The following is a 57,671-nucleotide window of genomic DNA, read 5'->3' on the forward strand; positions in this document are numbered from 1 at the left end:
GGCATTTTCTCCTGACGGCAAAAACATTCTCGTACAGGGCGTCATGGATCGCAGTCTCCTGACACTGGGATGGAACGGAACTCGGCTCAGCACAATCGGCGCATCTCCACTCCCGGGTGGCGGGGCTGATCTGGAAAGGACTCCATCCTGGTAATTCCCACCAGGACATTTTGGTTGGGTGCTCCCTTTTTGCTGCTCTTCGCGCGGAGCAGAGAGGCCTGTCCTCCCTCACTTTCAGGGCCAGCGCATAGTCCCTGATTGTTTGGGCAAACCACGCATCCGTAAAAGACTGGTGGCAAGGCAGGCAGCGCATTTTTCAACTCGAAACAAGCAGACTGCAAGAAACCTGCGACAAAACTGGAAGAAAATCCCGGAGGCTCAAAGGCCTTCGGAAATCATGGCAAACAGAACTGCAAGGCACGTTACCCAGAGCTCTGCGAGGTTATGCTCCCGCGCGTTTGCGAAGCAGCCGCTCCAGTAGGCCTACCCCTTGCATGAAGTCATCCATTTCCATGCTTTCATCCGGATTATGGCTCCCATTGGCATTCCGCACAAACAGCATTTCCGTCGGAACACCCTGACCTGCGAATACCGCCGCATCGTGCCCTGCACCGCTTGGCATCAAGAGGACAGGAAGCCCCATCTTTGCCGCCAATACCTGCGTCTGGGCCTGAAGAGTTTCATCCATGACGGCGGGAGTACTGCAGGTCCGTGGCCCCAGATCCACCCGAACATGATAGTCCGCCTCCACGCGCCGCGCCTGTGCGATGACAAGCGCATTCATGCGTTCCAGCAAGCTTTCGTCCCGGGAACGGATATCGATCACAAGTTCCAGCCACCCCGGAACCGCAGCGAAATTGGCCTGAGCCGGATCGGTCTGGCAGACGCCGAATGTGAGGGTCATTTCTTCACCGGCGGCTTCTATTTTTTGCCAGCCATCATGCAGCGCCATCATCATGCTTGCCCCCGCCATGACAGCATCGGAGCGGAAACGACGTGGCGTCGCACCGGAATGAGCGTACTGTCCGTGGATAACGGCCGAACGATAACGCGTACTGCCACAGATACCCGTTACGATCCCGACCGGAATACCCGCTTCCAGAAGAACAGGCCCCTGTTCAATGTGAAGCTCGACGAAACTGTCTATTTTTGCTGGATCCAGAACTGAAGCCCGGCCACACAGATTGGGTTCTGCTCCACATGCCAACATATGCTGGCGCAGACTAACACCGTCATCACTCCGCGGCGTATCGAGCGTAGAAGAATCAAGCTGCCCGAACGCCGTACGGCTTCCCAGATAAGAAAGAGGGAACCAGACACTTTCTTCAGCCCGTGTCACGATCAGCGTCGTATCCCGCTCCGGGTGAAAGCCGGCTTTCACCCAGGCACATAGAACCAGTAACCCGGCCACCGCCCCGGCGGCGCCGTCGAAATTTCCTCCACAGGGAACAGTATCAACATGCGATCCCGTCATGACGACAGGCAGGGCCCGGTTACGTCCCGGTAGCGTGAGGAAAAGATTGGAAGCCCAGTCCTGGCGGATCTCAAGACCGTACTCGCGGGCCGTATCCATAAACAGGGCATGCGCAAGATTTTCCTCCTGCCCGTAGGAGGGACGGGTCATGCCACGGCCGTCAAAGCCGATGTCATGCAGACGACCAAAAAGATGCTCCCCAAGGCCGATATCAGGTACGGGGATGGAAATGGCATCCGTCTCATTTACAGCAGAGCTGGGCATGGGTGATCCTTTGTCTGTCCTGGTCGAAAACATGCCTTACTGCCTAGCAAAAAGCTGCTCCATGTTGGCAAACGCCTTGAACTCCAGGGCATTGCCGGCCGGATCAGAAAAGAACATCGTCGCCTGCTCGCCCGGCAGCCCCACGAAGCGGATATGAGGTTCCACTCCGAATGTGACATCATGATTACGGACGCGCTCCGCCAGGGCTTTCCAATCATCCATATCGAGGACGACGCCAAAATGGGGGATGGGTACATTATGCCCATCAACAGCGCCTGCCCCGCTCCCAGAAGAACGGCATGCGTCCGGAATCAGATGCGTGACGATCTGATGGCCGTAGAGATCAAAGTCGATCCAGGACTCCGTACTACGTCCCTCGGCGCAACCAAGAACGGTGCCATAAAAAATCCGTGCCGCATCGAGATCATCGACCGGAAAAGCAAGATGAAACGGGTTGACCATGACTGCACCGTGACTTTGGAAAAATCTGTTCCTATCATGTCCGCCTCCGAAACAGTCATATGATTATATAGCTCCAGACAATAGCAATTCTTATGTCTGGAGCCCCACCTATACGGCGATTGGCAGATCCCGTACTACGATCAGAGCTGGATCTTGACCTGTCATGCAGGTCTTTCGAGAATGGAAAGACACGCTCAGTTGGACACGCGTTTTCTGGAAAGCTTTATCGCCATTGTGGAACGGGGTTCCATTGCTGATGCCGCCCGTCAGCTTGGCCTGACGCCTACTGCCGTGGCGCAACGCGTCAAAGCGCTCGAAGAGCAGATTCGGCAGCCACTTCTGGTCCGGGCCGGACGTACAGTCACTCCCACCACCGCAGGTCTGGCCATCATCGAAAAAAGTCGTGTGCTCATCAAGGGCATCGAGGAAATCAAGGCTATTGCTTCACGGAACGAATTTGCGGGAGAGTTGCGGATTGGCGCAATCTCTACCGTACTGACCGGCATCCTGCCGTTCGTGCTGCGTAAATTCTTTCAGGACTATCCGCAGATCGACCTGCATGTCACACCCGGGCAATCCATCAAACTTTACCATAGCGTCATGGAAGGACAGCTTGATGGCGCCCTGATCGTAGAGCCTCCCTTTTCCATTCCCAAGACATGCGAATGGAAAAGACTTCTCTCGGAACCACTAATTCTTCTCGTTCCTGAAAGCTGTCTCGAGACAGATCCCCTGAAAATCCTCAAGGAAAACATCTTTCTGCGTTACGACCGCAAACAATGGGGCGGCCGCATCGCAGATGCCTTCCTTAAAGAGAACCGGATTTTTCCCCGAGAGCAGCTCGAACTGGATTCACTGGAAGCGATTGCCCTGATGGTCAGTCAGGAAATCGGGGTCTCGCTTCTGCCTGACTGGCAGCCCCCTTGGCCCGAAGGCCTGAAAATCCGAAAGATCCCGGCGTCTCCAATACCTCCCAAACGTCATATCGGCTTTCTCTGCCTGCGGGCTTCTCCACATTTCCGGTTGCTCCGAAACATGCAGAATACTTTGGGCAACCGGAACCAATGAGAGATACTGCCCTGCGAGCCGGTCGGCCTTCCATACAATATTCCGGATAAACAATTTCACATCAGCAATGTGCATGCAATCTGAGACTGGATATATTATCAATCTTCCATAATCATGCTTTCAAAAAACGCATTCCTTCAAAACCACTACTTTTCCGGACTGTTCTGATGAAAATCTGCCTGACGGGTGACAGTATTCTCTTTCGGCAACTCAACAGCCGGACTGATCCCAGAATTTCTCCGCTTTTCGACATAATCCGTGCCTGCGACATCTCGTTCACCAATCTCGAACTGGTTCCGAACGATTTTGTCGGCGATCCGGCATTGGACATGGGCGGAACCCATTTCGGAGCATCCTCCTGGGTTCTGGACGAACTGAGCGAAGCTGGCTTTGACCTTTTTGCCGCAGCCACCAATCATTCGCTGGATTACAGCATCTCAGGTCTGCGCAAGACGCTGGATGCGCTGAACAGCCGCAAGCTGCGTTACGCCGGTATTGGCACTCATCTGGAGGATGCCCGCCGCCCGACCTACTTCACGCATCCTACCGGTACAGTGGCCATGATCTCCTGTACATCCACCTTCGCAAGAGGACAGGAAGCGGCGATGCAAACCCCGGTAATGCAGGGGCGTCCCGGTATCAATCCGCTGCGCTACAGCACCATGCACCATGTTTCCGCAGAAGAAATGGCCGCATTGCAAAACATTTACCGGAAACTTGGATTGCAGCGGGTCAAGGACGACAAGATCCAGCTGGGTTTTGCCTTCCCTGCTCCCGAAGGTGTCCTCGCCTTTGAAAACCTGAACTTTCGGACAGGTGATGAAACGAAGGTCACCACCACTCCGAACGCAACGGACGTCCAGGCCATAAGCCGCTGGATCGCCGAAGCGCGCATGGTTTCCGATACCGTAATCCTAAGCATTCATGCCCATGAAAGCGGCTACAACGACGACGGTCAGTTGGATGTCGAAATTCCGGCCGATTTCCTCGTCACCGCTGCCCGCCAGGCCATTGATGCGGGTGCGGATATTGTCGCCTGTCACGGCCCACATCTTTTACGCGGCATGGAGATCCATAACGGCAAACCCATCTTCTACAGTCTGGGCAACTTTATCGGGCAGAATGAACTCGTGGAGCGTCTTCCTGTGGAGTCCTATATGGCGAACCGCGTCAGTCCGGACCTGACACCTCATCAGCTCTACAAGGCCCGCAGCAACAACGACGCCAAGGGCTTTCCGGCCGAAACACGCTTCTGGGAAACGATCATGCCGACCGGTGTCTACAAGAACGGAAAGCTCGAAAGCCTGAAAATTCATCCGATCACTCTCGGCCTCAGCCCGGCTGCATATGTCCGCGGGGTTCCCTCTCTGGCGCGGGGAGAAGAAGGACGACAGATCCTGAAGAAATTTGCAGCCCTATCAGCGCCTTTTGGCACAATGTTCAGAATGGATGGCTCCGGCGACGCTCCTGTTCTTCTGTGGAAGGCGGAATCCTGAGCATACCTCAGGATATCAAGGACCGGGGCGGCGCATGGTCCCGGGAGGCCTCATTCAGATAACGGAGCAGTTCGTCCCGCCCTTCCACCATACGATCGCGCAGCGTCATGACGCCAACTTCCCGTGCAATCCGGTGCTCTCCCAGAGAAAGAACACGAATATTCGGAACGACGCTGACCGCAAAGATATAAGGAACGATCGAACAACCCATATTATTGGCGACCATCTGCAGGATCGTATGAAGCTCCTCCGTTTCGATGACCTGATGCGGAGAAATGCCCTGCGCTTTCAGAAAACGGTCGAGCGTGCGCCCACCAAAAGAACGGCTATCATAGCGGATGAAGGGTTGCGTCTCCAGGACCGCACGCCAGTCCTCGTTTTCCATCTGGGCCGGTACGACCATGACATAATCCTGCCTGACGATGGGATGCCACTGCATGTATGACATCAGACCAAAAGGTGGGCGGACGATCAGGGCAGCGTCCAGTTCACCCGCATCCAGCCGATCCAGAAGTCCCATCGAAAGCCCGGGAACAATCCGTACTTTCAGATCCGGGAGTTCGAGATGCAGCCTCGCAATGGCGGGAGTCAGCAGGCTGGTCTGAGCCGTTGAAATCGCTCCGATCCGCAGGAGCGTATTATCTGGCCTGATACGCGATATCCCCCGAAGCGCTTCAAAGGAGGCAAGAACATCCTCGACCTGGCACAGAATGCTGCTTCCTGCGGCCGTCAGCGTTACGGACCTTCCCGTGCGTTCAAAGAGATCATAGCCAAGCTCTTCCTCCAACCGTCGGATCTGGGCGCTGATTGCCGACTGAGTCAGACCGACAGCCCTGGCCGTTGCGGCAAAACTTTCCATCTGAGCTGCGATGACAAATGTTCTGAGTTCAGTAATCATGATTCAACAGACACAAAAATTTTTTCTCGACATGACTGTCTGACATTTTTTTTGCCATTCAAGGAAACCGTTCCTGACATTCCAGAGCAGCAAAGAATTTTGCAGCATCAGGACAGCGATTCTCCGCAGGAATCCCCAAAACCATGGATTCCATTTCCTGACAGGAACATTTTAGTTGCTGTTTCGTTATATGTATGATTTGCTCATGAAAAGCATATAATACCAGCTGCCCTGCCGCTTTCGGCAGGAAAAAGGGATGCCCATGAGCAAGTGTTTCGGACCCAAGGCTTTCCTGATGTGCGGTGCGACTTTCAGTACGCTCGTATCGTTCTACCCACCAGTGTTGGGTTCGACCGCCCGGGCAAAAACGCCGACACATTCCACCACGAAGATTCGCAGGCATACCGTGACGCCCCCGGCAAAAGTCACGGCAACGGGCACGTCCCGTGCCGCCCGCCGGACGTCAATCGTCTCGAAAGCCGCGCCGGAAGAAATGCGCGTCACAGGCACGGCATCCACCGGACAGTCCGTGATGAATACATCGACGCCAGTGCATAGCACCACACAGGTCACGGTCGTTTCCGGCAGCCAGCTTCTGGCGACCGGCCAGACAAATGTCATGCAGGCACTTGCACAGGCTTCCGCGGCCATTACGTCCCCGCCGCAGTCTGGCGTAGGCAATAGCGGCTTTATCCAGACCATGCAGCTTCGCGGACAATCAGCCGATGATACGCTGATCCTTGTCAACGGACATCGCCGTCATATCGGTGCGAACTTCAACGCCAATGCAGGTCCGAACTGGGGCACCGAGCCAACGGACATTTCGCTTATCCCGATTTCGGCTATTGACCATATCGAAGTCATCACGGAAGGTGCATCGGCTCTTTATGGTCAGGATGCGCTGGCCGGCGCTGTGAATATCGTTCTCAAACAGAAAACTCACGGTGGCTCGGTCAATTTCCAGAATAGCGGTTTCTATGCCGGTGACGGCCAAGCACTGAATGGCTATGCCGACTACGCAACAGCTCTTGGCAAAAGCGGCGGCTATCTCGATCTGGCGGCACAGGTCACCCACCAGTTGCCAACCAATCGCAGCGGTCTCTTTGTAGGACAGCTCTACCCGGTCGGAGATTCCAGAAACGAGACAGCAAATCGCGATGTGCAGCGCGGTCTGGGCATTCCGAAATCCACTCTGGAAACCCTGAGCGAGAACATGTCGGTCCCGGTAGGAGAAGGTCTCAATCTCTACAGCACATCGACATTCAGCCATCGTAAGGCGCATGTGGCCGAAACCTATCGGAGTGCCGGAAACAGCCTGACCGATATCAATCTGTGGCCTAACGGTGCGCAGCCCTATATCGGCATGGACCAGTACGACTTTGAAACAGACAACGGCATTAAGGCTCATAAATTCGGTTTTGCCTGGGACGCCTATGTCAATTATGGCCGTGATGATCAGGCATATTCAACCCTTGACAGCAATAACATTACCCTTGGGGATGCCAGCCCGCGCGATTTCTACGACGGCAAGACCATAACCTCTGAACTTTCAACCGGTTTGCGAGGCTCCCGTTTCTTCCATACATCGTGGCTTCCCAAACCGATCGCCCTGCGCTTTGGCGGTGAATACCGGCGGGACACCTTCCAGATGACTGGAGGAGAAGAGGACTCATGGATCGGACTGGGCGCAACAGATCATGCGGGCAACGTACCACTCGCCGTAACGAACCGTGGCCGTGATATTTATGACGGAAACGTCAATCTGGATTTCTACGTTACGAAAAAATGGGAATGGACCTTAGGTGGTCGTGCCACGAGCTACAGCCACCTTGCCACCGTCACAACGGGATCGATCGGAACGCGATACAATTTCAACAAGCACTGGGCGATCCGCGCCAGCATCAATACTGGTTACCGCCCGCCAACCCTTGGCCAGACCTATTATTTCTATAACGCGCCCTTCGCCAACTATGCCGTGGATCAGCTTCCCAACAGCAGTAATGCCGCAAAGGCGCTCGGTGCCGGCCATATCAAGGGCGAATATTCCCGCAACTACAGCATCGGTATCGATGCCACCCCGGTCAAGAACTGGAATGTTACCGCCAATCTCTATTACATCGCTATCAATGACCGTCTGGCCAGCACCACGACGCTTGGCGGCTCAGGCGTGGCTGACATTCTCGCCGCCTCAGGCCTGAACAACGTCACCTACGCATCGTATTACACGAATCCCATCAACACCCAGACCTATGGCGGCGACGTCGATACTAATTACACGCTGCACACCAAACGCGCGGGCACCTTCCGCTTCGACTTCACATTCAACTATTCTGACAACGAGATCCGCAGCCGCAACAAAACGCCGTCCGTGCTGGCCAATATGGGCCTGTCCACGTTCAACACCTATGCCGAAGAGATGCTTCTGCACTCTGCACCCAAGAACCGCGAAAATCTCTCGGTCAACTGGAATTACGGCAAATGGAACGTCATGGTACAGGAGCAACGCTACGGTTCCATCATCTTCCTCGCCAGCCCCACGGCAGCACCGATGGAACAGCGCCCGGCGTTCCTGACCAACATGTCCGTCAGCTACAAGATCCTACCAAGGTGGAGTGTGACGGTGGGAGCAAACAACCTTGGCAACAAATACCCGACCCGTGTCCCCAAGGCGACTGCCGCGCCGCTCTTCAATGAATACAAGTACGCCTATTACTCACCTTACGGTTTCAACGGCGGCATGTATTATATCCAGACAGGGTTGACCTTCTAAGACTTACCGGAAAAAGGCGCAGTTTCTTGCAGACAGTTTCCCAGACGGTTCCAGAAGATCGCCGGCCTTTCCGGTTCGTTATTTATGCCCTGACCATCGCCATGTGCGTGATCTGTTACGGAGACCGGGCTGCCCTGTCCGTGGGCATGCCCCAGATCGCACGCGAATTTGCCCTCACACCCGGGGAAACGGGCTGGGTCCTGTCCAGCTTCCTCTGGTCCTATTTCATTCTCAACCTTCCCGGCGCGATCCTTCTGGACCGCTTCGGGGTCCGTATCATCGGTGCGGCAGCGGTCGCGCTGTGGTCGATCGCCATGATCCTCGGCAGTCTGACCGCCACCGTCCCTGCCTTCATCGCCACCCGCATTCTTCTGGGCGTCGGCGAAGCACCTACCTTTGCTCTGGGCAACAAGGTTGTCCGGGCCTGGGCGCCCCTCCATGAACGGGGCCTCATGATGACTGCGTTCATCTGTGGCATTCCCATCGGACTGGCCTGTGGCGCCGCATCCGGCGGATGGCTCATCGCCCATTACGGCTGGCGTGCCGCGTTTTCACTCCTTGGCGCCCTGGGGCTGGGCTGGTCTGTGATCTGGCTTCTGATCCATCCCCGACCGATCCGCGGCACGACCACAACACCGTTCGCTCTGATCTCAGTGCCAACCCTGTTCCGCTCTCCGGCTTTCTGGGGCGTCGTGATTGCGCAGTGCTGCGCAAACTATGCCAACTTCCTGCTGATGTCCTGGCTGCCGATCATCATGCGCCAGACGCTGCATCTGAGTCTCGAACAGTCCGGAGCTTACACGGCATACTGTTATGTTGGTGCCGCCGTTCTCTCGATCACGGCAGGACGGATTGGCGAAACGCTTGTCCGTCGGTCGGATCTGGCGCGCGGCGCGCGGCGCAAGGTCGTATGCCTCTATCTCGTGCTGGCATCGATGATGGGCTTCCTTCCCCTCTGCAGCACGACAGGCACCGTCATTCCGCTTCTCGCCGTCTCCATGGCTTTCATGGCGGGTGGAACGGGTGCAAACATGGCCCTGCTGGCTGACCTGCTGGTGGAAGATGAGATCCTCGGCTCCGTCACCGGCCTGACACTGACCTTCTCCAACGGGCTCGGCATCCTGGCTCCCGTCATGACAGGCTATCTTCTGGAAGCCACCGGCAATTTCCATGGCGTCTTCTACATTACGGGCGTCATCATCCTGTGCGGCGCCCTTGCCGCCGCCCTCCTCCCACGACGTCCATTCCATGGCCGTCCCCAGCTGGATCACGCCACATGACACGCATTCACATGGCAGGCGCAGGCGGCCTTCTTCTGGATGCTGCCGATGGCCCGTTCAACAACACGACACAACGCCGCATCTGGGCCACCAGCCGCGAACTGAACACGCGACAGGACGTCGTCCAGACCATTCCGGGCGTGAACAACCTTCTTGTTATGTTCGATGCCGCCGAAACCGACCCGTCCGACATGGAAATTCTTCTTCGGGATATCTGGACCCGGGCCTCTGCCGAAAAGGTTCCCTCCCGCGAAATCGAGGTTCCCGTTGTCTATGGAGGTATCTTCGGCGAAGATCTTGCCACTGTAGCGCGGTTCGCGGGGCTGAGCGAGGAAGAAACCATTGCTGCCCATATGGCCGGCCGCTACAGCGTGGCCGCCATCGGCGCCATGGCGGGCTTTGTCTATCTGACCGGCCTTGATCCGCGACTGGCCATTCCCCGCCGGGATTCTCCGCGCCTGCGCGTAGAGGAAGGCGCCGTGGTCATCGGCGGCGGCCATGCCGGAATGATGCCCTGCACCTCACCGTCAGGCTGGCACATTCTTGGCCGGACGGATCTCTGCCTCTTTGACGCCTTCCGTCCCGAACCCGGCCTCCTGCGGCTGGGCGACACCATCCGCTTCGTGAGAGCCGCATGATCGAAATCCTGACGGGATCTTCCCTCAACACGATCCAGGACTTCGGTCGCCGCCATGCAATGGCCATGGGCGTGGCGCAGGGCGGTGCCATGGACCGTCTGGCGCTCAGCCACGGCAATCTGCTTCTCGATAACCCGGTAGATGCTGCCGGGATCGAGATCGTGTTCTTTCCTTTCCGTATCCGCTTCCACGCCGAAACCTCCTTCGCCGTCACCGGAGCCGCCTGCCCTGTCACGCTGGATACCCTGAAACTCCCTCGAGACTGGGCCATTACCGCCCAGCCCGGGCAGACACTGACCATACGGGCTCCGGAACAGGGAGCCCGGTGCTATCTGACAGTCCGGGGTGGTCTGGATGTGCCCTCAGTACTGGGCGCCCGTTCGACTGACCTGAAAGGTGGCTTCGGCGGCCTTGCGGGACGGGCACTCCAGAAAGGTGACCGTCTTGCCTGCATGCCCGCCGGTACGCTCCGCCTGCCCGCCGCAGGATACGGCCTCTCCCACCCATGTCCGCTACCTTCCGCAGACGGCACATATATCCGCGTTCTGCCCGCTGCCGAGCATGACGTTTTTACACCCGAAAGCCTGCAGACCTTCCAGACGGCATCCTGGACCCTCACGCCCAGCGCCAACCGGATGGGCTATCGACTGGAAGGCCGGGACAGGCTGGAACTGACACGCTCGCTCAGCCTGTTTTCCCACGGCATCCTGCCCGGAACCGTTCAGGTTCCACCTGCGGGACAGCCGATCATCCAGATGATGGATGCCAATACCTGCGGTGGTTATCCCAAGATCGCCACCGTCATCGAACCGGATCTGCGCCTGCTGTCCCAGACAGCCATCGGCGCTTCGGTCCATTTTCAGGAAATCACGCGCGATGAAGCGGTTCAGGCCATCCGTCAGGAAGCCGCGAACCTGCGCGTGCTCGCTGCGGAGATTTCCAGACTTCGCACACAGCTCGTTTTCTGAAGCCTCATCCTGTTTTCATGTCCGGGAGTTCCCACACCATGACCGCCAAGACAATCGATCTGAACGCCGATCTGGGCGAGAGCTTCGGCCACTACACGATGGGAAATGACAGCGCGATGCTGGACATCGTGACCTCTGCCAACGTCGCCTGCGGTTTCCATGGGGGTGATCCGGAAGTCATGGCCGAGACGTTCAGGATCGCCCGGGAAAAAGGGGTCTCCGTCGGCTCACACCCCGGCTTTCCGGATCTGTGGGGCTTCGGACGCCGTGTCATGCCCTTCACCCCGGCGCAGATCGAACGGATCGTGGCCTACCAGATGGGCGCGGCCCAGGCGCTCGCCACCTATTCGGGCCATCGCATGACCTATATGAAAACCCATGGCGCCTTGGGCAACCTTACCGAACGCGATCCTGCCGTCGCCGAAGCCATCGTGAATGCGGTCAAGGCCGTGGACCCGAACCTCCCCATCATGGCCATCGCCCTGAGCCATCTTGAGCGCATCGGCCGCGAGCGGGGTTTGACCGTATTCTCGGAAATCTTCGCAGACCGTGCCTATACGGAAGACGGACATCTCGTATCCCGCAAGGAGCCGGGCGCTGTTCTGCATGATGCGGATTTCGCAGCCGCACGCGCCGTCCGGATGGTGCAGGCCGGAGCCATTGAAACCACCTCCGGAAAGATGCTGTCCACACGCATCGATACGATCTGCGTGCATGGTGACAATGCGGAATCCGTCGAGGTCGCACGCAAGGTCCGCTCGGGCTTCGAAACCGCCGGCATTGCCGTACGTGCCCTGACCTGAAGCAGACCGGAAGGCTGACCGCTCCATGATCCCCGATCTCAAGATCCTTGATGCCCTGATGTCCCGGATGAAGGCGCTGGGCATCACAGAACTCGACTACTCGCGTGACGGCGAACATATCCGGCTGGTACGCGGTGGGCAGGAAACCAGTCCGCAGGTGCCCACCAACCAGCCAGCGATTCCTTCGCTTTCATTCGGCGAAACAGCGACGGCTCCAGCTACAACCACTATAGAAGCCCCGATGCACGGCCAGTTCTATGCCTCGCCAGCCCCCGATGCGCCGCCTTTCGTCAAACCCGGTGACATCGTGGCAGAAGGACAGCCGCTCTACATCCTCGAGGTCATGAAGACGCTCTCGCGCATCGAAGCTGAATTCCCATGCCGGATCGTCGCCGTACTGGCCACCAATGCCGAAGCCGTGACGCCCGGGACGCCCCTTTTCACCGTGGAGCCACTCGATGCGTGAACCCTGCCGTGTCCTGATCGCCAATCGCGGCGAAATCGCCCTGCGCATCACGCGGGCCTGCCGTCTGCTCGGGCTGCACAGCATCGGCGTCCATTCCGAAGCAGATACCAGCCTCGCGCATCTGCGCCTCGTTGACGAAACCATCTGCATCGGCCCGGCGGCCGCTTCTCACAGCTATCTGGACGCTGCCCGCGTCCTGCGCGCCGCCGAACTGACGGACGCCGACATCATCCATCCTGGCTATGGCTTCCTGTCGGAAAACGCCGATTTTGCCGAAACCGTGGAACAGTCCGGCCGCATCCTCGCAGGACCGACGGCCGCCATCATGCGCCTGATGGGCGACAAGATCAGCGCCAAGCAGCAGATGCACCGTTCAGGCGTCCCATGCCTTCCGGGCACGGAAGACGCGCTGCCCATGGATCTCTCCGAGGCACAGGCCATCTGCGACGCCATCGGCTATCCCCTGATCGTCAAGGCGGCAGGTGGAGGTGGCGGGCGCGGCATGCGCGTGGTCATGACAGCGGATGAACTGCGCGAAGCGATTGAAACGGCACGGGAAGAAGCAGACCGCGCCTTCGGCAATCCGGCAGTCTATGCCGAACGCTTCCTTCAGCACCCCCGCCATATCGAGATCCAGGTCCTGGCTGACCGGCAGGGCAATGCCGTCTGGCTCGGCGCACGGGACTGCTCCATCCAGCGCCGCCATCAGAAGCTGATCGAGGAAGCCCCAGCCATTGGCATCGATCCACAGGCTATCGCCGAACTGGGCGAACGCTGCGCCCGTGCCTGCACACTGATGGGTTATACGGGTGCGGGTACCTTCGAATTCCTGTACGAGGATGGCGCGTTCTCTTTCATTGAAATGAACACGCGCCTTCAGGTCGAACATCCGGTCACGGAAATGACAACCGGCATCGACATCGTCCGCAAACAGCTCCTCATCGCGATGGGACAACCCCTCTCCTTTACACAGGCCGACATCCGCACTGAAGGCCATGCCATTGAATGCCGCATCAACGCCGAAGACCCGGAGAGCTTCCGTCCCGCTCCCGGGAAAGTCCTGGAATGGCGCGCGCCCGGTGGCCCAGGGGTGCGCATCGATACTCATCTCTATGACGGTTATGTCGTACCCCCAAACTACGACTCCCTGATCGCCAAGCTGATTGTCCATGGCACGGACCGTCCGGATGCGCTGAACCGCATGCACGCCGCGCTCTCCGAAATGCAGATCACCGGCATCGCCACCACCATTCCCCTGCATCTGCGCCTGATGAATGAGCCCGGAGTCCGCGAAGGCAGCGTCAGCGTGCATTATCTCGAAGCCCTCATGCGAAAGTCCGCTTCATGACTTTTCTTGAAGATCTTCTGAACGACCTTCCGAAGCTGGTGGACACGATGAGGCATCACGATGTCCATCATTTTTCCTGGAAAAACGAGACGGGTGCGTTCGCCCTGACAGTGGCTGCAAATCCGTGCCAGGTACCACAGGAACGGCCTGTCGCCCTGCCCCCGAAAGTTGAGGATCTTGCTGTACTCAGTCCCGAAATGGGCATTTTCCGTCCGAATGGCCTGAGCGACGGCCAAGTCGTCCGCACCGGTGATATCGTGGGATTTGTGGAAACGAATGCACTCCGCCTTCCTGCCACAGCTCCGGCGGACGGCAGGCTCGGCGAGGCGCTGGTCGAGAACGGCGCTCCCGTAGGCTATCACGATATTCTTTTCCGGATTCATCCGGATGGCTGATACGATGCTGTCAGAGGGATGCGGCCGAGCGGGACGCCTGTTCGTAAAAGCCCGTCAGGACACGCAGCGCCTTGGCAACTTCGGCAATCGTGACGTCACCGACTTCCCGGTTCTGGGGAATATGCTCGAGCAGGCAGATCCGGCGCAGGCGGGCATATTCCATGCAGGCCTCACGACCCTTCTGCGTGGTGCTGACGAACACTTCCTTACCACGACGCTGACGCTGGATCAGCCCGTGCTCATCGAGCTTCTTCATCGCATAGTTCAGATAATGCCGTTCGGACAGGTTCAGGGTGAACATCAGATCCGAAATGCTTTTTTCCCGGTTCCGGTGATTGACACTGTGAAGGATCAGCGTGTCGAGCGCCGAAAGATCCGGCTGTCCCGCCGCCGCCATGCCACGCGACATCCAGCGGTGAAACGCATGGTTCACAACGGTCAGGGCAAATTCAAATTCGCTCAGATCCTCATTTCCCGGGATCGCCAGATGAGACGAGGACACGATAAAGGCCCGTTCCATATCTGCAACATCGGGTGTCGCCGGTGACCGGCTCTCGCCTTTCGTGTCCTTCATGATCCTTCTCACTCCCTTTCAGCCCGCATTCTTCCGAAGCGCTTCACGATACTCTAACCCGATACGGAAAACATAGGCATGGTTGATCGTACACAAATCCGTCTGGCCGCTGATATCGGTGGCACATTTACAGACGTGGTTCTGCAGACGCCCAAGGAGCGCCTGACGCGCAAGGTTCTCACGACGCCCGGCGCACCGGAACAGGGTGTCATGGATGGCATCGGGCTCGTGATCCAAGATGCCGGCCTTCAGTTTCCTGACGTAACGGTATTCGTGCATGGCACGACACTTGCGACCAATGCGATCATCGAACGCAGAGGTGCCCGTACGGCCCTCATCGGCACGCAGGGCTTCCGGGACGTTCTGGAAATTGGTACCGAAAGCCGGTTCAACCAGTACGACCTGATGTTGCAGAAGCCCAGTCCGCTTGTTTCCCGTGACCTTCGCTTCACCGTTCCCGAACGCATGGATGCCCGGGGCACCATTCAGCTCTCGCTTAATGAAGAAGCCGTTCTGGCGCTTGTGCCCCAGCTGCGGGAAGCGCGTGTCGAGAGCATCGCCGTCGCATTCCTGCATGCCTATGCCAACCCGGCGCATGAACAGCGGGTCCGGGCTCTCCTTCAGGAAGCCCTGCCGGACGTCACCATCTCTATTTCAAGTGAGGTCTGTCCCGAAATCCGGGAATATGAACGCACCTCGACAACGGTTGCCAATGCCTATGTCCAGCCCCTGATGGCGGGCTATCTGGGACGCCTGCGTGAGGCCCTCAATACAAAGGGCTTTCAGGGCGCGCTGTATCTCGTCACGTCCGGTGGTGGTCTGACTGCACTGGAAACAGCGCGGCAGTTTCCAGTGCGGCTGGTGGAATCCGGCCCCGCGGGTGGGGCGATCTTTGCCGCACAATGCGCCGAGCGCCTGGGTGAAAACCGCGTCCTGTCCTTCGACATGGGCGGCACGACCGCCAAGGTCTGCCTCATAGAGAACGGAGAACCGGCCTCTTCCCGCGTATTCGAAGTGGACCGCACGGCCCGCTTCATGAAAGGGTCCGGTCTTCCACTCCGGATCCCCGTGATTGAAATGGTCGAGATCGGTGCGGGGGGCGGGTCCATTGCCCATCTGGATGCGATGAAACGCGTGATCGTCGGACCGGAAAGTGCATCCTCCGTTCCTGGCCCAGCCTGTTACGGGCTTGGAGGCACCCACCCCGCAGTTACGGATGCAGACGTGACGCTCGGCCTAATCCGACCGGAAAACTTCGCGGGAGGCAGCATCCAGCTCCAGCCGGACCTGTCGGCTCAGGCGCTGCTGGCGGATATCGGAACGCCTCTGGGCCTGTCGGCGGAAATGTCTGCTCATGCCGTCTATGAAATCGTCTGTGAGAACATGGCCAGTGCCGCGCGTGTCCATGCGGCTGAACGGGGGGCCGTCATCGGCGACCATACCATGATCGCCTTCGGTGGCGCGGCTCCTCTTCACGCAGCTCGGGTTGCGGAAAAACTGGGAATCCAGCGTCTTGTCATCCCGTCGAACGCCGGTGTGGGCTCGGCCGTGGGCTTCCTGGCGGCCCCGGTCTCGTTCGAACTGGTACGGTCCTTTCCCATGCGACTGGACGATTCCTTCAATTCGGAAGAGGTCTCAGCCCTGTTAAGCGATATGACGGACGCCGTACAGGGCATGGTGCAGGACGACACTCGGACGGAAACACTTCACATCCGGCGCAGCGCCTTCATGCGCTATGTCGGCCAGGGCCACGAAATCATCGTGACTCTGCCGGAAGGAGCCATCAGCACCGACCATCTGTCCGCGCTCAGGGCAGCCTTCGAGACTGAATATACCCGGCAGTTTGCGCGTGTCATTCCGCACGCCGCTGTCGAGATCCTCAACTGGTCCGTCAGCGTCTCCACTACACCGCAGAAATATCCTCCCTTCGAGGCCGCCCCGGCCCTGCATGACGCACGATCCGGTGACATCCGGCGCCTCTTTGACGGCGCCACGGACACGCATGTCGCCCTGCCGGTTTATGAACGGATGGACATGGGACCGGGCAGCCGGATTTCCGGGCCTGCACTGATCGCCGAAAAGGAAACCACGACCTACGTCTCGTCCCGCTACAACGCCCATCTGGACGGTAGCGGCAACATCATTCTGGACATGAAGGACGCCGTCTGATGAGCGCGCACTCCCATAAGGAAATCGACTTCCAGATCATGTGGAACCGCCTGATCGCCGTCGTTGGTGAACAGGCCCAGGTGCTGATCCGCACGGCATTCAGCCCTATCGTCCGCGAATGTGAGGATATTTCGGCCGGTATCTTCGACCTGAAGGGTCGCATGATCGCGCAGGCCGTGACGGGAACGCCGGGACACGTCAATTCCATGGCGGAATCTGTCGGACATTTCCTGCGTCATTTCCCCGTCTCCTCCATGAAGGAAGGAGATGCTTACATCACGAACGATCCGTGGATGGGAACAGGGCATCTCAACGATTTCGTCATCACCACCCCGGCATTTCACAAAGGGCGTCTGGTTGGGTTGTTTTCCTGCACCAGTCATCTGATGGATATCGGAGGCTTGGGCAATGGCCCCGAGGCGACAGACGTTTTCATGGAAGGTCTGTCGATCCCCATGCTGAAACTGATCGATCGGGGACGGGTCAACGAAACACTGATGGCCATGATCCGCGCCAATACCCGCCTGCCGGTAGATACGGAAGGGGACACCTACTCTCTGGCGGCGTGTAACGATGTCGGTGTGCGAGCCCTGTGCGACATGATGGACGAATTCCGGCTCGACACTCTCGATCCTCTAGCCGATTTCATCATCGAGCGGTCCCGACAAGCCGTTCTGGACAAGATCGCAGCACTCCCACAGGGCACATGGTCCCATGAGATGACGATCGACGGCTACAACGCGCCCCTGACGCTCAAGGCAAGGCTCACGGTCAGTGAAGGCCAGGTCAGTGTCAGCTATGACGGTTCGCCTCCGGCCGTAGGTCGCGGGATCAATGTTCCAATGGCCTATACGCGGGCCTATACGGTCTTCGGACTGGCCTGCGCCATCTCGCCAGACGTTCCCAACAATGCAGGCTCCCTTGCGCCCTATCATGTCGAGGCGCCGGAAGGGTCCGTCCTGAACGCCCTGCGCCCTGCGCCCGTCTCCTCCCGTCATGTCATCGGACAGATGCTGCCGGACATGGTGTTCGGGTGCCTGCGCGCACCGCTTCCCGACAGGGTCCCGGCAGAAGGTACATCCTGCCTGTGGAACATTGCGGTCCGAGGCCAGTGGCTTCCCAAGGGTGCTGTCGCGTCCCAGACCTATGCTCTTGCCATCACAACGAATGGTGGTACCGGCGCCCGTCCGGGGCTGAATGGTCTTTCCGCAACAGCCTTCCCCTCAGGTGTTCATGGCACCCCGGTAGAAATCGCGGAAATCCAGTGTCCACTCATCTTCTGGGAAAAGGAACTCCGCGAGAACAGTGGCGGGGCCGGCCAGACAAAAGGCGGCGACGGACAGACCATGAGGATCGGTACGACGCAGAAGCAGCCATTCGAACTGCTGGCAGCGTTTGACCGCGTCGATCATCCGGCCCGCGGGGCACTCGGCGGTCAGGACGGTGCCGCAGGCCGTGTCGAAACAGCGTCAGGCCGGAAACTCGCCGGCAAGGGCCTCCAGGTCCTTGAACCGGACGAGGTCCTCGTTCTCATGACACCAGGCGGCGGCGGTCTGGGCGCTCCCTGAGACGGGCTTGTACGTCCCTCTCTGTCAGGAAGAGGGACGCAGGCTCATAATGGTCAGAGACAGTGCGGCGGAACACGTCCCGCGAGGGCATCCTGAACCTGTGACGCACACAGCATCGCCATCCGGCGCAGGGCCTCCTCGGTTGTCGCACCAATATGCGGCGTCAGAACGACATTCGGCGCTCCCAGCAGTGGATCATCCGGAAGAGGAGGCTCAGGCGACATTACGTCCAGTCCTGCACCCCCAAGATGCCCTGTCGCCAGAGCCTTCGCGAGTGCGGGGCCATCCACTTCTCCCCCACGGCTGGTGTTGATCAGGATCGCCCCCTGTTTCAGGCGGGACAGGGCCGAAGCGTCAATTGTGGGACGACCACTTCCCTGCGCAGGACGATGTAGCGACAGCACGTCAGATGCGATCAGAAGATCATCAAGACTGTCCGCCCGTTCCACACCTGCAGTTTTGAAGGCGTCTGCCGGAACACTCGGAGACCAGGCAATGATCCGCATGCCCAGCCCCTGTCCCGCAATCTGTGCAACATGCCGGGCGATGGCTCCGAACCCGACCAACCCAAGCGTCCGCGTATGCAACTCTATGCCCTTGCCTGTATAGCGGAACTCCCAGTTGCCCTTTCGCACGGCACGATCCGCTTCACAGATACGACGCACAACCGCCAGCAGAAGTCCTATGGTCATTTCCGCAACGGACCGACTGTTGGTGTTGGGCGCATTCGTGATCAGAACTCCGCGCGCAGCCGCTGCGGCCTTGGCAATCCGGTTTGTTCCCGAACCGTGGCATGAAATGATTTTCAGGTTCGGCGCCGCTTTCAGAGCCTCTTCACTGAATCCCAGATCACGGGTGATGACTGCATCGGCATCTCCGACCTCGTGGATAACGGCATCCATCGTGGGCGCCGTGGCATATCGGGTTCTGATTCCCGCTGCATTCAGACAGGTTACGGCATCGGGATGAATCTTTTGTGTAATGAAACACAGGCTCATATCACTGGTTTTTCCAAGGTCGGGGGATGGATATGGTGGGATGATGACATACAGGCCCCCGTTGTCCATGCCAAAAAAGGTCTTCCATCCGACCTGTTGTCCAGATGCATGATCCAAAAGAGGAGAAAGAAATCCCTTAATGCTGGAAGAAAAATCCTGTTCAGATCCCTCTATAAGCTGGTGACGTGCCCTGCCCGGTTCTGCCAGGAAGTCCGGAATTCATACCCCGATTGATCTGGTATCGTTCTGGAATTACCCTTGTCCGGGAAAACAGGGATACCATCTCCATGCGGTCTGCCGACATCGCCGTAATCTGCGGGTACTTTCTGGCCCTGCCGGTTGTCGCAATCCTGCTGGCACGGCGTGGCAAATCATCAGACGATTTCCTTACGGCTTCCCATGATCTGCCATGGTGGGCGATTTGCCTGTCTCTTGTCGCTACTGAAACATCCACCCTGACATTCATCAGCATTCCCGGTGTCAGTTATCTGAACGGCATGGTCTTCCTTGGGCTGGCCGGAGGCTATCTTATCGGGCGCCTGATCGTCGCAATATGGTTTCTGCCGCTTTATGCGCAGGGACGCATGCGCAGCGCATATCAGTATCTCGGGCATCGTTTCGGCGGAGCTCTCCAGCGTGCTGCATCCGGCGCATTTCTGATAACGCGGCTTCTGGCTGAAGGCGTACGGCTGTCCTCGGGTCTGTTACCCCTGCTCTGGATCCTGCGACACAACCATGTCGAGGCAGGCTCTCTGACCATTCTGGTCCTCATCATGTGTTTCACTCTTGTTTACACAATGATCGGCGGACTGCGAGCTGTTGTCTGGTCTGATACGATCCAGCTTTTCATTTATCTTCTCGGCGCAGCGGCCTGCGTCATGCTTCTTGCGAATGCGCTTCCGGCAGACGGCTGGCAGACGGCGTGGCATGCCGGAAAAATGTGGCCCTTCCATAACCAGAGTCTCGCTAACCTGCTGTCTGACCCATTCACCCCGCTCGCAGCCCTGATCGGTGGCACCATCGTCTCGATCGCATCGCACGGAACAGACCAGCTCATGGTGCAGCGTCTGCTGGCCGCCCGGAACCTACGGGACGCCCGCTATGCCCTGATTGGCAGTGCCTTTGTCGTTGCCCTGCTGTTTGGCCTTCTGTCGGTACTGGGGGTGGAACTCTGGATAGACCATGGTGGCGCATCCCTGTCATCCCTTAGGCTGAATGGTCCGGATGACCTCTTCCCGGGTTATATCGTATCCGGCCTCCCGACAGGACTGGAAGGGCTGCTGCTGGCCGGAATTCTCAGCGCCACGATGGGATCCCTGTCCTCAACGCTCAATGCCATGGTTGATGCGACACTCACCGATTTCGGCACCCTGCCGCAACGCATTCTGACACAACTGGGCCGTCATCTGGGTTTCCTCGAGAAAGGCCTCTTTGCCCCCCGCCTCATGACGCTGTTCTGGTGCGTCTGCCTTGTGGCCGTAACCCTCCGCTTCACGGACGGCACACAGTCTGCCGTCATTCTTGGTCTGACGATTGCCGGCTGGTCTTATGGCCCGACGCTCGGCGCTTTTCTTTTTGGCATGCTGTACCCTTCCACCAGCCTCCGAGATGCCATGACAGGCTTTCTCGTGTCCCTGTGCGGCATGGCCATCGTCATGGTCCTGCTTCAGAGTGCCGGCAGGCCCCTGGCCTTCCCCTGGCTTGTCCCGCTCGGTATTGCCGGCATGATGATACCGGCGCGTCTTTCAATGTTTTTTACAGCCGGAAAACGTTCGGCGTTTCTTCAGCCTTCCAGACATGAAAAGGACTGACATTGATGATTTCGAAGAGCAGTAAGCATCCTGAGCCAGTGGCGGGAACCGAAAGTCAGGATCCGCGCTATGTCGATATTGACCTGTGGCCTGTTACATCGGTGCTGGAAGCCCTGGCTGAATCCCAGATGACTGCGACAGCCGTAGTACGCTCAGCCGTTCCCCAGATGAACGAGGCCGTCACGGCCGCACTGCCCAGACTTCGTTCCGGCGGCAGGCTGTTTTACGTCGGTGCCGGAACTTCCGGGCGTATCGGTCTTCAGGATGGCGTCGAACTCAGTCCGACATTCGGGTGGCCGGATGACCGGCTTGTCCTGATGCTGGCGGGCGGGACACAGGCCGTGTTTGCTTCCGTTGAAGGCGCGGAAGATGATGAAAAGACGGCTCGGGAAGAGATCCTGTCCCATCAACCCGGTCCCGATGATGTTGTTTTCGGAATCGCCGCCAGCGGATCGACACCCTATACCTGCGCAGCCATTGCCGCTGCCCGGTCCATGGGAGCACTGACCATTGGTATCAGTTCCAACCCTGACGGACGTCTGCTGAAAGACGCGGACCATGGCATTACGATCGTCACGGGTGCTGAAGTCATCTCTGGTTCAACACGCCTAAAAGCCGGGACAGCCCAGAAAGCAGTTCTGAACCTTCTGTCAACGACACTGATGATCCAGCTTGGCCATGCCTACCGGGGACAGATGGTGGATATGCGCGTAGTTAATGACAAACTCGCAAGACGCGCGGCCCATATGGTGCACCTGCTCGCCGGTGGCACATCACAAGACGTCGAAGCAGCCCTTGCCGCCAGCCATCAGAATGTCAAACGCGCGCTCCTCATCCGTTCAGGCATGAACGCGGAAGAGGCTGAAGCTGCGCTGAAAAAGCATGCCGGAAACCTGCGCGCCATTCTGGACGTCCGACCAGAGCAGAACTGAAAACGGACATGGACGCGACGCACTCAGGCGATCTGTTTCCGTTGCTCACGTCAGCCCGGGTAGTGCACAAATCCCTATCCCTGAAACGCTCCGGGTAACCAGGGATCTGATCCTCAGTGGCAGCCTGCATGCGGGAAAACGGCATTCCAGCACTGAGCGTCGTCTCGTGCTGGCCGTTCACAAAATTCTGGAACGGCTGGAAAACGCCATCCTGCCAACACGGCTCTTAGGAGCAGGACTGTTCGTTGTACGATAGATCCAGCATGTTCCGGCCAGCCTATCCGAATCTTCCAATGATCTGCGTGCAAGGAATTTCGGCGTCAGTCTGGTCTGACGGGAAAACTACCGCTGCAGATGTGGTGCCCTAGGAATTGCTTCAGCTCCTCCAGCCCCATCTGCGCCAGATCAGGATTGTGCATGGCAACCCCGTGACCGCCATTACACAGCGGGCTCTGACAAAGCTGGTCAGAATATTACAGCGCTTTCAGGCCTCTGATAGTTACGAAACAGGAAGTAGGCCCTTTTCCTGTCAGCCTTTCCACGGCCGTCCTCAATCTCTAACATTGTTCTTTCCCGAACGATGGACGCGTTCCCGAAATCATCTTCTCCTGCTATCGCGCAACTTCATACGATTTTGCCGTTGAACGCCGGGCCATGGAAAACAGAACCGATGCAATACCTGACAGCCATAGGATTGATGAGCGGAACCTCTCTGGATGGCGTTGACGCAGCCATGGTCCGCACTGACGGAAAAAATATCGCTGAACGCGGTCCAGGCATCAGCATCGCCTATTCTCCGGAACTCCGGGCCCGCGCCCGGAATCTGTTGTCACGTGCATCGCGCCTGCAACCCAATGACCCCGAACTGATTGCTGTCGAGCGCGATATCACCCTCTGTCACGTCGAAGCCGTCGAGGCATTACGCAGCAGCATTGGCAAGGTTGACCTGATCGGTTTCCATGGCCAGACCCTGCTCCACGCCCCGGAAGAAGGGCGGACATGGCAGGTCGGAGATGCCGCACTCCTGTCTGAGAAAACCGGCCTCGCAGTCGTTCATGATTTTCGCAGCGCTGATGTCGCTGCCGGAGGTGAAGGAGCCCCTCTGGCCCCCTGGTACCATCAGGCCCTCCTGCGGGACCGGAGCAAGACAACTGCCATCCTCAATATTGGAGGTGTGGCCAACATAACGCTCATCGGGGCGGATGGAAGCATTTATGCCTGCGATACCGGACCCGGCAATGCCCTTCTGGATGACTGGGCTTTTTCCAAGACAGGCGTGGCCTGTGATGTTGATGGTGCCCTCGCGCAGGTTGGTACCGTTCACAGGGATATTCTGGAACCGCTTCTCGCGGATCCCTACTTTTCCCGCCCCGCTCCCAAGTCCCTGGATCGCCTGACCTTCCATCGTGCCATGGGCGCGGTGCAGAGACTTTCCCCGGAAGATGGCGCGGCGACCCTGACCGCCTTCACGGTAGAAGCCATTTACCGGACCCTGCTGCCGCTCACACCGGACATTTGGTACGTCTGTGGGGGCGGACGACATAACCCTGCCCTCATGGACGCGCTGAAACGGACTCTGGACGCGCCCGTATGGCCGGTCGAAACATTAGGATGGAACGGTGACAATCTGGAAGCCGAATGCTTCGGATTTCTGGCCGTCCGATCATTGAGAGGACTACCGCTATCCGCCCCCGGCATAACGGGTGCTCCTGCCTTCATCAGCGGTGGCCGGCTTACATGCGCGGGCCTTGCTCCCATACCGGACTGGCTGGCCAATCCGGAACCGGCATCAGGACCATGAGGTCGTCTGTCAAATGATATTACCGACCGTCCTGATCCGTGATCGCACCGATATCTCATCCTGAGCCAGCACCTGGGTCGAAGGGTGCATTCTTTCCATGATGCCCCGGACAGGGCGGCGCAACTGGGATGACACGAGAATAACCGGACTTTCCTTGAGCAGCGCACTCTTATCAAGAGCCTGCCGCAGGGCCGCAACAAAATCCTTCAGCCGCGATGGTGGCAGCGTCAACTGCCGGTCATCAGGCGGGCCACCGATATTTTCAGATAACGTCATTTCCCACTCGGGGCTGAGTGTCACAACAGGAATGTAGCCGTTCGGCCCCGTGACAGATGCGCTGATCTGTCGTGCCAGCCGCATCCTGACATGGGCCGTCAGTCCCGACACTGTTTTCAGCCCCTGCCCGCAGCCTTCCTGCAGGGCTTCAAGGATGCTGGACAGATCCCGTATGGAAACTCTTTCCGCAAGAAGGGCCTGCAGCACCCGTTGCAATGTGCTGACCGACAACTGGGAAGGAATGAGATCGACGACCAGCTTCTGCTGATCACGCGGCATCTCATCCAGAAGTTTCTGCGTTTCGGTATAGGACAGGAGATCGGACATGTTTTCACGGACCATTTCCGTGAGATGTGTGATGATGACGCTGGCCGGATCGACAACCGTATAGCCTTTCATCAGCGCACTTTCCCGCAGGTTCTGCGACACCCAGAGCGCAGGCAGACCAAAGGCCGGTTCTTTTGTCGCCTCTCCCTCAAGTTCGGGAAGACCACCCTCCGGCGCCATGACCAGCAGGCTGTTGACCCGGATGTCCCCGCTGGAAACTTCGATTTCCTTGATTTTTATGACATATTTATTGGGATCGATGCTCAGGTTATCCTGAATCCTGACAGGCGGCAGGATAAATCCCATCTCTGATGCAATCGTTCTCCGCAAAACCTGAATTTGACCTGTCAGACGCGCATTTTCACCATTCGCGATGGACAGCAGATTGAACCCCAGTTCAAGCCGTAGCAGATCCACCCGCAGGCTCTCGGAAATCGGTACGTCCTGCGGAACCGTTTTTTCCGGCGGTTCAATCGTATCACCTTCTTCGTCTGTCGCAGGCAGAGGCGTACGATACCGCTTCCAGGCCGAGGCTCCACATAAAAGCGCGAGACACAGGAACGGGACCGTGGGCAATCCGGGGATCAGCGCCAGAACCGTTGCAGCGCCCGTTGCCAGCGCCAGAGGCTTGGGATTTCCAGCCAGCTGACGGACCAGCGTAATGTCAGCCGCCCCTTCCGTCCCCCCCTTGGTAACGACGATACCAGAGGCCGTAGACACCAGAAGCGCCGGGATCTGGGAGACAAGGCCGTCACCGATCGTCAGAGTCGTGAAAGTCGCCGCGGCATCGGTCACGCTCATCCCGTGCCTGACAATCCCTATGACCAGCCCCCCTACGATGTTGATGGCCGTAATGATCAGACTGGCAATGGCATCACCCCGGACAAACTTGGCCGCACCGTCCATGGCCCCGTAAAAACCGCTTTCTTCTTCGAGTTCTTTCCGCTTCTTTTTGGCGACCTGATCCGTGATCGCGCCAGCTGACAGCTCCGCATCAATGGCCATCTGCTTGCCGGGCATGGCATCCAGAGAAAACCGGGCGGCCACTTCCGCAATCCGCCCCGATCCCTTGGTGATGACCATGAAGTTTACGACCAGCAGGATCGCAAACAGGATGGCGCCGATGACAACATCCCCCCCCATCAGGAAGCCACCAAAAGCCGCGACAACATGGCCTGCCGCGTAAGCGCCTTCATGGCCATGGCTCAGGATCAGACGCGTCGTAGCCACTTCAAGGGAAAGACGAAGCAGCGTCGTCAACAATAGGAGGGTTGGAAACGACGTAAAATCCAAGGGGCGCTTCAGAAACAGGGCGACCATCAGTACCAGAACCGAACCGGTTAGGGACAGCGCAAGCCCTACATCCAGAACAAAGGTGGGCAAAGGCAGGATCAGGATGGAAAGAAGTGCCGCAACGGAAAGCGCAAGCCCGATATCCGTGCCGGGTATCCAGCGGCGTCCTTTGACCAGCCACGCAGGCAGACGGATATTCCGCTCCAGTTCGCTCAGAAAATTCGGCTTGCGAATGGGAAGGGCAGTCTTTTGGGTTTCGCTCATCTGGCCATATTGTCACGTCATCTGCACGGCCCCGGCTTTTCCTCCGAGACCTTCTATGTATTTTCAAATGTCTTAATTATTCCTTTAGAGACGCCGTCTGCCGCGATGCGACCAGACCTGGACAGGAAAGACGGCAGGCGCCGGCATTCCACCCATTCCCCTGCAAGGACGTTTCTGGCAAGACGCCTGAGACGTCACCTTCCGCCTGACCGGAGCTTTCCATGCGCGATCGTCCAGACACTTCATCCGTGCAACGGGACCACTCGGCTCCGGAACACGCGGCGCCTTCCGCTGTGACGAGCAACATCCTGGGCAACCGCGAAACGGTTGCCCATTTGGTCAGAACATTCTTGCTGACTGTTGCCGCCATTTTTGAGGACGTTATGGACGGCATCGAAAAACCGGAACATGAGAATGTCGGTCAGAAATGCATCGAAATGGGTCAGATCTTCAGCGGACAAAACGCTCTCTATGTGACCAATCCGGACTGGAACGGCGCCCCGCTGGCCCGTTACCTGCAGGACCACACCGGCATGCATGCCGATGATACGGACGAGACACCTTCTGACACCATCACCAGCTATTTTGCTGAAAAATCCGGGGAATGGGTCAACTGCATGGTCCGCAACAACCTGAATGAGATCAGCGATGATGAAACCCAGAAATGGGTTAACAGGACGCTGGTGCAAATGACCTATGATCTGATGGGAGAACAACCCTCTGGCGCTGCTCCCTGAACACTTGCGTCAGGACAGCGGAAGCTCACGGGCCGTTCCTTCCTCCACCAAGGTCAGCCAGCTTCGGACGAGAATAGCTCCCAGAAGCATGCAAAGCACATATTTCATACTCAACTCCCTTTCAGCCGCACGATGTCAGCCGAATGTGACGGAGCAGAGAAGGAAATGTGACAATATAAGACCGCTCTGCTCGGATTTACGCAGCCGGTAATACGCACCAACCCTAATCAGGGTTTCTCCCCGCCTGTCCGGCGGGAAGTTTTCCCCCTGGATTACTGCAGGATCCGGCCCTTCATCCCACCATCCCATGCAACTGTTCCACATCACTGAACGGAACCATGGCGCCCTTTTCCAGCTCCTCACCCACGACACGGGTGCAGAGCGCCAGCGAAAGCGCGCCGGCATCCGGATGTCCCTTGCTGCGTTCGCCATGCGTGCGTGCCCGGCCAAGACGGGGCAGCAGGTCGCGGGTCGCTTCAGCGGCCTTCCGGGCCGCAAGAGCCGCTGCCTGCCAGGCGGGAACCAGATCCTCTCCGGCCCGCAGTTCACGGTCCAGCGTGTCTACGAAGGGTACGAGCGCATCGATCAGGGTCTTGTCCCCCGGCTTGGCATGACCAAGCTCCATGACGCGCTCCATGCTGTTGCGAACGCCACGTGCCAGGTGCTCCGCTACCGGCAGGCGGGAATCATCCAGCGCCAGACTGAAGGCCCGCAGCCCTTCACCCCACAGCGCCCCGGATGTCCCTCCCGCCCGGTCCGCCCAGGCATCGGCCGCTGCGGCCAGAACGGTCGCCGGCCCGGCTCCCTCATCAGCAGCGGCACAGGCCGCACGCGCTGCGGCAGCCGATCCACGCGCCATGCCCTGCCCATGATCGCCATCCCCGGCCTGTGCATCGATATGACCAAGCTCAGTCTCTGCTGCCGCCAGGGCCTTGCCCAGACTGACCATGAGGCTCGCCACACAGGCCCCGCCACGCCGGCCCTGCGTCGTGGTCGAGCGCATGTATACAACCGGCGTTTCAGCTTCCACTTTCACATCGGAGATCCCGTCTTCCTGAATCCCGGTATGGAACAGTGCCGCAGTCTCGACGGGTGCCCGCCAGAACCGTTCCAGTTCCTCATCCAGCCAGGTCATCGTCAGCGAACAGCCTGCCATGTCTAGACTGGTCACATATTCCCCCACCAGTGGCGCCACCAATGTCAGGCCAGCCTCCTCGAGCATGGGGCCAAGAGCCGTCCACAGCACGAAAAGCTCTTCCTGTTTCGTACTGCCGAGACCATTCAGCATGAGCGCAACCCGCCGGGGCGCATCCGCAGGGAGTTCCGCCAGCAGATGATCCAGTAGCAGCCGGGCCAGCACTTCAGGTGTCGTAATATCCTGCTCGTCGATCCCTGGCTCACCATGCACGCCCAGTCCCAGCGCCATCCGGTTCCGGGAAACCTCGAACAGCTTTTCCTTCTCTCCGGGAAGCGTGCAGCCATCGAACGCCACACCAAAGGTCCGCGTCTGACGGTTGGCGCGCTGTCCTACCGCCTCAACCCGATCAAGGTCGAGCCCTGCCTCGGCCGCCGCGCCCAGAATCTTGAAGACGATCATGTCCCCTGCAATGCCACGGCGCTTTTCATGAACCTCCGGCCCGGCGCTGGCCACATCGTCGCTGGTGGCCAGCAGACGGACATCGTAGCCTTCCTCCCGCAGCCGGTCTGCAGCAATCCCGAAATTCAGCACATCGCCGGCATAATTGCCGTAACCCAGGATAATGCCGCCCCCCAGATCGGCCTGCCGCGCCACGCTCTTGATGGCCTGCGTGGACGGAGACGCGAAGATATCACCGGCAACGGCGGCATCCGCCATCCCCTTCCCGACATATCCGGCAAAAGCCGGGTAATGTCCGGACCCACCACCGAGTACGACAGCTACCTTGCCTTTTGCGCCTGGACGGGCACGAACGACACCACTGCGCACAAGACGGACAAGGTCATGATGAACCATGCTGAAACCACGCAGCGCCGAAGCCGCGAACAGGGAAGCGTCACCGCAGATTTTGGTCATTTTCATTCTCCTTGAAAGAGGCGGAAGCGTGGAAAATCAGGCTGCATCACGGTTGAGATAACGGCGGGCCAGCGCGTCGAAGGAAATGGCCAGAACCACGATCCCACCGCTGACAACCGACTGCCAGTAAGGCGAGATCCCAAAGAGAACGATGATGTCCTCGATGATCCCGATGATCACTGCGCCAAGCACCGCCCCGACCGGGCTTCCGAGGCCACCTGTCGTCGCCACGCCCCCGATGACGGCGGCGGCAATCGGAGACAGGACCCATGTATCGCCGATGGACGGCTGGGCCGTACCCAGACGCGCAACCATCAGGATGCCCGCCAGCGCAGACAGGAAACCGGCGAGAGCGAACGCGCCCATGCGGATGGCATTGACCCGGATACCCAGCATTCGTGCCGCCTGGGCATTGCTGCCAATGGCGTAGATGTATCGTCCGACCGGCGTTCGCATCATGACGAACGCCACAACGGCCAGACACACTGCCAGCACCACGAACGGCACCGGAAAACCAAACACGAGACCGCGCCCGAGGAACGAGATGTCATGCGGAACACCCGTAATCGCGACGCCCTTGGTCATCACGAGGTTGGCTCCGCCATAAACGCCCGCCATACCAATGGTCAGGACAAGAGAGTGGAGGCGAAGCTGCGTGATCAGCAGACCGTTCACCAGCCCGCATGCCGCCCCCAGCATCAGGCAGATGACCAGGGAGAGCCACGGGTTCAGCCCCATCTGAACCATCAGGATACCACCCGCAACGCCCGAAAGCCCGCCAATTGCCCCGACGGACAGATCCAGCTCCCCGAGAATCATCAGGATGGACTGGCCGATCGTCACCAGCCCCACGAAAGCAAGGGCCCGGGCAATGATGACCATGTTGAACGTTGTCAGGAAGTGCGGCGAAAGCGCGCAGGAAATCCCGAAGATCAGCAGCATCGCCACGACCACACCACCCAGCGGATTGGTGGCAAGGCGGGACATCATGGCCCGAAGGGAAGATGTCTTCGGTGGCGTGGGTGGTGCAGCCGGCGCGGGAGCCGGGAATGCGGGTTCAAGCGACATGATGGGTCTCCGGGGCGCCAATGATCGCGCCGACTAGCGTGTTGACATCAGTGGTGGCCTGATCGAACGATCCCGTAATCCGGCCGGAATACATGGTGATGATCCGGGACGCACAGCGCTGGAGTTCGGTCATTTCCGAAGAGACGAGGATGATGCCTACTCCCTCTTCAGCCAGCTGCTGCATGATCCGGTAGATCTGGAATTTGGTCCCGATATCGATGCCCTTCGTCGGTTCATCGAAAATCAGGACACGCGGCCTGCTGGCCATGGCCCGTCCGATAATCGCCTTCTGCTGGTTCCCGCCGGACAGATAGACGATCTTCTTTCCCGTTGAGGACGTCCGGACATCGAACTGGCTGACCGTCTCCGCGACGACATCTCTTTCTTTCGAAGAGGAAATGATGCCGCCACGCTTCATCCGGTCCAGTACGGACAGGCTGATGTTCTCCCGCACACTCAGCAGAGGAAAAATGCCGTGATGCTTGCGCTCTTCCGACAGATAGACCATCCCCATCGCCACTGCCCTATCTGTCCGTCCCCGCGGGATTTCCTTTCCGTACAGGGTGCAGTGGCCCGCCGTGGCGCGGTGATAGCCGAACATGGTCTGCATCACTTCCGACCGCCCTGCCCCGACCAGTCCGGCAAAGCCAAGGATCTCACCCCGCCGCAGATCGAAGGACACATCCGAGAACCCGGGTCCTGAAAGATGTTTAGCGCTCAAGATAATCTCGTCATCCTGCACGGACATGCGCGGCTGGAACTTCTCGTCCAGTTGGACTGAACTGCCCGACATCAACCGGATCAGATGCTCTTCCGTCATCCCTTCCATCGGATGCGTGCCAACGCTGCGCCCGTTCCGCAGAACGGTCACCGTGTTCCCCAGCGCGAAGATCTCTTCCATCTTGTGCGAGACGAATACGATAGCGCATCCCTCATCCCGCAACTGGCGGATGATCCTGAACAGATGCTCGGTCTCATTCGCGGTCAGGGATGATGTCGGCTCATCCAGGATCAGAACCTTGAATTCCTCACGACAGGCTGCCCGCGCGATCTGGAGAAGCTGCTGGTCCGGCACGCTGATGCGACTGACAAGCTGCCCCGGTTTCGCATGGATGCCAAACCGCCTGATGAATGTCGCGGCTGCCTTTTCCATGGCCCTGTGCGACACGGTCAGATGCGCGAACCCGGAGCGCTCGAACGGCATGAACATGTTTTCCGCAACCGTCATGGACGGAAACAGATTCAGCTCCTGCGGAACGTACGCCACCTTTTCGAACAGCTCCGGATGTTCCCGTACATCCTGCCCTTCGATCAGAAGCCGGCCTTCATCCGGGACCACAAGTCCCGTCAGGATCTTGATGAGCGTGGATTTCCCCGCGCCATTCTCGCCGGCAAGGATATGCACCTTCCCCGGCTCAAGCGTCAGATCCACATGATCCAGCGCAACAACACCGGGATAGGCCTTGCGAACGGCTTCTACCTGTAAAACTGTCATGGCCGCTGCTCCGTCGTTTCGGTCGTTACGGAAAAATCAGATGTTCTTCTTCGTCAGCATATCGATACCGGTATCGATATATTTCGGGGTCTTGTTGCCTGTCGCGCTCTGCCAGGCGGAAACAACCGACCAGTAACCCTGCATTTCCGGACGGCTTGAAGCCGAGGAATCCGCCACGCCTTCCTTGATGAGCTGGATCATGTCGTTGAGGTTATCGAGACCGACCTCACGCACCTTTCCAACCTGGCCGTTCTCCCGGATGGCCTGCCCGACACCCACCGGTCCCGACGCATCACACTCTACCCAGCCCACGAGGTTGGGATGAGCCTGCATGATGGCGGATGCCTGCTTCTGCGCCGTTTCGATGCTGTCATTGTCTACGCCCGTCGCTACAAGCTTGACGTCCGGATACCGGGCAAAGACCTTTTTCTCGCATTCTGCACGCAGCGTATGATTAGGCGCGGTTGGCACGCCCATCATGATGGCCACCTCACCCTTCTTGCCGATCAGTTCGACCAGACGCTCCGCGGCCATCGTGCCCTGCTCGCAGAAATCCGCCCCCACAGCCGTCACGTTCATACCTTCTGGCGGCAGGGAATCGAACACCGTCATCGGGATCTTCTCCTCGACGGCCTCATCCATGGTGGCGCGGTTGCCCTTCTCATCCAGCAGGTCAAGGATCAGACCATCCGGATGGGTCGCTATAGCCCGCTCGATGATGTCATTCTGCGATGAGACATCCGCCGTCTGGGGCGCGCGGTATTCAATGACCACTTTCCGCCCCGTCGTGCGGCTCAGCATGTCCGCCGCCGCCTGTGCTCCCGCATTGGCCTTGTCGAACCACGGATGCACAGTTTTCGGGATCAGGACGAACCGCAGGGGGGCTGAACTGTCTGCCGCGTGAGCCGCAAAAGGCGCAGCCGCCAGCATTACGGAAAGAGCAATAACCGCTTTCATTCTTCTATTCTTTCTCAGGTTCTGGCCGTTATTACAGCCAGACGTTCCTTTATTTCAGCAAACGGCGCCAGCTGGTATTTTCTGACGGTATTTCTGACCGAGCGCATCAATACCCGCCACATTCCGCGCGGACGGACTTCTGGGATCGAATGTGCAGTCCAGCCAGGCATCAACAATCGTCTTGGCCAGTTCCGGCCCGATAACGCGTGCGCCCATGGTGATGATATGCGCGTTATTGGACAGGGCCGCCCGCTCGGCAGAATAGGTATCGTGCGTCAGGGCAGCACGGATACCGGGAATCTTGTTGGCGGAGATGCATACCCCGATCCCCGTCCCACAGATCAGAATGCCCCGATCATATTCCCCCTTCAGAACCGCCAGGGAAACACGCTCGCTCAGCACCGGATAAAGCTCCGGTACATTGTCATCGGGATGAGACATGTCGATCACGACATGGCGTCCCGTCCGGGACAGATGCTCGGCAATGATTTTCGCCAGACCTTCGCCAGCGCTGTCGCCACCAATTGCAATACGCATGACCATTCTCCGTTTTTTCGACTGTGTCAGGTTGCCGCACGCTCTGCATGCGATACTGTGGCGATCCGGAGAGCGACCCCGGCGGACGCCAGGCGCTCCACCTGTTCAGGGCTGATGCCGTCATCCGTAATCACCACGTCAAACTCCGATAGATCGGCAAGTCTGTTCAGGACGCTGATCCCGAACTTCCGGCTGTCCACCATCAGCACACGCCAGTCAGCCTGCCTCATCATTGCCGTCTTGATCTTGATGAGGTCTTCATCCTGATGATAGGCGGCTGTGCCATGGATGGCCCCGGCAGACATGAACAGCGTGTCGATCCGCAGCGTTGCCAGGCTCCGCTCACACAGAACACCCGCAAACGCATCAAAAGCCGTGCTGTAATGTCCCCCCAGGCCAATCAGCGTCACATCCTGCAAACGCCCAGCCATCATGCCGAGGCCCAGACTGTTGGTGATGACCGTCAGCGAGCCCAGTTCTTCCAGATGATCCGCCAGAAAACGGACGGTCGTGGAATCATCAAGTGCAACTGTGTCACCCGGCCTGATCATGGATGCCGCCATACCGGCAATAGCAGCCTTCTGGCGCACGGCCTGATCCAGCCTGTACATGACGCTTCCTGCCGAAACCCCGCTGGGCCACGCCGTCACAGCATTCCCCACCTTGCGCAGAAGACCCTGCGCTACAAGCATCTGCAGATCCCGGCTGAGCGATATCCGGTTAACGACAAACCGCTCTCCCAGCGCCGCGACAGAGACCGGTCCCTGCATCGTCACATAATCCAGAATGGCCCGGCGCCGGCCGGACACACCCCGTGGAGCGGACAGAACGCCGGACATCAGGCTGCGACCTCACGCTCGACGACAATGCTGATACTGTCGATGATCGCCTTGAAGCCCGTCACCTCCCATGCCGCACGTCCGACAAACACACCGTCCACATTCGGCAGGGTCACATAGCCATAGGCATTGTCCAGCGTAACGCTGCCGCCATAGAGCAGTGGAATACAGGCAGCGATCTCTTCTCCCGCGATACCCTCCAGCGCGCGGCGCAGATGGGCATGTACGCCCGCCACGCAGTCTTTATCCGCCGCACGCCCCTTCGTCCCGATCGCCCAGACGGGTTCATATGCAATGAGAACATGCGGCAGTTCTTCCGCGGAAAGGCCATGCAGCGCTATTTTCGTCTGACGCGCGAGTGTTTCGAGGGAAACCCCGAATTCATATTCGTCAGACGTATCCCCGACACACACAAGTGGCCGCAGACCGTGCCTGACGGCGGCGCGGACTTTCCGGTTAACCGTCCAATCAGTCTCCCCGAAATGCTCCCGCCGCTCGGAATGACCGATCTCAACCAGTGCCGCACCGCATTCCCGGATCATGCTCGGAGAAATTTCCCCAGTCCAGGCGCCGCTGTCATCCCAGTGCATGTTCTGGGCTCCGACCAGAAGATCACTGTTATGAAGAATGGTGCAGACATCCTTTAGGGATGTGAAAGGCGGTATGACAAAAGGCTGGATGTCGGGTGGAGCATTATACAGTTCCAGACTGCGGGCTGCCGTGATGGCTTCCGCAGGCCCCTTGTTCATCTTCCAGCTCGTCCCGACCCAGACTGGCTTATGATCCATGACCGATCCTCCTTTCACTGGCCCCCTCAGGGCGATTTCACAAAACGCCATAATCAGTAACTGAATACTTTATCGCTAAACCATAACACTCATAACGTTATGAGTCTCGAAAATAGCGAGATATTTTCAGATCAAAGGATGGTGTTAAATCTGTCCGGATGTGTCTGCCTCCGGGCAAACTCTCTATATCCGTTGCAAAAAGGATTTTCCCGCCCCTGCCCGACATCCGTCAGGCGCGGGATCAGGCTGCCCGCTCGAGCAGAACGGTTTCCGTCACGGCATTGTCCGTCTCATAGGCTCGCCCGGCACGGATCCCTTTGTGCGCCAGACCTTCATGGTAGAACTGTGTCGCTTCATTGGGGGAAAGCGCCCCGTCCGTCACGCGCCTCATGGCATCGATCAGCAATTGCGGATCATCTGCATCAACAATTTTGCGGCCAAACAATGCCGCCCGCGCGCCGCAGTTGTGGGCCTGATGAAGCAGTTCCAGACAATCCCGCGTTGTCCCGCTTCCCCCTCCCATGATGCCGACGATCAATGTCGGATCATAGGCACAGAGCTCCGTCAGTGCTTCAGCTCCATTATAGGGCACTTTCAGGAAAACCGGTCGCTCATCCCGACGCAGCCCGGCAAGACAGCGCGCGATCATGTCATTCAGGAAAAAACCGCGGTCCGAGCTTGCAATCCTTCTTTCATTCGGATTGAAAATTTCCAGAAAATAGGAAAAACGACGCTTCTGCGCATCTTCCCGGAACCGGGCGAAAGCTTCCAGCGCCAGTACATCCTGTTCTGCGTCTCCGTTGAATGTCATGGAATACAATCCAAGATTGGTCTGCGCCGTTTTCAGCGACGCCGAACGGAACGGAACGGATTTCTGGCTCTGATACGTCCCGCCCCGACCACGCCACAGATCCGTCGTGTCATTGGCGCGGATCGCGGACTGGATGCGTGTTCCGGCAAAGGCGTCTTCCTCCACCAGCATTTCGAGGATCGAAACAGATGTCAGCATGAGATCGACGATATCCTGTTTCAGAATACCGCAGATCTCGTTCACGTATTGCCGCCGCGTCCGGAAACGGGACCGTCCGTCCACCGGATCCCGAACGTGTCCCATGGCGCTGATCCCGGCAGCCATGTCGGAATCTTTGGCGTCAGCAAGAATGAAATCATACCGGCTGTCTTCACCCGCCATCATGCGGGCGATCTTTTCTTCATAACGATTCATCGCTCAGGCCCTCAGAGCAGTGGAAACAGAAGAAATGTCCGGAAGCTCTCCGGTCAGATGATGACGGTTGCGTCCTTCAGCCCAGGCCATCTGACACTGATGCCCCGTCTCCTGCACCGACCAGCCAAGAACCTCACCTGCAATGTTCCCCACCTCCAGCACCGCCGCTGGCGTCAGTTCCCCGGCCAGTGCAATCGGAACGCGCCGGAACAGAACATCGGACAGGCTGCGCACCAATTCGTTCCGGACAACAAACGCAATCTCCCGCCTTGTGAAACCGGCCAGGCTTCTCAGAGGCGCATCGGCCTCTTCCTGACAGAAGGCCGCAACGGCGCGTGCGGTCGAACCGTACCGTTCAAGCAGGGTGATTCCCCGTGACCGGGGCAGTCCATAGGTCAGACAGAACTCATCAAGATATGCCTGAAAGTGCTGTCCGGACGGGAAGTCACGCCCGCCTCCGATCGGGACATGACGCGTGGACAGACGGCGCGGATGATGGAGAAGACCGAGGATACGGTCGGCCACCTCCTCTCCCAGACCACGGAATGTCGTCCATTTGCCCCCAACCAAAGAGAGGACGATCCTGTCTTCAATCCTGTCTTCAATCCTGTCTTCGTGGATCAGGTGATCGCGACTGATAATGCCGGGATCAGACGCCTCCGTGGCAGGCAGTGGTCGCACACCGCTGTAGCGATAAATCACATCGGCGGCGCTGAAACGGAAACCAGGGAACAGCCCCTCAAGCATCCGCAACATGTAATCCTGTTCTTCATCCGTACAGACCGCCTGATCCGGATCATCGATCCTCAGATCGGTTGACCCCACGAGCACATGCCTGAAGAACGGATACGCCAGACAGATACGGCCATCCGGTGTCCCGAAATAGACCATCCGTCCCTTGAGTTCGGCCAGAAGTCCATCATGCCGAAGAAGAAGGTGAGACCCCTTGGTTCCGCCGATATACCGGGTTTCCCGACCCAGAACATGATTGATCCGGTCAATCCACGCCCCTCCCGCATTGACAATCACCCGCCCCTGAACGGCACGGCTTTCTCCCGTCAGGGTATCACGCAGGAACAGACGCCCGTCTTTCAGGCCTTCAGGAACTGTATAAGTCAGGGCAACGCAGTCCCTCCCGCCCTCTAGACCGTCCCGGACACATTCATATCCCAGACGCTCCGGCTGCGTGATCGCCGCATCGTAATACTGCGCCGTCGCGATGACATCCGGCGCCATGTGAGGCCATTGCCGCCGACTCTGCTCGCGCATGAACATCCGGTGCCGCGGCATGACACGCGAGCGTCGTCCGAGGAAATCATAGATCTGAAGCCCGGCTTCCAGAACCAGAGCGCCTCGATCCGTCATCTTCCCGCCCAGACGTAGGAAACGGCGCATCGAGGGAACAATTCCACCAAACCAGGAGTGGATGGGAAGGACTGTCGGCAGCGGACGCACCATATGCGGCGCATTGCGGAGCAGGAGATTGCGCTCCAGCGTTGACTGCGCGACCAGTCGAAACTCGCCCGTCTCCAGATATTTGATCCCGCCATGAATGAGACGTGACGGTGCACAGGATGCACCAGAACAGATGTCATTCCTGTCCAAAAGCAGCACCTTCAGATCCTGAAAGGCCAGTTCACGGAACAGCCCGGCACCATTGATCCCGGCACCGACAATGATGACATCGAAATCTGCGTTTTCAGGAATATCTGCGAGAGTTTTCATGGCCGTGCCTCCCGAATATGTCCGCCCGCCATGGCGTAATTCATGAGCGGAGTATCCGGCAGAGCGGGTTTGGTGCTTTCTGGCCTTTCCGTATTGTAGAGCCCTGCCCAGAACGGCTGCATGGCAGAGGTCAGGGCTTCGTACCGCTGGAAAATCCGCTCATAGACCGATGCCCGCGTCTGTCGGGGACGATAAACCGTCAGGGGAATATGCTGGGCGGCGACAGCAGCCTCGAGATCGGCATGAAGGCCAACGGCGACACTGGCCGTCAGGGCTGCTCCCAGCGCGCCCGCTTCACGGACTTCGGGAATTTCCACGGGCATCCCCAGAATATCTGCGAACATCTGCGCGACTGCCGGCCGGCCGCTTCCACCGCCTGAAACACCCAGACGCCGGATAGGGCCGGTCTTCCTCAGGGCTTCGACATGTTCGCGATGGTTGAAAACCGTTCCTTCCACCATCGCCTGGAAGAGATCTGCCCGGTCATGCCAGGACTGGACCCCGAACAGCGATGCGCTTGCCGGCATTTCATACGGGGAACCAAACAGGAAGGGATGATAGAGCGGAATGGTGCGCTCTTCGCGCGGAGCTGCAAGCCGGCTTTCCATTTCCTGCGACAGCGCCTGCGCTGCTTCGCTCTCGGCGGGCAGCAGCAGCCTGGCCAGCCATTCGAGATTGCTGGCCGATGCCGGAGAAATGGCCATACAATTCCACAGACCGCGCCGGTATCCCGCCCGGCAAGCCCATCCCTCTCCGGTCACCGGTTGGTCGCGAAAGACCTCATTGATGGAAAACGTACCTGCCGTAATCGACAGTTCTCCGGGCTGCGTGTGACCCAGCCCGACCGCCGCAGCCGTGACATCATGCAGTCCGACCGAAACGGGCGTTCCCGCCAGAAGACCCGTCGCCGCGGCAGCCTCCGCCGTGACAGCACCGCCCCGGTCACAGGACAGTCGCATGAGCGGAAGAGCAGACCGGATGGCCTTTAGCCCGAGCAGATCCAGAATTCCGTCACTGTAATCCTGTGTGTACAGATCTGTGAACGACGTACTCGCTTCCGTCAGGTCGGTAGCAATTTCCCCCGTCAGACAGAAACGGATCCAGTCTTTCGCAAAGATAACCGAGCCGATAGCGGCGTACCGTTCGGGTTGGTGATCCCGTATCCATGCCAGAAGAGTACTGGCGGAATAGACATACGGTCTCTGACCCACCAGCTGGAGCATCCGGTCGGAAATCCCGTTCTGTTTCCAGCCATCATGCACGTCGATCGCCCGACTATCGAGCGACATGATGCCCCGGCCGAGCGGCCTTGTTGATCGGTCAAGAAGAAAAAGTCCGTCACCGTGCGCCGTAATCCCCACCCCCGCAATGGCATTTCCTTCAAGACCCGCATCCTCAAGGGAATCCCGCATGGCTTCCACGACGGCTTGCCAGGCTTCGGTCATATCCCGCTCTACGTGATGGGGCTGATCCATATGCTGTGGCACACGTCGTCTGCCCACACCGACAATCCGTCCGTCCACAGAAAAAATAACAGCCTTCGTGGTCGTGGAACCACAATCGATGCCGATTGTAAAATCCTGCTGCATCCCACTCTCCAGACCAAAAAACATCTCACAGGAACCTGCGACAACCCTGAGATTAATAACACCAGAAACCACATAAGTTTCACATAAATGTGTGATATGTGTGTCTTATAATGTTGCGAAATCTCCTAGGAGGCACAGAGATATACCCCTAAAGAAGCGCGTCATGCCTTGGCGCCGCATTGCAAAACATTGCCCGCTTTCCCATATTTTCTGCTGAAACGAACCTTTTTCAGAGGCAGAACAGCATATGGCCAAGGAAACCCGGGCAACCGCATTTCTAGCTTCCCATAACGTTCCCTTCAGTCTGCATGAGTATCACTACGCGCCGAATGGCGGTCTGATCGGAATGCAGGCTGCCGATGCGATCGGCGCTGAACCAGGAAGCGTTCTGAAAACCCTGGTTGTGGAAATCGACAAGAAACAGCCGGCCTGCATCGTGGCTCCAGCCCATCAGAAACTGAATCTCAAGAAGGTGGCGGCCCTGTTCGGAGGGCGTAACGCCCGCATGATGAACCCGGAAAAGGCCCATGAACTGACGGGTTACCACTCCGGAGGCACGAGCCCGTTTGGTCAGAAAAATCCGATCCCGGTGGTTATCTCCTCGGAGGCCATGACGCAGGATCATGTCTATATCAATGCAGGTGATCAGGGTTTCGTCGTCCGGATCGCTCCGGCTGATGCCGTCACCATTACAGACGCCAGGGTAGCCGATGTCGCCGCCGACTGATCCTCAGCCAGCCGGTCGGCAAGCCAGTGCGGCGTCTGGAAACGCCGCCATACACAAGCTCTCTCCTGAGCTGCCACTTTCAGAAGCCCAGAAGACACTCCGCGATGCCGTCCTGTCCTTCTGCATCCGGCACAGGGCGGATGGGAGCGCCCTGTTCATTATCGAAGGCGCCGCAGGAACGGGCAAAAGCGTCGTGCTGAATGCCATTTTCAACGCACTTCAGAGCCACGCCCGTCACAACAGGCCCGGCGATCCCCTTGGTGGGACGCGGAACATGCTTCTGGTCAATCATCCCGAGATGCTGAAGCTGTACCGCAATATCGCGGCGACCATGCCTGACCTGCGAAAAGCCGATTTTGAGCGTCCAACCACATTCATCAACCGGATGCGCAAATCCGGACAGCGAGCCGACATTGTTCTGGTCGATGAAGCTCATCTTCTGCTGACCCGACCTGACCGTTACAATCATTTCGTGCAACAGAACCATCTTGAGGAGATCCTGCATTACGCCAGAACGGTCGTTATTGTTTTCGATCCTCTTCAGGTTCTCAAATTCAAGAGCCACTGGTCCGTGGATATGCTGGACCGTTTCCGACACGGGCGCCCCAGCGAAACCTTTCATCTGACGACCCAGTTCCGCGTCGCGGCGGCTCCAGGTACGCAGACATGGATCGACGCTCTGGGTCAGGGCAAGCTCCTGCCCCGTCCACAGGATTCATCCTTTGATCTGCGCATCTATGATGACTGCACCTGCCTGTACAACGATCTGAAAACGAAGAATACGGAATACGGTCTGTGCCGCCTGCTCTCGACTTATGATTATCCCTACCGGCTGGATGGACAGGACCATTTCATCACGGAAGGACGTTTTCATCTGCGTTGGGACCGTTCAAAACCGGACGAAAAGCTGCCCTGGGCCGAACGCCCCGATACCATTGATGAAGTCGGGTCCGTCTATACCATTCAGGGCTTCGACCTGAATTACGCAGGCGTCATTCTGGGGCCATCACTCTATTATGACCGCGCTCTGGACAGGATCCGCGTCAATCCCGCGCGTTACGAGGACAGCGCAGCCTTTCAGGGACGCGACGGCATCGCCACACCGGGGAAGGCAAAGGAAAGGATCATCCTGAACGCACTGAACGTGCTGCTGACACGTGGTATTCATGGTCTTTACCTTTACGCGCACGACCCTGCCCTGCGTGAGCGGCTGCTATTCTCCTGAAAGCAGGACGTATGAAAAACCGTCCATTGTATCCGCCGGCTTTATCGCTACAGTTTCATCAGATCCATGGGCATTACTTGAAAGCCCGTTATCCTGCCGTTCTGGAAACAGGAAGATTTCATCATGAAACGTCAAAAATTACTGGCTCTTTTCCTTTGTGCGGGCACCGCCCTGCTGGGTACGACCTGTACGGCCGAGGCGCGCGAGAGCGTGGACAAAGGATCCATTCCTTCCGGGAATGTCGATGTCATCGCACGCTTTCCCACCATCCAGCCTTCCGGAATCGCCATCCTGCCAGATGGGCGTATGGTTCTGGGCTTCCCCAGAAGCGTTCATGACCATCCGGGCCCACGTCTGGCAGTCTATGCTGGCAACAAGGCCACGCCCTTTCCCAGTGAAGCTGTACAGGCTCAGTTCGTCTCTCCGCTTGGCATGACGGTCGATGCAAAAGGGAAGCTGTGGGTTCTGGATGAAGGCATGGTTGCTGGTCACGGAACCATCCCCGGCGCCCAGAAACTGTTCGAGATTGATCCAAAAAAAGACCGGATCCTCCGTGTCTACCCGATCACGGCACCTGCCCTTCTGACAGACAGCCATCTCAACGATGTCAGGATCGACCTGACGCATGGCCAGTCCGGAACCGCCTTCATCACAGATACGTCCACGGATGTTCATCCCGGCATCATCGTCGTGGACCTTGCCTCCGGGCATCAGCGCCGGATCCTGGCGGATGCCAGGGTTGTTTCCGCTGAGCCTGGCTTTGTTGGGATGATCGATGGCGTTGTCGCCCGCTATGACCCGAAACACCCGGTCATCCCTCAGGGTGGAGTGGATGGAATAGACCTGAGCGCAGATCAGAAGACACTTTACTGGCAGTCCCTGAGCAGCCGAACCCTGTATTCCGCCCCAACTGCCGTTCTGGCCAATCCAGACGCCACGGAACAGCAGATCGAGGCTGCTGTGAAAGACGAAGGGGAAACCGGTATGGGTGACGGAATGGCGACCGGTCCGGACGGCTCTCTTTATCTCACCGATGTGGAACGTCATGGTATCCTGAGACGCACGCCGGATGGCGGCATTTCAATCGTCGCTCATGATCCGCGCCTCATCGAACCGGACGGTCTCGTTTACCATGATGGCGCGCTCTACGGTACGGTTGGTCAATGGGCCCGCCTGCCTGACTTCCATAACGGCAAGGACATGGAAGAAATGCCCTATATCGTTATCAAGATCTCATTACCGAAATAATACCCGAACCGGCAGGGAACTGGAAAAACGGTTCGCAATAGTCTTTCAATGCCCGGTAAAAAAATTCTTCATCCCGGAAGCTGTCTGATGCCCCCAGCGATCAAGCGTATGCCCCGTATTTTGCCCCCAGCGCCCCAGATCCTGACCGGTCTTATGTCCCCACCTGTCAAGTTTCCGCCCAGTCTGATGCCCCCATTGCTGCGCTGTTTCCCCGCTCGATGACCCGGTTTTTTCATGGTCCGATGCTGTCTGGACATGCCCGGAGCAGGCTTTCCCCGTACAGTCTCCAGCAGCATATCCAACTGAGGGCACAATAAGGCAGACAAGCAGAAAAAGACGCGAAAAACAGTCCGCGGGAAAATGCCGCATGATCACGAAAGCTCCGTCAGTATTCCGGATATGAGGATGTAACTCTTCCATGCCCCTATTGGTTTCTTCCAGACAACCAGTGAGAAGGTCAGGAACAAAAACACAGCGCCGAAATTTCCTCTGTCAGAAAAGCAGAAAAGCTCACGATTTTCAGAAAAGAAAAACCTGCCGAACAGCATTGGCAACAGCAATTTTCTCTAGGATTTCCTTCGTGCGTTAGACGTAGCGGATCAGCTGCATGAACCCGTAATCCATATGCATCTGATGATGACAATGAAACAGGGTATCGCCCGGATTGTCGGCCACGAACAGCGCATCGATTGTATCGAAGCGCCCGATCTGGACCGTATCCTTTAGAATAGGTCCAATCCGGCGCATGCCACGACGGAGCACGGTGAAGCGATGTCGGTGCAGATGCAACGGGTGAGCACAACCGCTAAGGTTGAACCAGCGGAACAGGTAGCGTCCCCCCTCACGCACGCTCAACGGCGACAGATCGGCATAGGAGCGTCCATTGATCGTCCAGCTTTCCATGCCATCAGGCGTCAATCGTCGTTCGAACACCATCGAAAAAATGCCGTCAAGCCGCAGATCCTCGATCGGCGACGTCGCGACACCGCCGAACAGGGCATAGTCCCAGTCCATGGCCGCGGGGTGATGCCAGACTGCCGGACCGGCACTGCCTGCATATTCGATCACTCTTCCCAGACCAGCGACCTTCTGTGCAGGGTCTATCGGCCCCAACAGCCAACAGCCGGACCGATTCATATGAACGATGGCATCCACCCGTTCGGCAACACCCAGCGTGATGACCGAAACCGGCGACGGATTGGCAACGGGATTGCCATCCAGGGCCGTCACCGTAAAGACGTGCCCCGGCAGAGAGAGGGAGACCGTCTCTGTTGCACTGGCATTGAGGAAGCGGAAAAGAACCCGCTCACCCTGCCGTACGCGCACCGGTTCAGCCGCCTCCGCCAGCCTTCCATTAAAAGTCACGTAACGATAGCGCGGCATCGCGCACTCTTCAGGCGAGCGTGGAATCTCTGGCAGGCTGGCGTCCCAATGATGGACTGCCAGAAGCACCTCGCGGTCATAGCGGCCCGGGTCGTGACCGGAATCCACGATCAGGAAGCCGAACTGCCCGCTATACAAGGCGCGCGAGAAATTCATCATCGCCATGGTATGGGTATGATACCAGCACGTTCCCGCACGGTTGGGCACAAAGCGGTAGTCCAGCGTGCCGCCTGGGGGGATCGTGGTCGCCCCTTCTTCTGAGGCCCCGTCAGGAATGGAACCAATGTCCAGTCCATGCCAGTGTACCAATTCCGGTGCGTCGCTGTTATTCGTCACACGCAACCAGGCCGGATGCCCCTCACGCAAGCGCAGCACGGGACCAGGCACCTGCCCGTTATAAGCCAGCACGCGTCGGGTGATGCCGGGCGCAAGCTCGACGGTCGTCGGTGCGATCTGCAACGTGATGGGCTGAACCGGCCCTGATGACTGCGCCGATGCCGTATGGGCAATGCGTGGTGGGACCAGCAGCCCTGCCGCCCCGGCAAGCAGCGCATGACGCCGAGTGACGGGAGAAATATCCTTCATGACCATGATGCAACCTCGCGCGCGGCGCGGACACCATGCCGGAAAGCGCCCGTATAGTTCTGTGCACCGTCGAGTTCGGCATGAGCAATGGCAATACGGCCAAAGCCCTTCGCCACGATCTCGCGTCCCGGGGGCTGGCCATTGAGTCCATAATAGAACCCCGGCGTCTGGATCACCCGCGCATGTCCCCAGCGATTGAGAATGATACCGTCGATATCGCGCGCCGGGTCAAATCCGACTTCGGCAAACATCGCGGCCATCTGGGAGCGGATGATGCGTTCATACTCCGTGTAGCTGGTCGACAGAAGGCGCATGCGCCCGCGTGCACCTTGCTCCCATGCGCTCAGACCAGGGGTATAAAGCCCCATATAGAAGGTCAGGATTATGGGCTGGTCGGGATGCAGCGGCGGATTGTAATCGGGCGTGACGATCGACTGACGGATATTGGCGCTAAAACCAAACATCGTGCCGTCATCCATCCATCGTGCAGCCGTGGCATTCAGCCGGTAAAGGAAACGCCAGTTCTTCAACGCCACATTCGCCACCAGCGCAGGCGCATAGGTGAACCCGTCATAGGCGGTACGCATGGCAGCAGGCAAATCACGCACCACATGTTTGGTGATCCATCCGCCCGTCGCCATAATGACGGCGCGTGCGCGGACATAGCGGATACAACCCGCGCTGGCATATGCGACGTCCACGATGCCCGAGACTGGATCGTCGCTCCGGTGACGGACCGACACCACCGTGGCGTTCTGGCGGATGCGCACCGGCCCCTCTCCGTCCAGCCGGGTCGGGTCGATACGTCCTCGCTGCATGGCCGAGAACGAGAGGCCACCGGGAAACAGGCCCGGGATTAACTGTGCAGCCAGATAACGCCCCAACAACGCATTACCGCCGGGGAAGGAATAGGTCATACGATCCGAATGCGTGACCAGGTGCATACCGCAGCGTGCGGATATTGCATCGGCACTGACGCCGCCCAGCAAGCCCACCACCGGCTGATGAAAGGCGGTTACCTCGGGGCAATATCCACATATTGTTTCGAGATAGGTGCGGTAATCGATCCTATCCAGCATGTGGGGATCGTCAGCATGCCTGGCGCCTTCACCGCGTCGCCAGCGTAACAGGCTTTCCTTCGCCTCTGGTGAAAAAGGCGTACGCACGAGATCATCCTGCCAGATATTCGTGGCCCAGGAAGGCTGGGCCGCGCCATCCCTGGTTTCAAAACGATAGGCAACATCGACCTGTTTTTCGTTAAACCCATCCATGTTGGAATAATTATCGAGCGAGAACCGCAGCTTCTTCAGCGATGAATCCCATGATTGCAGGTTGTATTCGTAGGGAATGCCACATTCGCGAAACAGCGCACCAATCGGTGTGTCGGCATCCGGTTTCGGGGCCAGAAAATCATTCGACCCTTGAGGACCGAGTAGATGGGTGTCCCCGACTATGAATTCATTCTGGCGGGCTTCGCCACCAAAAATCGGATGGTTGTCCAGAATCAGGCAGCGCCGGCGGCCGCCAGTCAGGGCCTGATATTCTTTCGCCGCCATCAGTCCGGTCAAACCGCCGCCGACGATCACCAGATCGTAGGTTTCAACATTCTCGTCAGGAGAAGGAGCAGGTGGCAAAGCGTCATGCAAGCCGTCGCGCACGCGATGCGCCGCAGTCAGCACTGGCAGCGTGTTGCCGTTGGCATGCGCATAATCCCCGACGCCACTATAACCGGAAAAATCGTCGATGCCGCCCGGATCGTGCCCCGAAACCGGACAGGCCGCAACCGAACGCATACGACCATTGAGGAAATCTCGTCGCGTGGTCCCTTTTCCCATTCCCAAACGGCGATCTTCACTGTTTCCATTAACCATTTCGTTTCCTCGAAGGACCGTTCTGTCTGCTTTCGAGAAAGAAAAGCAGACAGATGGAAATTTTAATCAGGATCATCTTTTAAAGCGTTAGATCAATACGATTACGATAATATCTGCGGTGAAGGAAATACCGGAACCATTCCGGTCGTATGGACCATCCCAACTGACGTCAAGCGACTCTTCCTGGAACGGGTGTTGAAAAATGTTATCGATGCCGATGGCAATATGAACGTCGGAAATCGCATGGTAATTCCCCTTCAAAATCGGGCAGCCATGCTGGGATGTTAATGAACCCGATGCGTTGTGCGGCAATGTTTGGGGAAGGCAAGATAATCACACTGTTCAGTGAGCGTAAAGCCGACAATTATCAGGCTAAGTTCAGGGTTCATAACCAGAACACGACGATTGCTGCGAAGAAATAGGTTTTGCATTAGTCTGCTGTGGCAGCGATGAGGATGATAGAGAAGACCTAGATATCAATCCTGAGCCTAAAATCCAGTCAAAGCCTTATATCCCTTGATACTGGCAGGGTTTTCCTGATGATAATCGAGAATTAGCACCTCATTTCCTATGGGACGTATCCAGCACGCCGGGCAGAACAGACGATACTGCGGACCTATATGCCAGAAGCGTCCAAGGGCATGACCATTGACCCAGACATATCCTTTTTTCCAAGAACTCATATCGATATAAACTCCGCCTCTAGCGGGACGATCAAAGTGAGCCCTGAAGAGAAAACCGTGTTGGATGGCTCGGTCAGGTAAAGCACGCAGCGTTGAAATATGACTATCGTCCAAGGGAAACCCTGTTATGGTCCAATTCCGTAACGGCTTTTCATCCAGGGACACATGTCCTTCCAGACCTTTTCGATCACCGAGAGCCGCTCCATAGCCAATATGGCCGAACGTATCGATTATGATATCGAGTTTCCTCGGCTTTTCAGCTTTCGAAATCATGAAGCTGGCTTCACCCGGATTTACGCGCGAGACCGTCCCGATATCTGTTCCCTCTAGGAAAAGCCGTGCGTAATCATGCACAGGTGGCAATTTGAGCAGTCCACTCATCCCGGCGGGGATAGTGGTCCGGTAAAGTGCCATTCCCTGACCCTGATGAAGGGCTCTTTCCATCGAAATCGGTGTGTCGCAGATCACGGTCGCACCTGGTGCTTCCCACAGAGAGCCGGCACGATGTGCCATTACAGGTTCAAATTCTACCATTGGAGGTGGTTCAGGAATTGACAGATCCTTGCAGTCCCCATGGTCAATCAGGAGATTGCGGAATGCATAATACTTTTTCGTCGGGCGTCCAGCTTCATCAATCGGCGCATCATAATCGTAACTTGTAATGACCGGCTGAAACCCCGAACCATCCCGATGGGCATTGGCGCCAGCTCCAAAGCCGAAATTCGTCCCACCATGTACGACGTACAGGTTGAACGACAGACCCTTCGCCACTATTGCAGAAAAATCCTTGGTGAATTCGACGCGTGCCAGGTCTTTATCTTCCCAGTGCGTCAGCCAGCCAGGATAGGCTTCGCTGATCCAGGCGGGGTCCTGTGTGCTAATACTCTTTGTACCTGAAATATCGTTTTCTCCATCCAGACCAATGGCACATCCCGGCAAATTGGTGCGTCTTTCAGTTAGTTGGGGCAGACCATCTGCTGTAGAAAACGGCCCGGGAATACCAGCCTGAATCCACGCTTCCCGGACCCAGACCATATATATCCTGTCGCTTCCGAAAGACGCGTATTCGTTTTCGACCTGTATCATGATGATAGGGCCGCCATTCGCAGCCAGATAAGGCCTGATGGACGAGGCGATTGCTGTGATGTACCGCTGGCAGGCTTTCAGAAAACGTGGATCGCGTGTTCGCAAAGAAATATCTTCATCGAAGAGAAGATAGGCCGGGAGCCCTCCCAAGTCCCACTCCCCGCAGATATAAGGACCAGGACGAAGAAAACCCAAAGACCGGCATCCTGACAGAGCTGTATGAAAGCCGGGAAATTGCATCTATCCGTGTGGAAATCAAAATGCCCGGGCGAACGCTCAAGAGTATTCCACATCAGATAAATACTGATGGTATTCAGGCCCATGGCCTTTGCCATTGCAATGCGCGACGGCCACTCTTCCCGCGGAATACGCGCAGGATGCATTTCGCCTGATCGAATTTGCATCGGCACTCCATCCAGACGGCAGCCTTCTGGATGGAGAGTAAAGCTGTGCGCTCGCCCATCTGGGCTCACTACCCGACACTCCACAGCACAAACAGGCTTGATCAGGTGATGCCCAAGAGAGAAAAGGCCCAGCGCAACGGTAGAACGACGAGTAAGGGACATGATGACCTTATGGTGTAAGTTCGAGTGTCATCACCTCGAAAGGCGCTAACTGGATTAAAAGTGGATGGTCAGCATCCAGGCTTTTGGGGATGGTAGATTTCGCCCAGAGTGCACGTACCGCATAATGCGTTGGGGCATCGGAAGGAATTTCCAGTACATTACGGGGTTCAATAAGTATCGAGCGAGGTTTCTGATCTGGATTGCGCAGGGTCAGAAAAGCCTTCTGTGGCGTCCATGCAGCCCACCCATAAGGCTCCAGTCGCCCTGGATCACCACCGACCCAATGACTGTCTTTCAGAATTTCCGCATTGGCTCGTGCCCATTTTGCCGTATCCGCAATAACGTCCCAGTCCTCGGTTTTCAGAAGATCAGGCGTTACATAGAGCTCCTGCTCGTCCGTACCTGTGGCGAAAAAGGAATGAACCTCGTCAGGAAAATCATCTCCCGGGTCGTCGTTCAGACGTTGATTTTTCTGTGCGTAGATGATGCCATGCAGCATCAGTGAATTCAGGGGGAAAAGCGGCGCCTTGACTACGATATTATGATAGGTATCGGAGTCACGGTATGTGATCCAGCGCTGGCGCTTGGTACCGACACCTCGAAGCATATCATCTTCACCTCCGCGCCAAATTGAGTCTGCCGTGCGCAGCCAGAACGGAGATGGGTATGTGCCGGTTGTCAGGTTAATAAAGGTGTCAGGCCTGGCCTTATAGATATCAGCAATAAGGTGAATTGCCGCATCAAAATCACTGTTAAAGACACTATTTTTGGCAACCTGACTCGCATTCCCCGTACCATCGAATTTGAACTGATTAATGCAGTCCTGGGTCAGAAGCGTCATTACAGCCTTATGAAACCCAGCGAAATAACGCTGTCCCGACAGATCAAATCCGCCGTCCTGTATCTCTAGACCCAGCTTGCGACCATGAGCTACTCGTATCTCCTTGGGCTTACCATAACCGCCCCATGGAGAAAGCCACACGCCTGGAGCAGCCCCGTAAGATGACGCAAGAGCACAAAGAGGACGAAAGCCTTCCGGAAAATCCTTGCTGAAATTCCACTGGCCACTTCTGTCGTCCCAGCCATCATCAAACAGAAACGAATTGAGCTTAACTCCCCGTTTGCGGACCAGTTCTTTACCAATACGACTGATGCGATTTTCTGCATCTTTTTGCGTGTAAGGTGTGAAATAGCCGATATCGTACCAGGAGTTATAGTTCAGGAACGGCCGGTAAGGATGCGTACGCTCGCGTTCTACATAAATCTGGAAATCCCGGCGCATCTGCCCATGCCGAACAATACCACCCACAGCGGAAACCGTCAGTTCATGGCCAACAGGGACAGGAAGAACCTGAGAAAGACTGAGTCGTGACTGCCCATTGAATACGAGGCTATCCGCAAGGGGGCTCTCGATTCCAAAATAGCTGTCTTCGATCGCAACAGGTGATCCTTGCACGTCTCCGATGACTTCACCGACATCAGTATGGGCGTCGAATAGCGAAACAGTTTTCAGGTGAAGAGCCGTCTTCACCGGAATAACAGTCAGACTTTGGCGCAGATAGGGTGAACCGTTGCGCTGCTCAACGCGCCATGTCGCAGTAAAACGGCCTTTGGGATCAGAAAAATGCGCAACGACTGCTTTCCCGTCCAAATGATCCGCTGCACGCGCAGACCCCGGCGCAGGCAAAAGAGCCTCCTCATACGGCTGGTCCGTTTGGTGAAGACTTTCGTTCGAGATTTTTTCGCCATCCGCTAAAGTAATCGTAAAAAGAGAAACCAATGAAACTATTCGCCCATGAATGACATCAATAAAACTCGCCTTATCCAGAGTTTCATTGTTCTGATGCCAGGACAGTTTGACAACATTGTTGCCTAGTGAGCCATTGCTGGTGATCATATCAGCGTATGTTGGTCCTGGTGAGAGAATACCAGTTTCCTGTCTGGCAGCATGGGCTGGCATCAGGATATTGGTTGTGAGAAGGGTCGCAATGAGCGCGTTCCTGAAAAAAACAGCCATGTTTCAAAAACCTGAAGACATCGAAAAGACGAGACCGAAACCACCGCCCACAGTATAAAGCGGTGAGCTTCCCTTAAGCGTCGAGCCAAAGACCCCTTTGACTGGGTGAGCATTGAACGCTCCCCCACCAGAGGCAAGATATTTGTTATCTGTGAGGTTAAGGGCGTTAACCTGAAGTTGTGGTGACTTGGCAAACCAGATTTTTTTGAAGCGATAACCAAGCGTCGCATTTCCAATCGCATATGCTGGCATCTTCTCGTCATTCATGAACGTCGAATACTGGGATCCAACGTAAGACATATAGCCATTGGCGAAGAAATGACCGTCGTCGTAAGAAAGGCCGAAATTTACCGTATAAGCGGGGCTGTTAATGGCGATTTTTCCAGCGCTTCGGATGTAGTCCGTACCGTCCGGAAGATTATTGTCCATCGTTGCATGCAGGTACTGGAAAGAGGCATATGGACTTAAGCCGTGCCAGGGACGCAGGCCGATTGCAAGCTGTGCGCCACGTGAAGTCTGCCCACCCGCATTGACATACTGCGAGACCAGACGTCCCCCTGTATAAGCCGTCACTGAGCTCTGACGGTTAGTCATATTGTAGTTAAACAGAGAAGCCGTAATATTGATCAGACCGGTGTGGCGATAGCCAATTTCTTCCGAAATCGAGTATTCTGGCTTCAGGCCGGTTGAGTGTGCCAGATCGATTTGGGGTGAACCCGCATCCCAGTAATTGCCATATACCAGAATACCAGACGGTTCACGGAATGCTGTTGCAGCATCAAAGTAAATCTGATCATGGGGCGTGATTTGATAGGACGCTGAAATCTGCGGCAGGGGCTGCGCATCACTGCGGCCATAGTTATAGTCGTCACCTGGGATGAGATTCGTGGATTTATAAGACATCATGACAAACTTCAACCCTGCGTTCAGGGTTAGCTTGTCATTGAACATCTTGTAAGTATCAGACAGGAAAAGCGAATTCAGCTGCTGGATCAGATGAATATTGAACTGCATGACTGCATCGCCATATTGATCTCTGATTGGATATTTCCCCCAGAAATTTTCGGCAGTCCCATTCGGTCCAATAACTGAAAACGGCGCCTGCTCGGTCTGGTTGTAATAATTGTACCAGTACCCTGCTTGCAATTCATTATGACCTGCCTTCCAGGACAGGACATTATTAAATCCAGCCGTATGCTGATTGAAATTATCAACGGCCTGTATGGCAGCCGACCCATCAACGGCACCCGGAATGTTTAAATTTCCTGTTGGTCGGGTACCATTGTAGCCTTCCTCAGCCTGATCCTGGCCATTGTTTCCTGCTCCGTGCAGATGGACGTAATAAGGCTCGCTGGTAAACGTCAGGCCATGCCCGAGATTAAAGACAAGCGGCGCGCCGATAACAACCGAATGACGCTCTTCTGAATTCAGCTTATAGTAATTGACGTCGCCTGGAGTGTAAGTTGGATCATAATAAGCTGCAGAACGCCCGGTTTGCTTCCACTGCGACTTGGAAATGCTCAGCAGGAATGGAAAACTCTGCTCGGTCCAGGTCATGAACACGCGTGCACTGTTTCCTTCTCCCCATTCCTTCATCACCTTGGCATCAATATGAGAGCGGCGATCCCGACCCGGACCAAGCCACTGCGCATTGGTTCCATAGGAATAGGATGCAAACGCCTTCACGCCGCTGTGACCGATTTCCCCGGTATCAAATCGTACAAATTCGCGCGCAAGCTGATGATTGCCGTAGGATACGTTCACCTTGCCACCGAGACGACTCTCCGGATCCGACAAATACTGTTTGATAGCACCTGCAACCGAGTTGTAGACGGGGGAAGAAATGTCAGCCACACCCTGCTGCACAGTAATTTTGCTGATATTTTCTGTATCGGATGCCTCGGACGTAAAAGGGGCATAAGAAGAAGGATCAGCGATCGGGATCCCTTCGAATGTGTAGCCAACAGAGGTCTGGCTCATACCACGCATATAAAAGCTGCTCTGATCGGACTGACCAAAAGCATCAGCATTCGAAAGCGTAATTCCCGGCGTATACTGAACCAGGGAGATCGGATTGCTGGTTGCCGCCTGTTTGGCAATAAAATCCCGCGTAACTGATTGCTGGGCCTTTGCCGCAGTTTCTGGCGGCAAGAGTCCCCCACCCGGGGTCGTATTCGTGACCCCGGTGGATGTGACAGCTGCAACGACGTGAATGCTTTCGGAAGCCTTTGCATCTACTGCTTGCTTTCTGGGAGATGCCTTTGAAGAGGTGGAAGCGGCTTTCAGTGCTGGCCCCGCCCTGTTGTGCAGAGGCTTGTATGTCGTCGTCTTAGCAAGGCCTGGTGCTGTCAGAACAGTCGAACACAGGAGTGTCATGCCAGTCAGCTGAAAGAGACGAAGCGACCTTGATCCGGGAAGAGCCGAGCAGTTGATAGAAGAACGCATTGGACCACTCCGTTGATGGTGGTCTCAGGATAACCATGCAGCCGATTATGATTGCAACAACAAAACATTCATAAACGATCAATAAAAATCTTTGAGTGAATGAGATTCTTGCCCGGATAGCCTGATATTTAGGGGTTTTTTCGTTTCTTTTCCTTACGAAAAAAAATTAAAGCTTCGATTCGAGATTTTTTCGATCATTATCGATCAACTTAAGTCTTGACATGATCGTAATTTAGAGTGGAATTTGAGAGCCGCCGGAAACGGTGCCATTATCAGGTCCGTTTCTGAACCGGAGTTCCTATGCAGCCCGATCGCCTCGCCCAAATTCGCCACCATCTTTATCGCCACGGGATAACAAGCGTGACGGAGCTGGCCAAAGTGGTAGAGAGTTCAGTCGCAACCATTCGCCGGGACCTTCAGCGCCTTGAGGAGCAGGGATATGTACGCCGGACACATGGAGGCGCTGAAATTATTGGCTCAGGAAACGCTGAAGTCGGGTTCCACGCCCGCGAAAGTCATCGTTTGGCCACCAAAAGAGCAATTGCTGACGCTGCTTATGAACGGCTGATCGAGAACACATCAATTTTTCTGGATTCTGGAACGACGGTCCTGCAGCTTGCAAAGCGTCTACGACTGCACCCCATCCCATTAACCGTATTTACCAACAGTGTGGCAATTGTTGATGCCCTGCTCGATACACCCAGAATCCAGCTGACACTTCTGGCCGGACGGGTCCGTAACGAGAACCGTAGTATTGTTGGCCCCCTGGCTGAACGTAGCATTGAAGCCTTGTGGTTCGACCAGTTGTTTCTTGGAGCCAGTGCCGTACAGCCCGACGGTAGCATTGCTACCCCTGATAGTGATGAGGCCAGTCTGAATGCAGCGATGTTGCGCCACTCAACAATGCGATTTCTGCTGATGGACAGCGGAAAATTCGGCAAGCATTCAACATTTAGAGTAGGGACGCTCGACGATGTCACCCATGTCATCACAGACGATCATCTGGACGAAGAATGGGTGTCACGTCTGGCTCAGACGGAGTTGTCGTGCAGCTATGTTTCCGGAGCAGGCATCCATGATGAAAGCGAAGACATTTAACCCGAACCCTACTTCTTCAAATGCACACATGAAATTCTGAGTGAACCGGACACCCATCTCTCCTGGTAAGGGAAATACAGCCATGAATGCGACAGAACGCGGAATACGCGAACAGTTTCCCCTTTGGAACGAACTTGACCTGAAGAGGATAGACCCGGAACCTGGCAGAATGCAGATTGTCGTCGGCTGTGGCACATCCGTTCACATTGCGGATTCCATTGCTGCGACCCTTAATATTCAAGGCCATCTGGCACGGGCCGTCCCAGGTAATGAGTGGACCGTCCGCTCAGACAACTACGTACCGTCATCAGTCCCCGTCGAGGTGGTTGCTTTGTCCAGAAGTGGAGAATCTACGGAAACAGTCGCAGCAGCCCGTAAGAGCCGTCTGAACGGTGTTCCGGTCGTTGCCTTCACATGCGCTCCTGGCAGTTCCTTATGCCACGAGGCAGACAGGCTGGTGGAAGCAAAGACACATCCCGAAGAGGGGATTGTCATGACAGCATCCGCAAGTCTGATGTTGCTGATGGGGCTTCGATATGCTGGGGTTTCGGTTGGTCCTCAGACAACTGAAGCAGCTGAGAAGCTTCTGGTAAACGGAGAGAAATTCCTGCCTAAATTGATTGCGGGTCGGACGCATTTCGTTTTTCTTGGCGGCGGCAGCCTGTATGGCGTAGCACGTGAAGCAGCGCTGAAAATGCAGGAAATGAGCCTCAGCCAGAGTGAGGCTCATCATCCGCTTGAATACCGTCACGGACCAATCAGCCTGATCGATGATCGTTCGCTGGTCGTCATGCTTTATCATCCGGATACCGCTTCCGAAGAGGCTGCTGTTGTCGCAGATGTTCAGAGCAAGGGGGCACGCGTCCTGGGGCTTGGCGGCCCCGGGGATGTGTCGCTTGATGTCGGGGGAGAGCCACTTACAGAACCGTTGGTCTGTTTGCCACTCCTTCAGTTGCTGGGCGAAAACGTCGCCAGAATGAAAGGTCTGGATACGTTGGCTCCACGTCATCTCACAAAGGTCGTGACCGTTGCATGAACCGACGGCCATTCTGAAAAACCTGGTAAAACAGGTCCATGATCCGGCCATTCCCAAACATGAGCGTTGTGGCATCACTTCTGTCTGCTCTGCGCATCCCATCGTTCTGGAAGCCGCCTTGCGGCGAGCCGCAAGCAACAAAACTCCGGTCCTGATTGAGGCGACCTGCAATCAGGTCAATCAGGAAGGCGGCTATACCGGGATGACCCCGGCAGACTTCTGTAGCCTTATTGCTTCAATCGCAGCCAAGGTCGGTTGTCCGATGGATTCCATTATTCTGGGCGGAGATCATCTGGGTCCTAACCCTTGGAAACACCTTCCTCCCAACGAGGCCTTGGTCCGCGCGGGAGAGATGGTGGAATCCTATGCTGCTGCCGGTTTCCTCAAGCTGCATCTTGACACGAGCATGGGCTGTGCTGAAGAGCCTGCTGTTCTTGCAGATGCAGTTGTTGCAGAACGGGCCGCACTCCTTGCAGCAAGGGCTGAAGCAGTTGCTCCGGGAAAGCCGGTCTATGTTGTCGGAACCGAAGTTCCTGTCCCGGGTGGCGCATTGGAGACACTGGATCATCTCATTCCCACCACCGGACAAGCTGCACGCTCTACAGCGGCGATGACACGCGAGATTTTTTCCAGAACATTGTCCGATGAAGTCTGGAGTAGGGTTATTGCGCTCGTCGTACAGCCAGGCGTCGAGTTCAGCGCAGAGGAGACAATCTTTTATCAACCCGGGAAGGCCAAGGGCCTTGTTGACACACTAGGTACTCTCCCCGGTATGGTTTTCGAAGCTCATTCAACAGACTACCAGACAGTCCGTCACCTCCGTGCGCTTGTCGAAGACGGATTTTCAGTGCTCAAAGTCGGTCCAGCCCTGACCTTTGCACTTCGGGAAGCCCTCTTCAGCCTTGATGAACTGGCCTCAATTCTTCAGCCAGGCCGCGTATCACTCGTACAGGTCCTGGAGGATGAGATGCAGGCAGAGCCGTCTTTCTGGCAGGGGCATTATGATCCCGCAAAAGCCGATATGCTGCGTCTCTACGGCTACAGTGATCGCATCCGCTATTATTGGGCACGCCCGCGCATACAGCGTGCTGTAAGTGACCTTCTGGGCGTTCTGGAAGACACGGGCCTTCCTGATCCATTGGTAAGCCAGTTTCTACCCAAGCTCTATGAACGGGTGAGAAGTGGGGAGATCCCCTGTGAGGGCATGGCTATGCTTCTCGCAGCCGTTGGGGATGTTCTCGATGATTACGGCTCAGCCTGTGCGCCCAGGAGAGTGCAATGACAGCGCAACAGTTTGCCAGCGACAACTATGCAGGTATCTGCCCCGCAGCTTTCAACGCAATGATGGAAGCCAATGCGGGATCGGCTGTCTCCTATGGACAGGATGACTGGACTTCCCGCGCTGCTGATGCTCTACGCAGTGCTTTCGAGCACGATGCCGATGTGTATTTTGTATTTAATGGGACAGCTGCGAATTCTCTTGCGCTTGCCAGCCTGTGCCGCTCCTACGAAAGTATTATCGCAGCGGATTTCGCCCATATCGAAACCGATGAATGCGGCGCTCCGGAGTTCTTTTCAAATGGCGCGAAAATCCTTACGGCTCCGACCGATAGGGGCAAGTTGACTCCCATAGCAATCCGGGCCATCGCGAAGAGCCGGAATGACATTCATTTTCCACGTCCGGCAGTGGTAACCATTACACAGCCGACTGAGACCGGCCTGCTCTATACCTTGGATGAAATTCAATCCATTAGTACAGCCTGCAGGGAACTCGGTCTGAAACTGCATATGGACGGTGCACGCTTCGCGAATGCCGTGGCTGCTCTGAACTGTTCTCCTGCGGACATGACATGGCGTGTTGGCGTTGACGTCCTGTGCTGTGGTGGAACCAAAGGTGGCATGGGCATTGGTGAAGCCGTCTTGTTTTTTGACCGTGATCTGGCGCGGGGGTTTGACTATCGCTGCAAACAGGCGGGACAGTTGGCCTCGAAAATGCGCTTCCTTGCTGCTCCCTGGGTTGGAATGCTGCAGGACGGACGCTGGCTTGAATATGCGCGACATGCCAACAGTTCCGCTCGTTTGCTGGGCCGACTTCTTCAGGATATCGAAGAAATTCAGCTTGTTTATCCTGTTGAAGCCAATGCTGTTTTCATTTCCATGCCGCCGGATGTTGGATTGAGGCTGAGAAAGCGCGGCTGGTTATTCTATGAGTTCATAGGAGATGCTGCCCGCTTTATGTTTGCGTGGGACGCCGACAGAAACCGGATTGAGAAGCTGGCTCAGGACATTCGAGAGTGCTCATATTCCGCTACCAATAGCTGAAACTCATGGTACGCCTCATGTTC

Annotated in this window: 45 protein-coding genes and 1 pseudogene (1 of these 46 running past the window's edge); 24 read left to right on the forward strand and 22 right to left on the reverse strand. The window is 57.0% G+C overall.

Annotated elements, in window-relative coordinates:
• On the forward strand, positions 1-154 hold the 3' end of the coding sequence (locus GMO_RS11295) for a lactonase family protein (RefSeq protein WP_008852542.1). It extends 995 nt beyond the left edge of the window; only the last 154 of its 1,149 coding nucleotides appear in the window; its start codon lies off the left edge, out of view; the stop codon is at positions 152-154.
• Positions 155-442: 288 nt separating this feature from the next.
• On the opposite strand, the gene GMO_RS11300 is transcribed toward GMO_RS11295, so the two are convergent.
• Entirely contained in the window at positions 443-1,738 is a 1,296-nt protein-coding gene (locus GMO_RS11300; protein WP_008852543.1) for a Zn-dependent hydrolase, read from the reverse strand.
• Positions 1,739-1,774: 36 nt separating this feature from the next.
• Positions 1,775-2,200 carry a VOC family protein gene (locus GMO_RS11305; RefSeq protein WP_008852544.1) on the reverse strand — a complete coding sequence of 142 codons (426 nt, stop codon included), beginning with the start codon at positions 2,198-2,200 and terminating at the stop codon, positions 1,775-1,777.
• Positions 2,201-2,398: 198 nt separating this feature from the next.
• On the opposite strand from GMO_RS11305, the gene GMO_RS11310 reads away from it, so the two are divergent.
• Both GMO_RS11310 and GMO_RS11315 read left to right on the forward strand, forming a co-directional pair.
• Positions 2,399-3,268: a LysR family transcriptional regulator gene (locus GMO_RS11310; protein WP_008852545.1), complete on the forward strand. Its 870-nt coding sequence runs from the start codon at positions 2,399-2,401 to the stop codon at positions 3,266-3,268.
• 167 nt (positions 3,269-3,435) lie between these two features.
• Positions 3,436-4,764 (forward strand): CapA family protein, encoded by a 1,329-nt coding sequence (locus tag GMO_RS11315; RefSeq protein WP_008852546.1) that lies wholly within the window; start codon positions 3,436-3,438, stop codon positions 4,762-4,764.
• A gap of 7 nt (positions 4,765-4,771) precedes the next feature.
• On the opposite strand, the gene GMO_RS11320 is transcribed toward GMO_RS11315, so the two are convergent.
• On the reverse strand, positions 4,772-5,662 hold the full coding sequence (locus tag GMO_RS11320; protein WP_008852547.1) for a LysR family transcriptional regulator: 891 nt from the start codon (positions 5,660-5,662) through the stop codon (positions 4,772-4,774).
• Between the two features lie 262 nt (positions 5,663-5,924).
• Here GMO_RS11320 and GMO_RS11325 point away from each other — a divergent pair, with 262 nt between their 5' ends.
• From GMO_RS11325 to GMO_RS11360, 8 genes are read left to right on the forward strand one after another with little or no spacing between them, the layout of a single operon-like run.
• A complete protein-coding gene (locus tag GMO_RS11325) occupies positions 5,925-8,432 on the forward strand; it encodes a TonB-dependent receptor plug domain-containing protein (protein WP_139064453.1) in 2,508 nt (835 codons plus the stop codon).
• Positions 8,433-8,458: 26 nt separating this feature from the next.
• The gene (locus GMO_RS11330) at positions 8,459-9,712 is read left to right on the forward strand and encodes an MFS transporter (protein WP_008852550.1); all 1,254 of its coding nucleotides are present in this window, start codon (positions 8,459-8,461) and stop codon (positions 9,710-9,712) included.
• Positions 9,709-10,350: a 5-oxoprolinase subunit PxpB gene (pxpB, locus tag GMO_RS11335; RefSeq protein WP_008852551.1), complete on the forward strand. Its 642-nt coding sequence runs from the start codon at positions 9,709-9,711 to the stop codon at positions 10,348-10,350. Before GMO_RS11330 ends, pxpB begins: the two co-directional genes overlap by 4 nt.
• Positions 10,347-11,318, forward strand: a complete 972-nt coding sequence (locus tag GMO_RS11340; protein WP_008852552.1) for a 5-oxoprolinase subunit C family protein — start codon at positions 10,347-10,349, stop codon at positions 11,316-11,318. Before pxpB ends, GMO_RS11340 begins: the two co-directional genes overlap by 4 nt.
• 38 nt (positions 11,319-11,356) lie before the next feature.
• Complete coding sequence (locus tag GMO_RS11345) at positions 11,357-12,121, forward strand: LamB/YcsF family protein (protein ID WP_008852553.1); 765 nt, start codon at positions 11,357-11,359, stop codon at positions 12,119-12,121.
• Positions 12,122-12,146: 25 nt separating this feature from the next.
• Positions 12,147-12,587, forward strand: a complete 441-nt coding sequence (locus GMO_RS11350) for an acetyl-CoA carboxylase biotin carboxyl carrier protein (RefSeq protein ID WP_008852554.1) — start codon at positions 12,147-12,149, stop codon at positions 12,585-12,587.
• A complete protein-coding gene (gene accC / locus GMO_RS11355) occupies positions 12,580-13,935 on the forward strand; it encodes an acetyl-CoA carboxylase biotin carboxylase subunit (RefSeq protein WP_008852555.1) in 1,356 nt (451 codons plus the stop codon). Before GMO_RS11350 ends, accC begins: the two co-directional genes overlap by 8 nt.
• On the forward strand, positions 13,932-14,330 hold the full coding sequence (locus tag GMO_RS11360) for a hypothetical protein (RefSeq protein ID WP_008852556.1): 399 nt from the start codon (positions 13,932-13,934) through the stop codon (positions 14,328-14,330). The genes accC and GMO_RS11360 overlap by 4 nt, the downstream gene beginning before the upstream one ends.
• A gap of 10 nt (positions 14,331-14,340) precedes the next feature.
• Here GMO_RS11360 and GMO_RS11365 read toward each other — a convergent pair whose 3' ends face one another.
• A complete protein-coding gene (locus GMO_RS11365) occupies positions 14,341-14,904 on the reverse strand; it encodes a winged helix DNA-binding protein (RefSeq protein ID WP_008852557.1) in 564 nt (187 codons plus the stop codon).
• A gap of 78 nt (positions 14,905-14,982) precedes the next feature.
• Between GMO_RS11365 and GMO_RS11370 the strand changes: the two genes are divergently transcribed.
• Positions 14,983-17,073, forward strand: a complete 2,091-nt coding sequence (locus GMO_RS11370; RefSeq protein WP_008852558.1) for a hydantoinase/oxoprolinase family protein — start codon at positions 14,983-14,985, stop codon at positions 17,071-17,073.
• Entirely contained in the window at positions 17,073-18,641 is a 1,569-nt protein-coding gene (locus GMO_RS11375) for a hydantoinase B/oxoprolinase family protein (RefSeq protein WP_008852559.1), read from the forward strand. The genes GMO_RS11370 and GMO_RS11375 overlap by 1 nt, the downstream gene beginning before the upstream one ends.
• Positions 18,642-18,694: 53 nt before the next feature.
• On the opposite strand, the gene GMO_RS11380 is transcribed toward GMO_RS11375, so the two are convergent.
• A complete protein-coding gene (locus GMO_RS11380) occupies positions 18,695-19,708 on the reverse strand; it encodes a hydroxyacid dehydrogenase (protein WP_245528482.1) in 1,014 nt (337 codons plus the stop codon).
• A 218-nt stretch (positions 19,709-19,926) separates the two neighbouring features.
• Between GMO_RS11380 and GMO_RS11385 the strand changes: the two genes are divergently transcribed.
• The 3 genes from GMO_RS11385 (at position 19,927) to GMO_RS11395 (ending at position 24,183) form a co-directional block, all read left to right on the forward strand.
• Complete coding sequence (locus GMO_RS11385) at positions 19,927-21,450, forward strand: sodium:solute symporter (protein WP_050801479.1); 1,524 nt, start codon at positions 19,927-19,929, stop codon at positions 21,448-21,450.
• A gap of 5 nt (positions 21,451-21,455) precedes the next feature.
• Positions 21,456-22,382 carry an N-acetylmuramic acid 6-phosphate etherase gene (locus GMO_RS11390; RefSeq protein WP_040509398.1) on the forward strand — a complete coding sequence of 309 codons (927 nt, stop codon included), beginning with the start codon at positions 21,456-21,458 and terminating at the stop codon, positions 22,380-22,382.
• Between the two features lie 670 nt (positions 22,383-23,052).
• Positions 23,053-24,183: an anhydro-N-acetylmuramic acid kinase gene (locus GMO_RS11395; RefSeq protein WP_040509400.1), complete on the forward strand. Its 1,131-nt coding sequence runs from the start codon at positions 23,053-23,055 to the stop codon at positions 24,181-24,183.
• Between the two features lie 9 nt (positions 24,184-24,192).
• Here GMO_RS11395 and flhA read toward each other — a convergent pair whose 3' ends face one another.
• Positions 24,193-26,343: a flagellar biosynthesis protein FlhA gene (gene flhA / locus GMO_RS11400; RefSeq protein WP_008852564.1), complete on the reverse strand. Its 2,151-nt coding sequence runs from the start codon at positions 26,341-26,343 to the stop codon at positions 24,193-24,195.
• Between the two features lie 221 nt (positions 26,344-26,564).
• Between flhA and GMO_RS11405 the strand changes: the two genes are divergently transcribed.
• Positions 26,565-27,080, forward strand: a complete 516-nt coding sequence (locus tag GMO_RS11405; protein WP_040509402.1) for a hypothetical protein — start codon at positions 26,565-26,567, stop codon at positions 27,078-27,080.
• 292 nt (positions 27,081-27,372) lie between these two features.
• On the opposite strand, the gene GMO_RS11410 is transcribed toward GMO_RS11405, so the two are convergent.
• The 10 genes from GMO_RS11410 to GMO_RS11455 form a co-directional block, all read right to left on the reverse strand.
• Positions 27,373-29,133 (reverse strand): dihydroxyacetone kinase family protein, encoded by a 1,761-nt coding sequence (locus GMO_RS11410; RefSeq protein WP_040509404.1) that lies wholly within the window; start codon positions 29,131-29,133, stop codon positions 27,373-27,375.
• Between the two features lie 36 nt (positions 29,134-29,169).
• Positions 29,170-30,201, reverse strand: coding sequence for an ABC transporter permease (locus tag GMO_RS11415; protein ID WP_008852568.1), 1,032 nt, complete (start codon positions 30,199-30,201; stop codon positions 29,170-29,172).
• Entirely contained in the window at positions 30,191-31,696 is a 1,506-nt protein-coding gene (locus GMO_RS11420; protein ID WP_008852569.1) for a sugar ABC transporter ATP-binding protein, read from the reverse strand. Before GMO_RS11420 ends, GMO_RS11415 begins: the two co-directional genes overlap by 11 nt.
• Before the next feature lie 36 nt (positions 31,697-31,732).
• Positions 31,733-32,653, reverse strand: a complete 921-nt coding sequence (locus tag GMO_RS11425) for a substrate-binding domain-containing protein (RefSeq protein WP_040509405.1) — start codon at positions 32,651-32,653, stop codon at positions 31,733-31,735.
• A gap of 54 nt (positions 32,654-32,707) precedes the next feature.
• Positions 32,708-33,190, reverse strand: coding sequence for a D-erythrulose-4-phosphate isomerase (gene derI / locus GMO_RS11430; RefSeq protein ID WP_040509512.1), 483 nt, complete (start codon positions 33,188-33,190; stop codon positions 32,708-32,710).
• 26 nt (positions 33,191-33,216) lie between these two features.
• Positions 33,217-34,029: a DeoR/GlpR family DNA-binding transcription regulator gene (locus GMO_RS11435; protein ID WP_008852572.1), complete on the reverse strand. Its 813-nt coding sequence runs from the start codon at positions 34,027-34,029 to the stop codon at positions 33,217-33,219.
• Positions 34,029-34,817, reverse strand: coding sequence for a triose-phosphate isomerase (locus GMO_RS11440; protein ID WP_040509407.1), 789 nt, complete (start codon positions 34,815-34,817; stop codon positions 34,029-34,031). Before GMO_RS11440 ends, GMO_RS11435 begins: the two co-directional genes overlap by 1 nt.
• A gap of 241 nt (positions 34,818-35,058) precedes the next feature.
• On the reverse strand, positions 35,059-36,042 hold the full coding sequence (locus tag GMO_RS11445) for a hypothetical protein (RefSeq protein WP_008852574.1): 984 nt from the start codon (positions 36,040-36,042) through the stop codon (positions 35,059-35,061).
• A 3-nt stretch (positions 36,043-36,045) separates the two neighbouring features.
• The gene (locus GMO_RS11450; RefSeq protein WP_008852575.1) at positions 36,046-37,767 is read right to left on the reverse strand and encodes a glycerol-3-phosphate dehydrogenase/oxidase; all 1,722 of its coding nucleotides are present in this window, start codon (positions 37,765-37,767) and stop codon (positions 36,046-36,048) included.
• The gene (locus tag GMO_RS11455) at positions 37,764-39,356 is read right to left on the reverse strand and encodes an FGGY-family carbohydrate kinase (protein WP_040509514.1); all 1,593 of its coding nucleotides are present in this window, start codon (positions 39,354-39,356) and stop codon (positions 37,764-37,766) included. Before GMO_RS11455 ends, GMO_RS11450 begins: the two co-directional genes overlap by 4 nt.
• 247 nt (positions 39,357-39,603) lie before the next feature.
• On the opposite strand from GMO_RS11455, the gene ybaK reads away from it, so the two are divergent.
• From ybaK to GMO_RS11470, 3 genes are all read left to right on the forward strand, one after another.
• A complete protein-coding gene (ybaK, locus tag GMO_RS11460) occupies positions 39,604-40,083 on the forward strand; it encodes a Cys-tRNA(Pro) deacylase (RefSeq protein ID WP_008852577.1) in 480 nt (159 codons plus the stop codon).
• A complete protein-coding gene (locus GMO_RS11465) occupies positions 40,067-41,308 on the forward strand; it encodes a DUF2075 domain-containing protein (protein ID WP_008852578.1) in 1,242 nt (413 codons plus the stop codon). The genes ybaK and GMO_RS11465 overlap by 17 nt, the downstream gene beginning before the upstream one ends.
• A 123-nt stretch (positions 41,309-41,431) precedes the next feature.
• A complete protein-coding gene (locus tag GMO_RS11470; RefSeq protein ID WP_008852579.1) occupies positions 41,432-42,556 on the forward strand; it encodes an L-dopachrome tautomerase-related protein in 1,125 nt (374 codons plus the stop codon).
• 585 nt (positions 42,557-43,141) lie between these two features.
• Here the strand turns inward: GMO_RS11470 and GMO_RS11480 are convergent.
• The 6 genes and pseudogenes from GMO_RS11480 to GMO_RS11500 all read right to left on the reverse strand — a co-directional run bounded on the left by GMO_RS11480 (position 43,142) and on the right by GMO_RS11500 (position 53,192).
• On the reverse strand, positions 43,142-44,524 hold the full coding sequence (locus GMO_RS11480; RefSeq protein ID WP_040509519.1) for a multicopper oxidase family protein: 1,383 nt from the start codon (positions 44,522-44,524) through the stop codon (positions 43,142-43,144).
• A complete protein-coding gene (locus tag GMO_RS11485; RefSeq protein ID WP_175282614.1) occupies positions 44,521-46,359 on the reverse strand; it encodes an NAD(P)-binding protein in 1,839 nt (612 codons plus the stop codon). Before GMO_RS11485 ends, GMO_RS11480 begins: the two co-directional genes overlap by 4 nt.
• Positions 46,360-46,883: 524 nt before the next feature.
• Positions 46,884-47,612 carry a hypothetical protein gene (locus GMO_RS14985; protein WP_408734802.1) on the reverse strand — a complete coding sequence of 243 codons (729 nt, stop codon included), beginning with the start codon at positions 47,610-47,612 and terminating at the stop codon, positions 46,884-46,886.
• Between the two features lie 108 nt (positions 47,613-47,720).
• Positions 47,721-48,730: pseudogene (locus GMO_RS14990) on the reverse strand (beta-galactosidase); the annotation flags it as partial.
• A 7-nt stretch (positions 48,731-48,737) separates the two neighbouring features.
• Positions 48,738-50,747, reverse strand: coding sequence for an alpha-galactosidase (locus GMO_RS11495; protein ID WP_008852589.1), 2,010 nt, complete (start codon positions 50,745-50,747; stop codon positions 48,738-48,740).
• 3 nt (positions 50,748-50,750) lie between these two features.
• Positions 50,751-53,192, reverse strand: a complete 2,442-nt coding sequence (locus tag GMO_RS11500; protein WP_008852590.1) for a TonB-dependent receptor — start codon at positions 53,190-53,192, stop codon at positions 50,751-50,753.
• A 300-nt stretch (positions 53,193-53,492) separates the two neighbouring features.
• Between GMO_RS11500 and GMO_RS11505 the strand changes: the two genes are divergently transcribed.
• The 4 genes from GMO_RS11505 to GMO_RS11520 all read left to right on the forward strand — a co-directional run bounded on the left by GMO_RS11505 (position 53,493) and on the right by GMO_RS11520 (position 57,648).
• Positions 53,493-54,290 (forward strand): DeoR/GlpR family DNA-binding transcription regulator, encoded by a 798-nt coding sequence (locus GMO_RS11505; protein ID WP_083813666.1) that lies wholly within the window; start codon positions 53,493-53,495, stop codon positions 54,288-54,290.
• Positions 54,291-54,459: 169 nt separating this feature from the next.
• Positions 54,460-55,326: an SIS domain-containing protein gene (locus tag GMO_RS11510; RefSeq protein WP_245528483.1), complete on the forward strand. Its 867-nt coding sequence runs from the start codon at positions 54,460-54,462 to the stop codon at positions 55,324-55,326.
• Positions 55,319-56,608 (forward strand): class II D-tagatose-bisphosphate aldolase, non-catalytic subunit, encoded by a 1,290-nt coding sequence (locus GMO_RS11515; RefSeq protein WP_008852594.1) that lies wholly within the window; start codon positions 55,319-55,321, stop codon positions 56,606-56,608. The genes GMO_RS11510 and GMO_RS11515 overlap by 8 nt, the downstream gene beginning before the upstream one ends.
• Complete coding sequence (locus GMO_RS11520; RefSeq protein WP_008852595.1) at positions 56,605-57,648, forward strand: threonine aldolase family protein; 1,044 nt, start codon at positions 56,605-56,607, stop codon at positions 57,646-57,648. The genes GMO_RS11515 and GMO_RS11520 overlap by 4 nt, the downstream gene beginning before the upstream one ends.
• Positions 57,649-57,671 lie beyond the last annotated feature (23 nt).

The sequence above is a fragment of the Gluconobacter morbifer G707 genome, assembly GCF_000234355.1.
Classification (GTDB): Bacteria; Pseudomonadota; Alphaproteobacteria; order Acetobacterales; family Acetobacteraceae; genus Gluconobacter; species Gluconobacter morbifer.

Bases quoted from the DNA above. Each gene is read 5' to 3' on its own strand.
- GMO_RS11300 (WP_008852543.1), bottom strand. From the start codon at position 1,738: ATGCCCAGCTCTGCTGTAAATGAGACGGATGCCATTTCCATCCCCGTA.
- GMO_RS11305 (WP_008852544.1), bottom strand. From the start codon at position 2,200: ATGGTCAACCCGTTTCATCTTGCTTTTCCGGTCGATGATCTCGATGCG.
- GMO_RS11315 (WP_008852546.1), top strand. From the start codon at position 3,436: ATGAAAATCTGCCTGACGGGTGACAGTATTCTCTTTCGGCAACTCAAC.
- GMO_RS11320 (WP_008852547.1), bottom strand. From the start codon at position 5,662: ATGATTACTGAACTCAGAACATTTGTCATCGCAGCTCAGATGGAAAGT.
- GMO_RS11325 (WP_139064453.1), top strand. From the start codon at position 5,925: ATGAGCAAGTGTTTCGGACCCAAGGCTTTCCTGATGTGCGGTGCGACT.
- pxpB (WP_008852551.1), top strand. From the start codon at position 9,709: ATGACACGCATTCACATGGCAGGCGCAGGCGGCCTTCTTCTGGATGCT.
- GMO_RS11340 (WP_008852552.1), top strand. From the start codon at position 10,347: ATGATCGAAATCCTGACGGGATCTTCCCTCAACACGATCCAGGACTTC.
- GMO_RS11345 (WP_008852553.1), top strand. From the start codon at position 11,357: ATGACCGCCAAGACAATCGATCTGAACGCCGATCTGGGCGAGAGCTTC.
- GMO_RS11350 (WP_008852554.1), top strand. From the start codon at position 12,147: ATGATCCCCGATCTCAAGATCCTTGATGCCCTGATGTCCCGGATGAAG.
- accC (WP_008852555.1), top strand. From the start codon at position 12,580: ATGCGTGAACCCTGCCGTGTCCTGATCGCCAATCGCGGCGAAATCGCC.
- GMO_RS11360 (WP_008852556.1), top strand. From the start codon at position 13,932: ATGACTTTTCTTGAAGATCTTCTGAACGACCTTCCGAAGCTGGTGGAC.
- GMO_RS11365 (WP_008852557.1), bottom strand. From the start codon at position 14,904: ATGAAGGACACGAAAGGCGAGAGCCGGTCACCGGCGACACCCGATGTT.
- GMO_RS11370 (WP_008852558.1), top strand. From the start codon at position 14,983: ATGGTTGATCGTACACAAATCCGTCTGGCCGCTGATATCGGTGGCACA.
- GMO_RS11375 (WP_008852559.1), top strand. From the start codon at position 17,073: ATGAGCGCGCACTCCCATAAGGAAATCGACTTCCAGATCATGTGGAAC.
- GMO_RS11380 (WP_245528482.1), bottom strand. From the start codon at position 19,708: ATGGACAACGGGGGCCTGTATGTCATCATCCCACCATATCCATCCCCC.
- GMO_RS11385 (WP_050801479.1), top strand. From the start codon at position 19,927: ATGCGGTCTGCCGACATCGCCGTAATCTGCGGGTACTTTCTGGCCCTG.
- GMO_RS11390 (WP_040509398.1), top strand. From the start codon at position 21,456: ATGATTTCGAAGAGCAGTAAGCATCCTGAGCCAGTGGCGGGAACCGAA.
- GMO_RS11395 (WP_040509400.1), top strand. From the start codon at position 23,053: ATGCAATACCTGACAGCCATAGGATTGATGAGCGGAACCTCTCTGGAT.
- flhA (WP_008852564.1), bottom strand. From the start codon at position 26,343: ATGAGCGAAACCCAAAAGACTGCCCTTCCCATTCGCAAGCCGAATTTT.
- GMO_RS11405 (WP_040509402.1), top strand. From the start codon at position 26,565: ATGCGCGATCGTCCAGACACTTCATCCGTGCAACGGGACCACTCGGCT.
- GMO_RS11410 (WP_040509404.1), bottom strand. From the start codon at position 29,133: ATGACCAAAATCTGCGGTGACGCTTCCCTGTTCGCGGCTTCGGCGCTG.
- GMO_RS11415 (WP_008852568.1), bottom strand. From the start codon at position 30,201: ATGTCGCTTGAACCCGCATTCCCGGCTCCCGCGCCGGCTGCACCACCC.
- GMO_RS11420 (WP_008852569.1), bottom strand. From the start codon at position 31,696: ATGACAGTTTTACAGGTAGAAGCCGTTCGCAAGGCCTATCCCGGTGTT.
- GMO_RS11425 (WP_040509405.1), bottom strand. From the start codon at position 32,653: ATGAAAGCGGTTATTGCTCTTTCCGTAATGCTGGCGGCTGCGCCTTTT.
- derI (WP_040509512.1), bottom strand. From the start codon at position 33,190: ATGCGTATTGCAATTGGTGGCGACAGCGCTGGCGAAGGTCTGGCGAAA.
- GMO_RS11435 (WP_008852572.1), bottom strand. From the start codon at position 34,029: ATGTCCGGCGTTCTGTCCGCTCCACGGGGTGTGTCCGGCCGGCGCCGG.
- GMO_RS11440 (WP_040509407.1), bottom strand. From the start codon at position 34,817: ATGGATCATAAGCCAGTCTGGGTCGGGACGAGCTGGAAGATGAACAAG.
- GMO_RS11445 (WP_008852574.1), bottom strand. From the start codon at position 36,042: ATGAATCGTTATGAAGAAAAGATCGCCCGCATGATGGCGGGTGAAGAC.
- GMO_RS11450 (WP_008852575.1), bottom strand. From the start codon at position 37,767: ATGAAAACTCTCGCAGATATTCCTGAAAACGCAGATTTCGATGTCATC.
- GMO_RS11455 (WP_040509514.1), bottom strand. From the start codon at position 39,356: ATGCAGCAGGATTTTACAATCGGCATCGATTGTGGTTCCACGACCACG.
- ybaK (WP_008852577.1), top strand. From the start codon at position 39,604: ATGGCCAAGGAAACCCGGGCAACCGCATTTCTAGCTTCCCATAACGTT.
- GMO_RS11465 (WP_008852578.1), top strand. From the start codon at position 40,067: ATGTCGCCGCCGACTGATCCTCAGCCAGCCGGTCGGCAAGCCAGTGCG.
- GMO_RS11470 (WP_008852579.1), top strand. From the start codon at position 41,432: ATGAAACGTCAAAAATTACTGGCTCTTTTCCTTTGTGCGGGCACCGCC.
- GMO_RS11480 (WP_040509519.1), bottom strand. From the start codon at position 44,524: ATGAAGGATATTTCTCCCGTCACTCGGCGTCATGCGCTGCTTGCCGGG.
- GMO_RS11485 (WP_175282614.1), bottom strand. From the start codon at position 46,359: ATGGGAAAAGGGACCACGCGACGAGATTTCCTCAATGGTCGTATGCGT.
- GMO_RS14985 (WP_408734802.1), bottom strand. From the start codon at position 47,612: ATGGTAGAATTTGAACCTGTAATGGCACATCGTGCCGGCTCTCTGTGG.
- GMO_RS11495 (WP_008852589.1), bottom strand. From the start codon at position 50,747: ATGGCTGTTTTTTTCAGGAACGCGCTCATTGCGACCCTTCTCACAACC.
- GMO_RS11500 (WP_008852590.1), bottom strand. From the start codon at position 53,192: ATGCGTTCTTCTATCAACTGCTCGGCTCTTCCCGGATCAAGGTCGCTT.
- GMO_RS11505 (WP_083813666.1), top strand. From the start codon at position 53,493: ATGCAGCCCGATCGCCTCGCCCAAATTCGCCACCATCTTTATCGCCAC.
- GMO_RS11510 (WP_245528483.1), top strand. From the start codon at position 54,460: ATGCAGATTGTCGTCGGCTGTGGCACATCCGTTCACATTGCGGATTCC.
- GMO_RS11520 (WP_008852595.1), top strand. From the start codon at position 56,605: ATGACAGCGCAACAGTTTGCCAGCGACAACTATGCAGGTATCTGCCCC.